Source organism: Halobacillus dabanensis (genome assembly GCF_900114165.1).
GTDB classification, from domain to species: domain Bacteria; phylum Bacillota; class Bacilli; order Bacillales; family Halobacillaceae; genus Halobacillus; species Halobacillus dabanensis.
In genome coordinates, this window is sequence record NZ_FOSB01000010.1 from 57,672 (window position 1) to 115,342 (window position 57,671).

At 42.0% G+C, this 57,671-nt stretch carries 54 protein-coding genes (2 of these 54 cut by a window edge); all 54 read left to right on the top strand.

Annotated elements, in window-relative coordinates; all coding sequences use genetic code 11:
* Window positions 1–167, top strand: the end of a protein-coding gene (locus BMZ58_RS15980; protein WP_075037566.1) for a DUF6115 domain-containing protein. 322 nt of this gene lie to the left of the window's left edge; the window shows 167 of its 489 coding nt (coding positions 323–489); its start codon lies off the left edge, out of view; it ends in the stop codon at window positions 165–167.
* 146 nt (window positions 168–313) lie between these two features.
* Entirely contained in the window at window positions 314–1,051 is a 738-nt protein-coding gene (rpsB, locus tag BMZ58_RS15985) for a 30S ribosomal protein S2 (RefSeq protein ID WP_075037567.1), read from the top strand.
* Between the two features lie 259 nt (window positions 1,052–1,310).
* The gene (gene tsf / locus BMZ58_RS15990; protein WP_075037568.1) at window positions 1,311–2,195 is read left to right on the top strand and encodes a translation elongation factor Ts; all 885 of its coding nucleotides are present in this window, start codon (window positions 1,311–1,313) and stop codon (window positions 2,193–2,195) included.
* Window positions 2,196–2,309: 114 nt separating this feature from the next.
* Window positions 2,310–3,032 (top strand): UMP kinase, encoded by a 723-nt coding sequence (pyrH, locus tag BMZ58_RS15995; protein ID WP_075037569.1) that lies wholly within the window; start codon window positions 2,310–2,312, stop codon window positions 3,030–3,032.
* 2 nt (window positions 3,033–3,034) lie between these two features.
* Window positions 3,035–3,592 carry a ribosome recycling factor gene (gene frr, locus BMZ58_RS16000; RefSeq protein WP_075037570.1) on the top strand — a complete coding sequence of 186 codons (558 nt, stop codon included), beginning with the start codon at window positions 3,035–3,037 and terminating at the stop codon, window positions 3,590–3,592.
* Between the two features lie 153 nt (window positions 3,593–3,745).
* Window positions 3,746–4,513, top strand: a complete 768-nt coding sequence (locus tag BMZ58_RS16005) for an isoprenyl transferase (RefSeq protein ID WP_075037571.1) — start codon at window positions 3,746–3,748, stop codon at window positions 4,511–4,513.
* Between the two features lie 16 nt (window positions 4,514–4,529).
* Window positions 4,530–5,327: a phosphatidate cytidylyltransferase gene (locus BMZ58_RS16010; RefSeq protein WP_075037572.1), complete on the top strand. Its 798-nt coding sequence runs from the start codon at window positions 4,530–4,532 to the stop codon at window positions 5,325–5,327.
* A gap of 19 nt (window positions 5,328–5,346) precedes the next feature.
* Window positions 5,347–6,492 carry a 1-deoxy-D-xylulose-5-phosphate reductoisomerase gene (dxr, locus tag BMZ58_RS16015; protein WP_075037573.1) on the top strand — a complete coding sequence of 382 codons (1,146 nt, stop codon included), beginning with the start codon at window positions 5,347–5,349 and terminating at the stop codon, window positions 6,490–6,492.
* A 145-nt stretch (window positions 6,493–6,637) separates the two neighbouring features.
* The gene (rseP, locus tag BMZ58_RS16020; protein ID WP_075037574.1) at window positions 6,638–7,894 is read left to right on the top strand and encodes an RIP metalloprotease RseP; all 1,257 of its coding nucleotides are present in this window, start codon (window positions 6,638–6,640) and stop codon (window positions 7,892–7,894) included.
* A 153-nt stretch (window positions 7,895–8,047) separates the two neighbouring features.
* On the top strand, window positions 8,048–9,751 hold the full coding sequence (locus BMZ58_RS16025; RefSeq protein ID WP_075037575.1) for a proline--tRNA ligase: 1,704 nt from the start codon (window positions 8,048–8,050) through the stop codon (window positions 9,749–9,751).
* 90 nt (window positions 9,752–9,841) lie between these two features.
* The gene (locus tag BMZ58_RS16030; RefSeq protein ID WP_075037576.1) at window positions 9,842–14,134 is read left to right on the top strand and encodes a PolC-type DNA polymerase III; all 4,293 of its coding nucleotides are present in this window, start codon (window positions 9,842–9,844) and stop codon (window positions 14,132–14,134) included.
* A gap of 663 nt (window positions 14,135–14,797) precedes the next feature.
* Entirely contained in the window at window positions 14,798–15,271 is a 474-nt protein-coding gene (rimP, locus tag BMZ58_RS16035; RefSeq protein WP_075037577.1) for a ribosome maturation factor RimP, read from the top strand.
* A gap of 14 nt (window positions 15,272–15,285) precedes the next feature.
* Complete coding sequence (gene nusA, locus BMZ58_RS16040) at window positions 15,286–16,395, top strand: transcription termination factor NusA (protein WP_075037578.1); 1,110 nt, start codon at window positions 15,286–15,288, stop codon at window positions 16,393–16,395.
* A gap of 14 nt (window positions 16,396–16,409) precedes the next feature.
* Window positions 16,410–16,691 carry an RNase P modulator RnpM gene (gene rnpM / locus BMZ58_RS16045; RefSeq protein ID WP_075037579.1) on the top strand — a complete coding sequence of 94 codons (282 nt, stop codon included), beginning with the start codon at window positions 16,410–16,412 and terminating at the stop codon, window positions 16,689–16,691.
* The gene (locus BMZ58_RS16050) at window positions 16,688–17,002 is read left to right on the top strand and encodes a YlxQ family RNA-binding protein (protein WP_075037580.1); all 315 of its coding nucleotides are present in this window, start codon (window positions 16,688–16,690) and stop codon (window positions 17,000–17,002) included. The genes rnpM and BMZ58_RS16050 overlap by 4 nt, the downstream gene beginning before the upstream one ends.
* Window positions 17,003–17,009: 7 nt before the next feature.
* The gene (gene infB / locus BMZ58_RS16055) at window positions 17,010–19,070 is read left to right on the top strand and encodes a translation initiation factor IF-2 (protein ID WP_075037581.1); all 2,061 of its coding nucleotides are present in this window, start codon (window positions 17,010–17,012) and stop codon (window positions 19,068–19,070) included.
* Window positions 19,067–19,345 (top strand): DUF503 domain-containing protein, encoded by a 279-nt coding sequence (locus BMZ58_RS16060; RefSeq protein WP_075037582.1) that lies wholly within the window; start codon window positions 19,067–19,069, stop codon window positions 19,343–19,345. Before infB ends, BMZ58_RS16060 begins: the two co-directional genes overlap by 4 nt.
* A gap of 27 nt (window positions 19,346–19,372) precedes the next feature.
* Complete coding sequence (rbfA, locus tag BMZ58_RS16065) at window positions 19,373–19,723, top strand: 30S ribosome-binding factor RbfA (RefSeq protein ID WP_075037583.1); 351 nt, start codon at window positions 19,373–19,375, stop codon at window positions 19,721–19,723.
* A gap of 63 nt (window positions 19,724–19,786) precedes the next feature.
* Window positions 19,787–20,683 (top strand): tRNA pseudouridine(55) synthase TruB, encoded by an 897-nt coding sequence (gene truB / locus BMZ58_RS16070; RefSeq protein WP_075037584.1) that lies wholly within the window; start codon window positions 19,787–19,789, stop codon window positions 20,681–20,683.
* 225 nt (window positions 20,684–20,908) lie between these two features.
* On the top strand, window positions 20,909–21,178 hold the full coding sequence (gene rpsO, locus BMZ58_RS16075; protein WP_075037585.1) for a 30S ribosomal protein S15: 270 nt from the start codon (window positions 20,909–20,911) through the stop codon (window positions 21,176–21,178).
* Window positions 21,179–21,300: 122 nt separating this feature from the next.
* On the top strand, window positions 21,301–23,424 hold the full coding sequence (gene pnp, locus BMZ58_RS16080) for a polyribonucleotide nucleotidyltransferase (RefSeq protein ID WP_075037586.1): 2,124 nt from the start codon (window positions 21,301–21,303) through the stop codon (window positions 23,422–23,424).
* A gap of 305 nt (window positions 23,425–23,729) precedes the next feature.
* Window positions 23,730–24,650, top strand: a complete 921-nt coding sequence (locus tag BMZ58_RS16085) for a polysaccharide deacetylase family protein (protein ID WP_075037587.1) — start codon at window positions 23,730–23,732, stop codon at window positions 24,648–24,650.
* 24 nt (window positions 24,651–24,674) lie between these two features.
* On the top strand, window positions 24,675–24,902 hold the full coding sequence (locus BMZ58_RS16090; protein ID WP_244151618.1) for a YlmC/YmxH family sporulation protein: 228 nt from the start codon (window positions 24,675–24,677) through the stop codon (window positions 24,900–24,902).
* A 109-nt stretch (window positions 24,903–25,011) separates the two neighbouring features.
* Window positions 25,012–25,905: a dipicolinic acid synthetase subunit A gene (dpaA, locus tag BMZ58_RS16095; protein WP_075037589.1), complete on the top strand. Its 894-nt coding sequence runs from the start codon at window positions 25,012–25,014 to the stop codon at window positions 25,903–25,905.
* Window positions 25,905–26,501, top strand: a complete 597-nt coding sequence (locus BMZ58_RS16100) for a dipicolinate synthase subunit B (RefSeq protein ID WP_075037590.1) — start codon at window positions 25,905–25,907, stop codon at window positions 26,499–26,501. The genes dpaA and BMZ58_RS16100 overlap by 1 nt, the downstream gene beginning before the upstream one ends.
* 104 nt (window positions 26,502–26,605) lie before the next feature.
* A complete protein-coding gene (gene asd, locus BMZ58_RS16105) occupies window positions 26,606–27,652 on the top strand; it encodes an aspartate-semialdehyde dehydrogenase (RefSeq protein WP_075037591.1) in 1,047 nt (348 codons plus the stop codon).
* 25 nt (window positions 27,653–27,677) lie between these two features.
* Window positions 27,678–28,919: an aspartate kinase gene (dapG, locus tag BMZ58_RS16110; RefSeq protein ID WP_075037592.1), complete on the top strand. Its 1,242-nt coding sequence runs from the start codon at window positions 27,678–27,680 to the stop codon at window positions 28,917–28,919.
* On the top strand, window positions 28,916–29,800 hold the full coding sequence (gene dapA / locus BMZ58_RS16115) for a 4-hydroxy-tetrahydrodipicolinate synthase (RefSeq protein ID WP_075037593.1): 885 nt from the start codon (window positions 28,916–28,918) through the stop codon (window positions 29,798–29,800). Before dapG ends, dapA begins: the two co-directional genes overlap by 4 nt.
* A gap of 92 nt (window positions 29,801–29,892) precedes the next feature.
* Window positions 29,893–30,615, top strand: a complete 723-nt coding sequence (locus tag BMZ58_RS16120) for a ClpP family protease (RefSeq protein ID WP_075037594.1) — start codon at window positions 29,893–29,895, stop codon at window positions 30,613–30,615.
* Window positions 30,612–30,818, top strand: a complete 207-nt coding sequence (locus BMZ58_RS16125; protein ID WP_075037595.1) for a YlzJ-like family protein — start codon at window positions 30,612–30,614, stop codon at window positions 30,816–30,818. Before BMZ58_RS16120 ends, BMZ58_RS16125 begins: the two co-directional genes overlap by 4 nt.
* A 180-nt stretch (window positions 30,819–30,998) precedes the next feature.
* Window positions 30,999–33,245 carry a DNA translocase FtsK gene (locus BMZ58_RS16130; RefSeq protein ID WP_482793309.1) on the top strand — a complete coding sequence of 749 codons (2,247 nt, stop codon included), beginning with the start codon at window positions 30,999–31,001 and terminating at the stop codon, window positions 33,243–33,245.
* Window positions 33,246–33,499: 254 nt separating this feature from the next.
* Window positions 33,500–34,225 carry a GntR family transcriptional regulator gene (locus tag BMZ58_RS16135; RefSeq protein ID WP_075037597.1) on the top strand — a complete coding sequence of 242 codons (726 nt, stop codon included), beginning with the start codon at window positions 33,500–33,502 and terminating at the stop codon, window positions 34,223–34,225.
* A 133-nt stretch (window positions 34,226–34,358) separates the two neighbouring features.
* Entirely contained in the window at window positions 34,359–35,459 is a 1,101-nt protein-coding gene (locus tag BMZ58_RS16140) for a BMP family lipoprotein (RefSeq protein WP_075037647.1), read from the top strand.
* A gap of 128 nt (window positions 35,460–35,587) precedes the next feature.
* Entirely contained in the window at window positions 35,588–37,114 is a 1,527-nt protein-coding gene (locus BMZ58_RS16145) for an ABC transporter ATP-binding protein (RefSeq protein ID WP_075037598.1), read from the top strand.
* Complete coding sequence (locus tag BMZ58_RS16150) at window positions 37,114–38,160, top strand: ABC transporter permease (RefSeq protein ID WP_075037599.1); 1,047 nt, start codon at window positions 37,114–37,116, stop codon at window positions 38,158–38,160. Before BMZ58_RS16145 ends, BMZ58_RS16150 begins: the two co-directional genes overlap by 1 nt.
* The gene (locus BMZ58_RS16155) at window positions 38,161–39,120 is read left to right on the top strand and encodes an ABC transporter permease (protein WP_208601430.1); all 960 of its coding nucleotides are present in this window, start codon (window positions 38,161–38,163) and stop codon (window positions 39,118–39,120) included.
* 140 nt (window positions 39,121–39,260) lie between these two features.
* Window positions 39,261–40,544: an EF-P 5-aminopentanol modification-associated protein YfmF gene (gene yfmF / locus BMZ58_RS16160; RefSeq protein ID WP_075037600.1), complete on the top strand. Its 1,284-nt coding sequence runs from the start codon at window positions 39,261–39,263 to the stop codon at window positions 40,542–40,544.
* Between the two features lie 2 nt (window positions 40,545–40,546).
* Window positions 40,547–41,836 (top strand): EF-P 5-aminopentanol modification-associated protein YfmH, encoded by a 1,290-nt coding sequence (gene yfmH / locus BMZ58_RS16165; RefSeq protein ID WP_075037601.1) that lies wholly within the window; start codon window positions 40,547–40,549, stop codon window positions 41,834–41,836.
* A complete protein-coding gene (gene ymfI / locus BMZ58_RS16170) occupies window positions 41,833–42,552 on the top strand; it encodes an elongation factor P 5-aminopentanone reductase (RefSeq protein WP_075037602.1) in 720 nt (239 codons plus the stop codon). The genes yfmH and ymfI overlap by 4 nt, the downstream gene beginning before the upstream one ends.
* A gap of 67 nt (window positions 42,553–42,619) precedes the next feature.
* Complete coding sequence (locus tag BMZ58_RS16175) at window positions 42,620–42,880, top strand: DUF3243 domain-containing protein (RefSeq protein ID WP_075037603.1); 261 nt, start codon at window positions 42,620–42,622, stop codon at window positions 42,878–42,880.
* 290 nt (window positions 42,881–43,170) lie between these two features.
* Window positions 43,171–43,962 (top strand): DUF3388 domain-containing protein, encoded by a 792-nt coding sequence (locus tag BMZ58_RS16180; protein ID WP_075037604.1) that lies wholly within the window; start codon window positions 43,171–43,173, stop codon window positions 43,960–43,962.
* Window positions 43,963–43,969: 7 nt separating this feature from the next.
* Complete coding sequence (locus BMZ58_RS16185; RefSeq protein WP_167360100.1) at window positions 43,970–44,905, top strand: helix-turn-helix domain-containing protein; 936 nt, start codon at window positions 43,970–43,972, stop codon at window positions 44,903–44,905.
* A 114-nt stretch (window positions 44,906–45,019) separates the two neighbouring features.
* Window positions 45,020–45,598, top strand: a complete 579-nt coding sequence (pgsA, locus tag BMZ58_RS16190; RefSeq protein WP_075037606.1) for a CDP-diacylglycerol--glycerol-3-phosphate 3-phosphatidyltransferase — start codon at window positions 45,020–45,022, stop codon at window positions 45,596–45,598.
* Window positions 45,595–46,833 (top strand): competence/damage-inducible protein A, encoded by a 1,239-nt coding sequence (locus BMZ58_RS16195; RefSeq protein WP_075037607.1) that lies wholly within the window; start codon window positions 45,595–45,597, stop codon window positions 46,831–46,833. Before pgsA ends, BMZ58_RS16195 begins: the two co-directional genes overlap by 4 nt.
* 165 nt (window positions 46,834–46,998) lie before the next feature.
* Window positions 46,999–48,042, top strand: a complete 1,044-nt coding sequence (gene recA / locus BMZ58_RS16200) for a recombinase RecA (protein ID WP_075037649.1) — start codon at window positions 46,999–47,001, stop codon at window positions 48,040–48,042.
* Window positions 48,043–48,416: 374 nt separating this feature from the next.
* A complete protein-coding gene (gene rny / locus BMZ58_RS16205; protein WP_075037608.1) occupies window positions 48,417–49,979 on the top strand; it encodes a ribonuclease Y in 1,563 nt (520 codons plus the stop codon).
* An 89-nt stretch (window positions 49,980–50,068) separates the two neighbouring features.
* Window positions 50,069–50,866 (top strand): TIGR00282 family metallophosphoesterase, encoded by a 798-nt coding sequence (locus tag BMZ58_RS16210; protein ID WP_075037609.1) that lies wholly within the window; start codon window positions 50,069–50,071, stop codon window positions 50,864–50,866.
* A 108-nt stretch (window positions 50,867–50,974) separates the two neighbouring features.
* Entirely contained in the window at window positions 50,975–51,235 is a 261-nt protein-coding gene (locus BMZ58_RS16215) for a stage V sporulation protein S (protein ID WP_008640081.1), read from the top strand.
* A gap of 377 nt (window positions 51,236–51,612) precedes the next feature.
* Window positions 51,613–52,653 (top strand): L-threonine 3-dehydrogenase, encoded by a 1,041-nt coding sequence (gene tdh / locus BMZ58_RS16220; protein ID WP_208601431.1) that lies wholly within the window; start codon window positions 51,613–51,615, stop codon window positions 52,651–52,653.
* Window positions 52,654–52,672: 19 nt separating this feature from the next.
* The gene (locus BMZ58_RS16225; protein WP_075037610.1) at window positions 52,673–53,848 is read left to right on the top strand and encodes a glycine C-acetyltransferase; all 1,176 of its coding nucleotides are present in this window, start codon (window positions 52,673–52,675) and stop codon (window positions 53,846–53,848) included.
* A 709-nt stretch (window positions 53,849–54,557) separates the two neighbouring features.
* On the top strand, window positions 54,558–56,129 hold the full coding sequence (gene miaB / locus BMZ58_RS16230; protein WP_075037611.1) for a tRNA (N6-isopentenyl adenosine(37)-C2)-methylthiotransferase MiaB: 1,572 nt from the start codon (window positions 54,558–54,560) through the stop codon (window positions 56,127–56,129).
* Window positions 56,130–56,555 carry a YlbF/YmcA family competence regulator gene (locus BMZ58_RS16235; RefSeq protein WP_075037612.1) on the top strand — a complete coding sequence of 142 codons (426 nt, stop codon included), beginning with the start codon at window positions 56,130–56,132 and terminating at the stop codon, window positions 56,553–56,555.
* A gap of 171 nt (window positions 56,556–56,726) precedes the next feature.
* Complete coding sequence (locus BMZ58_RS16240) at window positions 56,727–57,299, top strand: outer spore coat protein CotE (protein WP_075037613.1); 573 nt, start codon at window positions 56,727–56,729, stop codon at window positions 57,297–57,299.
* A gap of 169 nt (window positions 57,300–57,468) precedes the next feature.
* On the top strand, window positions 57,469–57,671 hold the 5' end (the start) of the coding sequence (gene mutS / locus BMZ58_RS16245; RefSeq protein ID WP_075037614.1) for a DNA mismatch repair protein MutS. The gene runs 2,374 nt beyond the window's last position; only the first 203 of its 2,577 coding nucleotides appear in the window; its start codon is at window positions 57,469–57,471; its stop codon lies off the right edge, out of view.

A 57,671-nucleotide genomic window follows, 5' to 3' on the forward strand; every position in this document is an offset into this window, starting at 1 on the left:
AACCTGAAATAGAGCAGCAGGAATATCGTCCATCCATTCATTCCAGGGTGCTTGAATTGAAAGAAAAGGGATATAGCTTTGAAGAAATCGCTAAAATGTTGGACAAAGGGAAGACGGAAATTGAACTCTTGTATAAATTCCACCAAAAAACTAGTGAAAAAACTTGAACGCTTCTATCTCTTATGGTATATTTACTGACGGTGTCAATACACACGCCTTTGGATTCTTAAGTGAGGTTGCTCTTTACACAAGAGTTCACTAGAGGAAATGAAAGAGGCGGAGGATACTAAAAAACCAAACAGGAGGAACTATTATGTCTGTAATTTCTATGAAACAGCTACTTGAAGCTGGTGTTCACTTTGGACACCAAACCCGTCGCTGGAACCCTAAGATGAAAAAATACATCTTCACGGAGCGTAACGGAATCTATATCATCGACCTGCAAAAAACAGTTAAAAAGGTTGACGAAGCATTCAACTATGTTAAAGAGGTCGCTGCTGATGGCGGTAACATCCTATTCGTAGGTACGAAAAAACAAGCACAAGATACAGTACGCGACGAAGCAACTCGTTGTGGCATGTATTATATCAACCAACGTTGGTTGGGTGGTACCCTAACGAACTTTGATACGATCCGTAAGCGTATCAATCGTCTGAAAGACATTGAGCGCATGGAAGAAGACGGTACTTTCGATGTACTTCCTAAAAAAGAAGTTGTCGATATGCTTAAAGAGAAAGATCGTCTTGTTAAATTCCTTGGCGGTATCAAAGAAATGAAGAGCCTGCCGGACGCAATGTTCGTAATCGATCCTCGTAAAGAGCGTATCGCTATTGCTGAAGCACACAAATTGAATATCCCAGTTGTAGGTATCGTTGATACAAACTGTGACCCAGATGAAATCGATTATGTCATCCCAGCTAACGATGATGCAATCCGTGCTGTCAAATTGTTAACTTCTAAGATGGCTGACGCTGTCCTTGAAGCTAAACAAGGGGAAGAAACAGAAACAACTGAAGAAACAGAAGCTGCAGTAGAAGCTGCTCAAGAGTAAGAATTGTCAAAAGGTGATAAGGGGGGTATACCTTTATCACCTTTTTTAAAGAATATCTCTGTGAAACGTTACTCCGATATAGAGAAGCATATGTTTTTCGTTGCTGTAAAAAGCGGACGAGATAGAAAGGCTTTTTTAATAAGAGAGTAATGTTACCAGTATATAAAGATTGTTTAATCTCATCCATAAACAGCTCAGTGCTTCTGGACAGGAATCGCTTAGCTATTCTTACTTGTACATTAATAAGGAGGCTTTAACAATGGCTGTAAACGCTAAAATGGTAAAAGAACTTCGTGAAAAAACGGGTGCTGGAATGATGGATTGTAAAAAAGCACTGACAGAAACTGATGGTGACATGGAAAAAGCGGTCGAATGGTTGCGTGAAAAAGGAATTTCGAAAGCAGCTAAGAAAGCTGACCGTATTGCTGCAGAAGGTTCTGCTGCAATTGAAGTTTCCGGAAACACAGCTGTGCTTTTCGAAGTGAACTGTGAGACAGACTTCGTTACTAAAAACGATCAATTCAAAGAATTGCTTAAAGACCTAGGTCAACACTTGCTTACGCAAAAGCCTGCAACGGTTGAAGAAGCACTAGAACAAAAGCTTCACGGTGACGGCGAAGTACTTAGCAGCTACATTACGGACCGTGTAGCAAAAATCGGTGAGAAAATCTCTCTACGCCGTTTTGTCATCAAGGAAAAAACGGATAATGACGCATTCGGTGCTTATCTTCACATGGGTGGTAACATTGGTGTATTGACTGTCCTTGAAGGTTCTACTGACGAATCTGCAGCTAAAGACGTAGCAATGCACGTAGCAGCAGTAAACCCTCGTTATGTATCCCGTGATGAAATTCCACAGGAAGAAGCAGACAAAGAACGCGAAATGCTTAAGACTCAAGCGATGAATGAAGGAAAGCCTGAAAACATCGTTGAAAAAATGGTAGAAGGTCGCTTGAACAAGTTCTTTGAAGAAATTTGCTTACTTGACCAAAGCTTCGTTAAAGACCCAGACCAAAAAGTCAAGCAATTCGTCGGATCTACTGGTGGTCAAATCACTGAATTCCATCGTTTTGAAGTTGGCGAAGGTATGGAAAAACGCGAAGAAAACTTTGCGGATGAAGTAATGAACCAAGTTAAAAAATAATGATTGTGAAGAATAGGGGACACTGCCGGTGTTCCCTATTTTCAAACATGCTACATAGTTGAGCCTATGAGCAGGTGAAAATAAAGGAAATTAGCTAAAACACGGGAGGTTACTATGACTACTGCTCGCTATCGTAGAATCGTATTGAAACTAAGTGGAGAGGCTTTAAGTGGAGAAGCAGGGTTCGGATTGGAACCTAGCATCATCAAATCAGTCTCCCGTCAGGTCAAAGAGGTGGCCGAATTGGGTGTTGAGGTCGCTGTCGTCGTCGGAGGCGGCAATATCTGGCGTGGTAAGGTCGGTGCCGAAATGGGTATGGATCGTGCAAACGCTGATTATATGGGAATGCTTGCAACCGTAATGAACTCCCTGGCCCTTCAGGACAGTCTAGAGAACTTAGGGATTCCGACCCGTGTCCAAACCTCGATTGAAATGAGACAAGTTGCGGAACCTTATATCCGCAGAAAAGCGATCCGCCATTTAGAGAAGAAAAGGGTCGTCATTTTCGCTGCAGGAACAGGTAACCCTTACTTTTCAACTGACACTACTGCCGCATTAAGAGCTGCTGAGGTCGAAGCTGATGTCATCCTCATGGCTAAGAACAATGTGGATGGTGTATATAATGATGATCCGAAAGTTAATCGTGAGGCTGTAAAGTATGACCAGCTATCTTATATGGATGTTCTGAACGAAGGTCTCGGGGTCATGGATTCAACAGCTTCATCATTATGTATGGACAACGATATCGATTTATTGGTATTCTCTATTACAGAAGACGGAAATATTAAAAAAGCCGTGATGGGCGAAAATATCGGAACAATTGTAAAGGGGAAATAATCATGTCTAATGCTGTAATTAATGAAACGAAACAACAAATGGAACAAGCTACCCAAGCATTTTCACGTCAACTTGCAACGGTACGTGCAGGTCGCGCAAATCCTTCTATTTTGGATAACGTGTATGTCGATTATTATGGTGCTGCAACACCATTGAATCAATTAGCACAAGTGTCTGCACCAGAGCCACGCCTACTCGTCATTACACCGTATGACAAGAGCGCTATTGCTGAAATTGAAAAAGCGATTCAGAAAGCTGACCTAGGCCTGTCCCCATCCAGTGATGGTAACGTTGTGCGGATCAATATTCCTGCGTTGACAGAAGAGCGTCGTAAAGACCTTGCTAAAGTCGTTGGCAAATATGCCGAAGAAGCGAAAGTACAAGTGCGTAACATCCGCCGTGACTCTAACGACCGTCTGAAGAAGATGGAGAAAGATGGCGAGCTTACAGAAGACGACCTTCGTTCTTATCAGGATGATGTCCAAAAAGTCACCGACCAGAATGTCGAAAAAATCGACCAGCTGGCGAAGACAAAAGAAGAAGAAATCATGGAAGTCTGACTTTTTTAATATATGCCTTAAGGTGTATCAAGCCGCGCTGTTGATGTTTGGCAGCGCGGTTTTAATTTTGTACACTATTATTAGAGGTCCCGGCATATGATTTCAATTTAGTATATAATAGAAAGATGGAACAATCGGACTGGAGGATTGAAGATGCCTATCAAGTTTCCATTCACAAGGAATAAGAAACAACCACAAACCCAGCCATCAGACCTTGCAGACAGTCACCTCCCCCAACATGTCGCTATTATTATGGACGGAAATGGTCGCTGGGCAAAAGATAGAGGGATGCCTCGAATCGCTGGTCATAAAGAAGGCATGAGTGTCGTTAAAAGAATGGTCCGGTATGCTTCGAATATCGGCATTAAAGTTCTCACTCTTTATGCTTTCTCCACAGAAAATTGGAAACGACCGAAGAATGAAGTGGATTTTTTGATGAAGCTACCTGTGGATTTTCTAAATACATATTTGCCTGAACTGATTGAGCGGAATGTCCAGGTTCGGACGATTGGAGACTTTGACGTATTGCCTGCCCATACGCAAAAAGCAGTCAAAGAAGCAATCGAAAAGACGGAGGATAATGATGGACTTATTCTCAACTTTGCACTGAATTATGGAAGTCGATATGAAATGGTGCACGCAGTCAAGCAAATTGCCTCCAAAGTGAAAGAGGGGGAAATCGAAACATCTGAAATTGATGAAGAATTATTTTCATCCCAGCTATACACTTGTGAATTAATTGAACCAGATTTACTCATAAGGACAAGTGGGGAACAAAGGCTGAGTAATTTCTTATTATGGCAGCTGGCTTACGCTGAGTTTTGGTTTACAGAAGTATATTGGCCAGACTTTGATGAAAGCCATTTTGAGAAAGCTCTATATGACTTTCAAAATCGTAAACGTCGTTTCGGCGGAGTATAAGGTGTGAAAATTTTTTATGAAACAAAGAACAATTACAGCAATTGTAGCAGCACTCATATTTATTCCCATCGTCATGCTCGGAGGCTGGCCGTTTAAGATATTCGTCTATTTGATTGCCAGTATTGCCTTGCTTGAGTTAGTAAGGATGAAAAAAATCGCACGCTATTCTGTAGCTGCAGGTTTAGGGCTTATACTGATGTGGGCATTAATGTTTCCGTATGAAGTTTTGGATGCATCGATCACCTCAGGAGATTTGATTACGAAGTCCGAAATCACATTACTTGCTGTACTAATCTTGCTCAGTTATACCGTTCTCGTTAAGAACCGCTTTACTTTCGACGATGCCGGTTTTCTTTTATTGTCTGCTATATACATTGGTATGGGATTCAATTATTTGATGGAAACACGTGCGGAAGGGTTAGAATATATCTTTTTTGCTCTGTTTATCGTTTGGGCGACAGATACGGGAGCCTATTTGTTTGGCAGAGCATTAGGTAAGCGGAAGCTCTGGCCCCAGATCAGCCCTAAGAAAACGATAGAAGGATCGGTAGGAGGGGTCATTCTTGCTTGTGTGGTCGCATTTATCTTCCAGATGGTCCACCCACTCGATCATTCCCTTATCATCGTTCTTCTAGTTACGGTACTTGTTTCTATTGCAGGCCAAATCGGTGATCTTGTTGAATCGGCCTTTAAGCGCCATTATGCGGTTAAGGATTCGGGAAAGATTTTACCCGGTCACGGAGGTGTACTTGATCGGTTTGACAGCTTGATATTCATATTACCGATTCTCCATCTGATTAACTTTATAGCCTAAAACGAAGGGGAAGTTCTTAATGAAGCGAGTATCATTGTTAGGTGCGACGGGATCTATCGGCATTCAAACGTTAGATGTCATCCGCTTGCATAAGGATAAATTCTCTCTCTATGCGATGGCATTTGGGAAAAACGTAAGCAAGGCATTACCGCTCATCCATGAATTCAACCCGGTGATTATTGTGGTCCAGGATGAAGAAGCAAAGAGAGAGTTACAGAAAGAAATTGATCACAAACAAATTCTATGTGGTGGAGAAGGTTTAATTGAGGCAAGTGTCGCCGACCCTGTAGATGTAGTTGTGAATGCTGTTATGGGCAGTGTCGGGTTGCCTGCAACATTGAAAGCTATTGAAGCGAAAAAGCAGATAGCGATCGCTAACAAAGAGACATTGGTAACCGCCGGACATCTGGTCATGGAAGAAGCGAAGAAACATCAAGTGGATCTTCTTCCTGTCGATAGTGAGCATTCGGCTATCTTTCAATCGTTAAATGGAGAAAACAAGAAGGATATCCATAAATTGATCATCACTGCTTCAGGTGGCAGTTTCCGTGATCAAAGCAGGGAAGAGCTTGTCGGAGTCACGGTAGAAGATGCACTTAACCACCCTAATTGGAGCATGGGGGCAAAGATTACTATTGATTCTGCTTCCATGATGAATAAAGGGCTTGAGGTTATTGAAGCTCATTGGCTTTTTGATGTACCTTATGAGCAGATTCATGTTATTCTTCATAGAGAAAGTGTCATCCATTCCATGGTGGAATACGTGGATCGGAACGTGATTGCCCAATTGGGCACCCCTGATATGAAAGTGCCGATTCAATATGCACTGACATATCCAGAGAGAAAAGATTTGCCGATCACCCAGCACTTGGAACTAGAAAAAATAGCAACATTGAATTTTGAAAAAATGGACATGAACCGCTTCCCTTGTCTACGGATGGCATTTGAGGCCGGTAGAGCAGGTGGATCGATGCCAACAGTCTTGAATGCTGCAAACGAAGAGGCTGTCCAATTGTTTTTGGAAGGGAAAATTTCTTTTCTTGATATAGAAAAACACATTGAACAGGCATTAGAAATGCACAACAGGATTCATAAGCCGGACTTGTCTACCATAATTTCTATTGATGAGGAAACGAGGAGAAACGTCCGGTTTCATTCATCATAATTAAAGGTTCTGTTAAATGGAAATGTTGATGGAAATAGGAAAGACGACCTTTCGCTATACTTCTGTGGAAGTAAGTACAGGCCCTTCCTTCCCATTTATTTCAACAGCAACAAATAACAGATCAAATTAAAGGAAGGTGCTTCATTTGACTACAGTGATTGCATTTATACTTATGTTCGGACTCCTTGTTTTCGTTCATGAGTGGGGGCATCTCATTTTTGCTAAGCGGGCGGGCATGCTCGCAAGAGAATTTGCGATCGGGTTCGGGCCTAAAATATTCGCTTTTACAAGGAATGAGACGTTATACACGATTCGCCTTTTACCTATAGGCGGGTATGTTAGAGTCGCCGGGGAAGATCCGGAAATTATTGAACTGAAAGCTGGACACCACATAGCTCTCGAATTCAATAATGACGGTAAGGTTAGTCATATCATCGTCAATAATAAAGAAAAACACCCTCATGCGCGTGTCATTGAAGTCGAGCGGGCTGATTTGGATCACCGGCTCGTCATCGAAGGTTATGAATTAGATGAAGATGAAAAACTATTTTTCGAAGTAGACCCTAAAGCTATGTTCGTTATGGATGAAAAAGAAACACAGATCGCTCCCTTTAACCGTCAGTTTGCATCTAAAACTGTACCACAACGGGCGATGCAGTTGTTTGCAGGTCCTTTAATGAACTTTGTGTTAGCAATCGTTCTGTTTATGATTTTAGGATTTATTCAAGGTGTTCCTTCTAATGAAGCGAAATTAGGAGAAATTCAAGAAAATTCACCTGCTTCACAGGCTGGACTTCAAGCGGGAGATGAAGTGGTGGCCGTAGATGGAGAGTCTGTTAGTACATGGGAAGAGTTTACGACGATCATTCGAGCTCATCCAGATGAAGAAGTGACTTTGACAGTGGATAGATCCGGGACCACGGAGCAACTTGATGTCACGCCTGCCGCCATTGAAGATCGAGATGTAACGATTGGTCAAGTCGGTGTAGCTCGTGCATTTGAAGAATCGTTCGCAAAGAAAGTCACATTTGGGTTCACTCAAACCTATGATTGGTCAGCGCTTATCCTGACCAACCTGGGTAAATTGGTGACAGGTCAATTCTCCCTTGATATGTTATCAGGCCCTGTAGGAATTTATGATGCAACTGACCAAGTGGTTCGAACTGGATTTACAAATTTCGTAATGTGGACAGCTATATTGAGTATCAACCTTGGAATCGTAAACCTATTGCCGCTTCCAGCTCTTGATGGTGGCCGACTTCTATTCGTAGGTCTCGAAGGAGTAAGAGGCAAGCCGATTGACCCGCAAAAAGAAGGAATTGTCCATTTTATCGGGTTTGCCTTACTAATGTTGTTGATGCTTGTGGTCACTTGGAATGATATCCAACGTTTATTCTTGTAATTTATAGCTGGAAGTCCTGAGGTTATCGGTATTTCTGGACTTCTGGCTTCTTTAATTAATTGGATGGTTTAATGGTTGCAAGAGAAGCAGCAGCTGCCTCTTGCAAAATAGGTGTCAACTATGAATGATTAAAATAGAATTGAGGTGCACGTTTTGAAACAAAGTCATATGTTAATTCCAACCCTAAAAGAAAACCCAACGGATGCAGAAATTAAGAGCCATCAACTCCTCGTTCGTGCTGGTTACATACGTCAGATTGCATCTGGTATTTACAGTTTCTTGCCGATCGGCCGCCGTGTACTGAGTAAAGTCGAGAGTATTGTAAGGGAAGAAATGGAGAAAATCGGTGCTCACGAAATGGCTATGCCTGCTTTAGAACCTTCGGAACTATGGAAGGAAACCGGCCGTTGGACAACTTTCGGATCAGAACTAATGCGTTTGAATGACCGTCACAACCGGGAGTTCGCACTTGGAGCCACTCATGAAGAAGTGATTACAAGTCTTGTTCGTAATGAAGTGAAGAGCTACAAACAATTGCCTTTGACTGTTTTTCAAATTCAAAATAAATTCCGTGATGAAGCTCGTCCTCGTTTTGGACTGCTGAGAGGTCGTGAGTTCCTCATGAAGGATGCTTATTCTTTCAACGAATCTTATGAAAGCCTTGATGATACTTACCAGAAAATGTTTGAAGCATATTCTAACGTTTTCCGCCGCTGTGGATTGAATTTCCGTGCCGTTATTGCAGATTCCGGAGCGATGGGTGGTAAAGATACCCATGAATTTATGGTTCTTTCTGAAGTGGGGGAAGACGTGATTGCTTATTCAGATACTTCCCGTTATGCAGCGAACATTGAAATGGCACCTGTCGTAGCGACTTATGAAAAAGATACGTCTACTCCAAAAACGATGAATAAAGTAGAAACACCAGGAAGAAAAACCATGCAAGAAGTGGCTGATTTCCTAGAGCATGACTTACAGGAAGGCATAAAGTCGATCCTATTCCAAGTAGACGAGCGGTTTGTTTTAGCATTGACACGTGGAGACCACGAAGTGAATGATGTAAAACTGAAAAACCTCTATGATGCCGATATGGTAGAGTTGGCGACAGAAGAAGACACCAAACGACTGCTGGGTTGCGGTTTTGGGTCTCTTGGACCTGTTAATGTACCTGAAGAAGTCGAAGTTGTTGCCGATCATGCAGTGGCTTCTATGGTTAATGTGTCCTGTGGAGCGAACGAAGAAGGCTATCATTTTATAAATGCTACACCTGAGGGCGATTTTAAAGTAGATCAATATGCAGACCTGCGATTCATTCAGGAAGGTGATCCTTCCCCAGATGGTGAAGGTACCATTCAGTTTGCACGCGGAATCGAAGTCGGTCACGTCTTCAAGCTGGGAGAATTCTACTCCGAGCGTATGAATGCTACGTTTTTGAATGACCAGGGAAAAGCGAAAACAATGGTCATGGGATCTTATGGTATAGGGGTTTCCCGAACGCTTGCCGCTATTGTAGAACAGTACCATGACGATCGCGGAATTACATGGCCTAAAGATATTGCCCCATATCAAGTGCACTTACTCTCTATGAACCCTAAAAAAGAAGAGCAGAAAGAATTGGCAGATCAACTATACAATTCTCTTCTTGAAGCTGGTATCGATGTCCTTTATGATGATCGTAAAGAGCGTGCAGGAGTCAAATTCGCCGACAGTGATTTATTCGGTATCCCTTTACGTATCACTGTAGGGAAGCGTGCCTCTGAAGGGGTTGTAGAAGTGAAGGAACGTGCTACGAATGATCAGTCGGAATTAGAAACCTCAGAAATTATTGATTTTGTGAAGAACTGGTATAAAGCCTAATACTTGTAGGAATATATATACCCTTGCTGCCAGAAAGAGCAAGGGTATTTTCTTGTCAGGTATTCGGTTAAGGAAAGAGGAGGAATCACTTTGAGTGTGAGCAATCAGGATAAAATGCACTACCTACTGGAGCAAATCCAGTTTCCACATGATCTTATAGAACCTCACTTTAAAGACAGCAGCATGCAAAAGCTAGTCGTACATCGGGAACAGAAATTGTGGCATTTCCATTTCTTGATGCCGAAACCATTACCTCCGTCTGTTTATGATCTATTTACGACAAAGTTAAAAGCAACTTTCCGTTCTATTGCTGATGTATGTTGGACTATTGAGACCACAGACAAAGATCTCCCTCAAGCAGATGTGTTAGAGTACTGGCAAGCGTTTATTAAAACATTGACCAATTTAACCCCAGGATACAAAGATCTCTTAATGGAACAACAACCGGAAGTGAACGGTAACAAGGTTATGTTAACCTGTAGAAACCTTGCAGAGAGCCATGCAATTCAAAAGAAACTGGAAGAACCTTTAAAACTCTTCTGTACCCAATGCGGAATCCCTTCTTTGATGGTATCGACACGAGTAAAAGAAGAAAAAGAAGAGATTAAACGATTCCAGGAAGAACGCCAAAAAGAAGACAAAATTCTTGTTCAACAGGCAGTGAAAGAACAAGAAGAAAGGGCGAAGGACAAAGACGATTCCAAGCCGAAAGGTCCGCTGGAGATCGGTTACAAAATTCAGGATGATATCATACCGATGGAAGATATCCAGGAAGAAGAAAAGAAAGTGGCGGTACAAGGGTATATTTTTGACGCGGAAGTTAGAGAACTTCGTTCCGGACGCCACTTATTGATCCTTAAAGTGACAGATTACACAGATTCCTTCTCCATTAAAATGTTCTCCCGCGGAGATGACCACGCGGAAATGTTCAAGCACGTAAATGCAGGGATGTGGATCAAAGCTAGAGGGGGCATCCAAACCGATAGCTTCACAAATGAACTGACGATGATGGCGAACGATATCAATGAAGTGAAACCGAAATTAAGAGAAGATGAAGCTCCAGAAGGGGAAAAGCGTGTAGAACTTCATGCCCACACGACAATGAGTGCTATGGATGCCCCTGTCTCTCCATCAAAACTTATTCAAAAAGCCGCTGATTGGGGCCATGAAGCAATTGCGATTACCGATCATGCAGTCGTTCAAGCATATCCAGATGCCCATGCTGCTGGCCAGAAGAACGGGATAAAAATCATTTATGGATTAGAAGCGAACTTAGTTGACGATGGGGTGCCCATTGCCTACGAAGAGCAGGATCGGAACCTGGAAGATGCTGTTTATGTAGTTTTTGACGTGGAGACAACAGGTCTCTCTGCTGTCTATGACAAAATCATTGAACTTGCGGCTGTAAAAGTTCAAGGTGGGGAAATCATCGACAGATTCGAATCTTTTGCCAATCCACATCAGCCTTTGTCACAAACAACAATCGATTTGACAGGCATTACAGATGATATGGTCAAAGATGCCCCGGAAATCGAGCAAGTATTGAAAGATTTTCATGCATGGACCGGTGATGATATCCTTGTCGCTCACAACGCGAGTTTCGATATGGGATTTTTGAATGCCGGGTATAAGGCGATTGAGCTCGGAAAAGCGAAAAACCCAGTCATCGATACGTTAGAATTAGCTCGTTTCTTAGTTCCAGAATTGAAAAACCACCGCCTGAACACCTTGTGTAAGAAATTCGACATTGAACTGACGCAACACCACCGAGCTATATATGATGCGGAGGCAACTGGTTATTTACTTTGGAAACTTGTGAAAAGGGCAATGGAAAGAGATATAACCAATCATAAAAACCTTAATGACTACATGGGAGAAGGAAAAGCATATCAGCGTTCCAGGCCATCCCACTGTACGTTACTAGCAACGAACAGTACGGGATTGAAGAATATTTACCGAATTGTTTCAGAGGCCCATGTCAATTATTTTTATAGAGTTCCACGAGTCCCAAGATCATTGCTCCAGAAGAATCGCGAAGGAATCCTCGTGGGTTCTGGCTGTGATAAAGGGGAAGTATTTGAGACGATCATGCAAAAATCCGAGGAAGAAGCAGAGAAAGTGGCGGATTTTTATGATTATATTGAAATACAACCACCGGGGAATTACCGACATCTGGTTGAAAAAGACCTCGTCCAGACAGAAGCGCAAATCCTCGATATTCTGAAGAGGCTTGTAACAATGGGCGAACGTATGGGGAAAACCGTGGTCGCTACTGGAAATACACATTATGTAGAACCACATGAAAAACAATATCGTCAGATTCTTATTTCTTCTCAAAATGGGAATCCCCTTAATCGACAAACATTACCAGAAGTCCACTTCAAGACGACGAATGAAATGATAGAAGAGCTTTCCTTCCTTGGTAAGGAGAAAGCGAAAGAACTTGTGGTGACAAATACTCACCAAATCGTCAGCCAAGTGGGGGAAGTGTCTCCGGTAAAAGATGATTTGTACACACCCAATATCGAAGGTGCGGATCAGGAAATCAGGGAAATGTCCTATAATAAGGCTAGAAGCATATACGGGGAAAATATCCCTGAATTGATTGTAAATCGCTTAGAAAAAGAACTGGACAGTATCATAGGGAATGGCTTCGCGGTTATTTATTTGATTTCCCAGAAACTCGTAACAAAGTCATTGGAAGATGGGTATCTCGTCGGTTCCCGTGGTTCCGTCGGTTCTTCCTTTGTTGCGACAATGACAGATATTACCGAAGTGAACCCTCTTCCGCCACATTATGTGTGCCCGAACTGTCAATACAATGAATTTTTCACGGATGGTTCCGTCGGTAGTGGCTTTGATTTAGAAGAGAAGGATTGCCCGGAATGTGGTACATCGCTCACTAAAGATGGACAGGATATACCTTTTGAGACCTTCCTTGGATTCAAAGGGGATAAGGTACCGGATATCGATTTGAACTTTTCGGGTGAATACCAACCACACGCACACAATTATACGAAAGAATTGTTTGGCGAAGACAGTGTTTACCGTGCGGGAACAATTGGTACGATCGCGGAAAAAACCGCGTATGGTTATGTCAAAGGCTATGCGGGCGATCATCAATTGCATTATAAAAATGCAGAGATCGATCGATTGGTCCAGGGGTGCACGGGAGTGAAGCGGACGAGTGGCCAGCACCCTGGCGGAATTATCGTAGTTCCAGATGATATGGAAATTTATGATTTTTCACCGATTCAATACCCAGCGGATGATACGAAGTCAGAATGGCGGACGACACACTTTGATTTCCATTCCATCCATGATAACTTATTGAAGTTAGATATACTTGGGCACGATGATCCGACTGTTATCCGAATGCTTCAGGACCTTAGTGGAATCGACCAGAAGGAAATACCTGTGGACGACCCCGAAGTGATGAAGATTTTCAGTGGGCCAGAAGCACTCGGAGTGACAGCTGATCAAATTATGTGTAAAACAGGAACCCTTGGTGTACCTGAATTCGGTACGCGTTTTGTCCGTCAAATGTTGGAAGATACGAAGCCGAAAACATTTGCAGAACTCGTTATTATATCCGGACTTTCCCATGGTACAGATGTATGGCTTGGTAATGCTGAACAGTTGATCAATGATGGCATTTGTACGTTGCCGGAAGTTATCGGTTGTCGTGATGATATTATGGTCTATTTGATGCATAAAGGATTGGATCCTTCGCTTGCCTTTAAAATAATGGAATTCGTTAGGAAAGGCCGTGGGCTTCAGGACGAGTGGATCGAAGAAATGAAGAATCATGGAGTACCGAATTGGTATATTGAATCCTGTAAGAAGATCAAGTACATGTTCCCGAAAGCCCACGCAGCTGCTTATGTTTTGATGGCTGTAAGGATTGCTTACTTCAAGGTGCATTATCCAATTTATTTCTACGCTGCTTATTTCACGGTCCGAGCTAGTGATTTTGAGCTTGAAACCATGATGAAGGGTTCAGAAGCTATCCGTAAGCGATTGAAAGAAATTCAGGATAAAGGACTCGAAGCTACTCCTAAAGAGAAGAGTTTAATGACAGTGTTGGAAATCTCCCTTGAGATGTGTGAACGCGGCTATGGTTTCAAGAATGTAGACCTTTATCGCTCTAGTGCTACAGATTTCCTTGTGGAAGGAAATGAACTGATTCCACCGTTCAACGCTGTTGATGGTCTGGGAACTAACGCAGCGATCAACATCGTCAATGCTCGTAAAGAAGGCGAGTTCCTTTCTAAACAGGATTTAAGGGAACGGAGTCGTATTTCGAAGACTGTTTTAGAATACCTGGACAACTTTGGTTGTCTGGAAGGAATGCCGGATGAAAACCAACTCTCCTTATTTTGATTAAGACTAAGAAGGCGGGACCCTTTCATTCTACATGTTGATCAGGAAATTCCTAAAGAAAGATTTCATGTGGACTAGAGTAAAGAGTACCGTCCTTTAACATGTAGGACTGAAAATAAGCCTCCTGTTAAAAACCTTGCTATCGAGCATTATATTTTCCCGTCTGGTAGACATGGATGGCATAAGCGTACAAAAGGATGTTCCTTTTCATTCCTTTGCAGTACGCTTATTCCGCGAGTGTTTGGACGATCGAGCTGGACGTGCTGACGAACCACCCTGTATTAAACGGTAACGGGCCCTTATTCTATTGATTACAAGTTGAAGGAAAATTATTGGCAGGAGAGTATAGGGATGGAAATGGTACGCATTTCTTCTTATGTTGCATATATCAAGCATGTATGATATATTTTTAATGGTGAGAAGAGCGATACGAACGACGAAAGAGTGGGGAAACCCACTCTTTCGTCATATTCTAGGCTCTTGCTTGTGGAGAAACTTCGATGCATGAGGGGCTTACAGTGCCCACGAGACGAACCGCTATGATTTTTAGTCATAGCGGTTTCTCGTGGCACTTGATAGAAAAACACCCCGTTACTTAAATGAAATGAGCGAATACATCCCATACTAATAAGACTATACATTGTGTTCGAAGGAGGGAAGAGCATGAGCAATCATGTTACATCCGTTACAGAACGACTGGTTCAACCCATTTTAGAAGAGATGAACCTAGAGCTCGTTGATATCGAATTTAAGAATGAAGGTCAGAATTGGTACCTTCGTGTCTTCATTGATAAAGAAGGCGGAGTAGATATTGAAGAATGTGGCCAAGTGTCTGAACAATTAAGTGAAAAGCTGGATGAAGAAGATCCTATTGAAATGCCTTATTTCCTTGAAGTTGCCTCACCTGGAGCGGAACGTCCACTTAAGACGGAAGCGGACTTCCATAAGTTTGTCGGTGAGTATGTGTATATGAAGCTCTATGAACCGATCGACGGTGAGAAAGAATTTGAAGGCACATTAAAGTCTTTTGAAGATTCCACAGCTATTGTAGAGATCAGAATCAAAACGAGAAAGAAACAACTGGAAATCCCGTATCAGAAAATAGCAAAAGCTAATTTAGCGGTGACGTTCAATTAAGGGGGAGAAGACTGTTGAGTAGTGAACTATTTGATGCCATGAATTATCTTGAAAAGGAAAAAGGCATCGACAAAAATCTTTTATTGGAAGCTCTTGAAGCAGCATTGATTTCTGCTTATAAGAAAAATTTCAATTCCGCGACTAATGTGCGTGTTGATATCAATGAAGAAGAAAGCGCAATGAAAGTCCTTGCAAGAAAAGAAATTGTAGAAGAGGTTATGGACCCTCAACAAGAAATTTCGCTAGAAGAAGCCAATCAAATCGATCCGAATTACGAAGTAGAAGATGTCATCGAGGTGGAAGTAACTCCGATGGACTTCGGGCGTATCGCTGCTCAAGCTGCTAAACAAGTGGTCACACAGCGTGTAAGAGAAGCGGAGCGAGGGATCATCTATGGAGAATATGTCGATCGCGAAGAAGATGTGATGACAGGGATCATTCAGCGTAAAGATCCACGTTTCGTCTATGTGAACCTTGGTAAAATCGAAGCTCGACTCCCAGAAGGAGAACAGATGCCGACAGAAACTTATGAAGTCCATGATCGGTTGAAAGTTTTTGTAACTAAAGTGGAGAACAGCAATAAAGGGCCTCACATTTATGTATCACGGACTCACCCTGGTTTGTTGAAACGCTTGTTTGAAATGGAAGTGCCTGAAATTTATGATGGGACAGTAGAAGTTATGTCTGTGGCACGTGAAGCCGGCGATCGTTCGAAAATCTCAGTATTTGCAGAGGACCAGGAAATCGATCCGGTAGGTTCATGTGTTGGACAACGAGGGCAGCGAGTTCAAGCGATCGTCAATGAACTTAAAGGAGAGAAGATTGATATTGTGCAGTGGTCAGAAGACCCTGTCGAGTATGTTTCCAATGCACTCAGCCCTTCTAAAGTTGTAGAAGTTCTTGTTGATGAAGAAGAGAAAGCGACGACAGTCATTGTCCCGGATTATCAATTGTCTCTTGCTATCGGCAAGCGTGGTCAAAACGCGCGATTAGCTGCGAAATTGACTGGATGGAAAATTGATATTAAAAGTGAAAGTGAAGCACGTGAACAAGGTATGCTTTCTGAACAAGCGGATGCCAGTGAAGATACAGTTTTTGAAGAAGAAATGTTTGATGACGAATAAGGAGGGGGAGAACAATGACCCGTTCCAAGAAACAACAACCGTTACGTAAATGTGTGGTGACCCAGGAGATGGTTCCTAAACAACAGTTGATCCGTGTTGTCCGCAACAAAGAGGGAGAGGTGTTTGTGGACGATACAGGAAAGAAAAATGGTCGAGGTGCCTATCTAAAGAAAGACATAAAGGTCATTGAACAAGCAAAAGCACAACAAGTCCTGAATCGCCATTTAAAAGCGAAAGTGGATGAAAGTATCTATGAAGAATTAACAGCTAAAGTAAAGGCAGACCCATCGTCATGAGCAATAGCTATTTAAACTTATTGGGACTGGCTCTTAGAGCCGGAAAATGTACTCTCGGTGAAGAATCGATTGTACGTGAGATAAAGCAGCGTAAAGCCAAACTAGTTTTGATTGCTAATGACACAGGGAAACAAACAAAAAAGAAGCTCACAGATAAATGCAGCTTCTATGAAATACCTTGCTATGTGGTGGATGATAGAGACACTTTATCACAAGCCATCGGAAAGGCAGGGCGAGTCGCGATTGCAATTCTTGACCAGGGATTTGCGAAAAAATTGCAATCATTACTCGATGAATCTATTCGGGGGTGAAGATTTTATGAGTAAAATCCGTGTATATGAATATGCCAAAAAGAACGAACTATCAAGCAAACAAGTCATCCAAAAACTACAAAATCTTAATATTGAAGTGAACAATCATATGTCCACATTAGAAGAAGATGCAACCAAAAAACTGGACCAGGCGTTCGGGAAAGGGGACAATTCCAAAACTCAGAAACAAGAGAAAGGGAAGTCCCAAAATCCGAAGAACAATAAAAAGCCGAATAATAATAAACAGAAGAACAATAATCAGAGAAATCAAAAACCTGCTCCGCAGCAAAGCCAGAAAAAGTCTAAGAAGCAAACACCAGAGAAAATTACGTATTCTGGCAGTCTGGCGGTCGGGGAACTTGCAGAAAAACTGAACAAAGATTCCTCTGAGATTATTAAAAAGCTTATGTTCCTTGGTGTTATGGCTACAAAAAACCAGGAGCTTGATGCGGATTCAATCGAATTGATTTGCTCCGAGTACGGCGTAGAAGTGGAAGAAGAAGTCGTTGTCGATGAAACGGATATTGAAAACATGACGTTTGATGACGACCCTGAAGACCTACAGGAGCGACCAGCCGTCGTTACGATCATGGGTCACGTAGACCACGGTAAAACAACACTTCTTGACCAAATTCGTAACACTAAAGTTACAGAAGGTGAAGCAGGCGGTATCACACAACACATCGGTGCATACCAAATCGAAGAGAATAATAAGAAGATTACTTTCTTAGATACCCCTGGTCACGCAGCGTTTACAAGCATGCGATCCCGTGGGGCTCAGGTAACGGATGTCGCCATTCTTGTGGTGGCAGCGGATGATGGCGTTATGCCGCAAACTAAAGAAGCTATCAGTCACGCAAAAGCAGCAGAAGTGCCAATTATTGTGGCTGTAAATAAGATGGATAAAGAAGGGGCGAACCCTGACCGTGTCATGCAGGAACTCATGGAATATGAATTGATTTCTGAAGATTACGGTGGAGAAACAATTTTCGTGAAAATGTCCGCAGTAAACGGGGAAGGAATTGACGAACTTCTAGAAATGATCGTTCTGGTATCAGAAATGGAAGAATTGAAAGCCAACCCGGATCGTGCAGCTTATGGTACTGTCATCGAAGCAGAGTTGGATAAAGGACGCGGACCTGTCGCTACGTTGCTTGTGCAGAATGGTACGCTGAATGTAAGTGACTCCGTAGTCGTCGGAAATACCTGGGGCCGCATCCGTGCAATGGTGAACGATATCGGTCGTCGTGTCAAAGTAGCTGGACCTTCTACTCCTGTAGAAATTACAGGGTTGAATAACGTTCCACAAGCTGGAGATCGTTTCCTTGTTTTTGAAGACGAGAAGAAAGCACGATCTGTAGGGGAAGCTCGAGCGCAAAAACATCTGGAAGAAAATCGTAGTGCTACAGCAAAAGTAAGCCTTGATGACTTGTTTGATCAAATCAAACAAGGAGATGTGAAAGAAATCAATTTGATTGTCAAAGGCGATGTGCAAGGTTCCGTTGAAGCTCTTGCCGGTTCTTTAGAAAAGATCGAAGTAGAAGGCGTAAAAGTGAAAATCATTCACACAGGCGTGGGTGCTATTACAGAATCAGATGTCGCCCTTGCTGCAGCTTCTAATGCAATCATCATTGGTTTCAATGTGCGTCCAGATGGGAATGCTAGAAAAGCAGCCGAAGCAGAAGACGTGGAGATCCGACTTCACAACATCATTTATAAAGTCATGGAAGAAATTGAATCTGCTATGAAAGGTATGCTGGATCCTGAATATGAAGAGAAGATTATCGGTCAGGTAGAAGTGCGTGAAATCTTCAAAGTTTCCAAAATCGGTACAATTGCTGGCTCTTATGTTACGGATGGTAAAGTCAATCGTAACTCTGGAGTTCGTGTCATTCGAGACGGTGTCGTTATCTATGAAGGTGAAATAGATGCATTGAAACGTTACAAAGATGACGCTAAAGAAGTCCAGCAAGGGTATGAGTGTGGAATTACAATCAAGAATTTCAACGATATCAAAGTCGGTGACATCATCGAACCATTCGAAATGCAGGAAATTGAACGCAAATGATCATAAGCGCAGAAGTGGATTGTATCATCTATGATGCGCAATCGTTAAAAGGTAAGCGTGCCGTTTTGAAGCGGATCACCAAAAGGTTGCAAAACGAGTTCAACATCGCTGTCAGTGAGCTTGACTTTCAAGATTTATGGCAGCGAACTCGTATTGGTATTGTAACGATTGCCAGTGATAAAGTCATTGCGGAACAAACGATGCAACAAGCGCTGACGTTTATCGATTCATTTCCTGAAATCGAGCGGACCGAAACCCATTTGGAATGGTTATGATGTCTGGTTTAGAAGAGGTGAATAAATATGAATGATTTACGTGCGAACCGCGTAGGAGAACAAATGAAAAAAGAGATGAGCGATATCATCAGTAAGAAAATCAAAGATCCTCGTGTAGGGTTCGTTACTGTTACAGAAGTTAAAGTGACAGGTGATTTACAACAAGCAAAAGTATACATCTCTGTTTTAGGGGATGATAAACAAAAGCATGATACACTTGTAGGGCTTGCTAAAGCAAAAGGGTTCATCCGATCTGAGATTGGCCAAAGAATTCGTTTGCGTAAAACTCCAGAAATCATGTTTGAGTTTGACGAAGCGATTGAGAGAGGAAATCGTATCGAAACAATCCTTCGCGACCTGAATGATACCGAAGAATGATAATGAAAATCCGTGCTGTAACAGCACGGATTTTATATATGAAAAAGAGAGGGTGGTGAAATTATGGATGGAATTCTCCCTTTATGGAAACCCAAAGGCTTTACTTCTCATGATTGTGTCAGTAAAGCACGAGGGATGCTGAAAACGAAAAAAATCGGTCATACAGGCACCCTTGATCCAGAAGTGGAAGGGGTTTTACCTCTCTGTGTAGGGAAAGCAACAAAAATAGTTCCTTTCTTGACGGATACAGAAAAGGTATATGAAGCTGAGGTGACTTTAGGATCTACCACAGATACGGAGGATGCTACAGGGAATACAGTGGATTCTGCCACGGTTAAAGATACATGGTCTGAAGGAGAAATCCAAACATATCTGGATCGCTTTCAAGGGGCCATCACACAAGTTCCACCCATGTATTCAGCCGTAAAAGTCAATGGAAAGAAACTATATGAGTATGCCAGAGAGGGCATAGAAGTGGATAGACCTTCAAGAGAAGTGATGATAAAAGACATCCAAGTGATATCTGCTGATAGAGAAACGAGAGAGGAAACGTTCTCTTTTTCTTTCCGTGTTGTTTGTTCTAAAGGTACATACGTCAGAACCCTTTGTGTAGATATCGGAAAATCAATGGGGTATCCAGCTCACATGGCTTCCCTTATCCGTACAAGCACGGCGGACATCACAAGAGAAGACTGTCTTACATTGGATGAGGTCCAAGAGGCTGCTGACGAAGGGCGGGGAGAAGAACTGCTTCTTCCTATTTCTCAAGGCCTTTCTCACATGCCTGCGCTAGAAGTGGATAAGGATACAAAGGAAAAAATCAAACATGGCCAGGTCCTCCCATATCCAGAAGCTTTGAGTGTAGACCAATTTCTAATAAAACATGCGGGCCAAGTGTTAGCGATCTATCAGAAACACCCAGCGAAAACAGGGTTAATCAAACCGGTCCGCGTATTTTAAATACTCTTCTGGATTATGGAGAAGAATATAGAACCTCTTTTTAATGGGGGTAGGTTTACCCGAGGAAAGAAAATATAGGTTTTCTAACTATAGATTTGAGCTATCCCTTGCATTTTAAGCAAAAAAAATGTACTCTTTAATATGGAACCTTCGCTTGGCGGATTGTAACTCCGACGTCCGCTCGGGGAAAGGGAATTTTTAAATTTTTTAGGAGGTGTAGCTATAATGGCTATCACACAAGAACGTAAACAAGAACTAATCAGTGAGTACAAGACTCATGACAATGACACGGGTTCTCCGGAGGTACAGATTGCTGTACTTACTGAGCAGATCACTACATTGAACGAGCACCTACGTGCACACAAGCAGGACCACCACTCTCGTCGTGGATTGCTTAAAATGGTAGGTAAGCGTCGTAACCTATTGAACTACCTTCGTAATAAGGATATTACACGTTACCGTGAGTTAATCAAGAGCCTTGGCTTGCGTCGTTAATGTATGGGGAAAAGCGGGAGTTATTCCCGCTTTTTCTGTATGTTTACATACAGAAGGGTGTAAACTGACAATATACCCTTAATATGAATTAAGAAGAGTTATCGAGAGGAGTTAAGTTCTTTATGGCAGAAGAAAAGCAAGTGTTTTCCATTGATGTCGCTGGACGCACGTTCTCTGTAGAAATCGGGGAATTGGCGAAACAAGCGAATGGTGCAGCACTCATCCATTATGGTGATACGACTGTCCTATCCACAGCAACCGGTAGTAAAGAACCGAAGGACCTACCGTTTTTCCCATTGACTGTAAACTATGAAGAGCGTCTATACGCTGTAGGTAAAATACCAGGTGGATTTATTAAACGTGAGGGACGTCCGAGTGATAAAGCCGTTTTAGCGTCCCGTCTTATCGATCGTCCGATTCGTCCATTATTCCCAGAAGGATTCCGAAATGATGTTCAGGTCATTAGCTCAGTTATGAGTGTGGACCAGGATTGTTCTTCTGAAATGGCAGCCATGCTTGGTTCATCCATTTCCTTAGGTGTTTCTGACATTCCTTTTGGAGGTCCGATTGCTGGAGTCATCGTTGGCCGTGTGGATGGTGAATTTGTCATCAACCCTACAATTGAGCAACAAGAAAAAAGCGATATCGACTTGACAGTAGCTGGAACAAAAGAAGCGATCAACATGGTGGAAGCAGGAGCGAATGAAGTTTCTGAAAAAGACATGTTGGAAGCGATTATGTTTGGTCACGAAGAAATTAAGCGTCTTGTTAATTTCCAGGAAGAAATTATTGCCGCAGTCGGCCGAGAGAAAATGGAAGTCCAATTATTCGACCTTGATGCTGAGTTGAAGAGCAAAGTGGAAGAAGAAGCAACAGATGCGATTGTACAAGCCATCAAAACCGAAGAGAAAAAAGCACGGGAAGAAGCCATTGCGCAAGTGAAATCTGATATTGTAGCTTCTTATGAAGAGCAAGAAGCAGATGAAGAAACATTGAAGCAAGTCGGTTCGATTCTAGAAGATATGGTTAAAACCGAGGTGCGTCGTTTAATCACCAAAGATAAGATTCGCCCGGACGGTCGTGGCGTTGATGAGATCCGCTCCTTAACATCCCGTGTCGGTCTTCTCCCACGTACACACGGGTCCGGATTGTTCACACGTGGACAAACACAGGCTCTGAGCGTTTGTACGCTAGGTGCACTTGGAGATGTACAAATCCTCGACGGACTTGATTTAGAAGAGTCTAAGCGGTTTATGCACCATTACAACTTCCCTAAATTCTCTGTAGGTGAAACAGGTCCGATTCGAGGGCCGGGACGCAGGGAAATCGGTCATGGAGCGTTAGGAGAACGTGCACTAGAGGTCGTGATACCTTCTGAAACAGAGTTCCCTTACACTATACGCCTTGTTTCTGAAGTATTAGAATCTAACGGTTCAACATCACAAGCTAGTATTTGCGCAAGCACTTTAGCAATGATGGATGCTGGTGTACCGATTAAAGCACCTGTTGCTGGTATTGCTATGGGGTTAGTGAAATCAGGCGAGGATTATACGATTTTGACAGATATCCAGGGCATGGAAGATGCGCTTGGAGATATGGACTTCAAAGTTGCTGGTACAGAAAAAGGTGTTACAGCTCTACAAATGGATATCAAGATTGAAGGTCTATCCAGAGAAATTTTGGAAGAAGCATTAGCTCAAGCTAAGAAAGGCCGCATGGAAATTCTTGGCCATATGCTTGAAACTATTCCGGAAACACGGGAAGAGCTTTCTCAGCATGCTCCTAAGATCATGACAATGAAAATCAATCCAGATAAGATTCGTGATGTCATTGGACCGAGTGGGAAGCAGATCAATCAAATCATTGATGATACAGGCGTGAAAATTGATATTGAGCAGGACGGAACGGTATTCATCTCTTCTACAGATGCAAGCATGAATATGACTGCTCAAAAGATCATCGAAGATATAGTCCGTGAAGTTGAAGTTGGCGAAATTTATAATGGTAAAGTTAAGCGCATAGAGAAATTCGGTGCTTTCGTCGAGCTTTTCAAAGGAAAAGAAGGCCTTGTACACATTTCTGAAATGGCTGAAGAACGTATCGGCAAAGTGGAAGATATCGTCTCCATTGGTGATACAATCAAAGTCAAGGTTAAAGAAATCGATAATCAAGGTAGGATCAACCTCTCAAGAAAAGCGGTTCTTATCGAAGAGAAAAAGAAAGAAGAGAACGTGGAACAATCATAAAGAAGGAAAGAAGAGATACTGGCTTGCCAGTCTCTTTTTTTATGCCTGAATTCAGCAACAAATCATTTATGATTGAATCGCATTGGGCTGTTTGTTCTGTCTCATGAGAATAGAGGTCCTAAAGCATTTGCTCTACTTGAGTGGATGCTTTTCTTTTTAATCATAAAAATTCACCCCGGAAGCATTCTTTAAAGATAACTTTCATAAGGGAAAATAATTATCCGCCCCTTCAAAAAGTTATCCAGCAAGAAAAATAGTCTATTTGATGGACAACCCCCATAGGATTAATACAGGGGTGAGTGCCGATGAGTTTCCGAATAGTTGGGCTATTATTCATCTGCCTTTCTTTTTTTACTGGTTTAGGACTAGCATACTTAACGGTAAATGAAGCAGTGACCGTGAATAAAGATGATTCTCTTTATCAAAAAATCGAATCAGAGAAAAGCAACTATGAATGGGAAGCCGAAGATGCAAAGATCGACTCCGTATGGAAAAAGACACCTGGCATCGTTGGACGTACGGTAGATGTGGAAGCCTCCTATAAGAAAATGAAAAAAGAGGGAAACTACGACCCGAAGCTTTTAGTTTATAAATTAGTAAGGCCGAAAGTTTCATTAGAAGATCTTCCAGCATCACCCATTTATAGAGGCCATCCAGAAAAACAAATGGTTTCACTTTTGATCAATGTTTCATGGGGAGAAGAGTATATCCCTGATATGGTGGAGATTTTGAACAAACACCAGGTGAAAGCTACATTTTTTATTGATGGTGCATTTGCGAATGACTTTACCCATCTTGTACAGATGATAGAGGAAGAGGGTCATACTCTTGGCAGCCATGGATATAAACATAAAGATATGGCTCAAATGTCTAAACAGGAGGCAAGAAATAATTTAGAACAAGCCAATGATCTGCTTTTTGCTCTAACAAAGGAAGAGATTAAATATTTCGCCCCTCCTTCCGGCAGCTTTAATACAGGGACGGTGGAGGTTGCTGATGAAATGGGAATGGAGACCATTTTATGGACAGTGGATACCATTGATTGGAAAAAGCCGACGAAGGATGTTTTGATTAGCAGGGTCATGAATAAAATTCACAACGGAGCCACGATTCTTATGCATCCAACACAGGTAACGGTAGACAGTCTTCCAGTATTAATCGAAAAAATCAAAGCGAAGGAGTATAAAATATCTTCCTTGCCTAAGTTGTTGAGTGAAGAAAGATGAGGAAGGGGTTGGTGTCTTGTGAGGATGAAATCATTATCTAGAAAAGAAGTTATTAATGTAGAAAACGGGGAGAAGTTGGGCGTCCTAGGAAGGGCAGACTTAATCATAGATCCTGAATCTGGAACTATAAAATCCCTGGTCATTTTAAATGATGGACTTATCGGGTTCGGAAAATCAAGGAAAGAGTTGACGATCGCTTGGGACCAAATCCAAACAATCGGGGATGATACCATCCTATTGAAGAAATCTTAAACACTGCAGCATAGGCTGCAGTGTTTTTTGTTGCTCAACAATATCACTAACTAGACGTTACGGCATAGGATACAAGGAGATAAGATACTAGATAAAGGGGACATCGGGGATGCTGACAGGATATCATGTAGCGGTAATAGGGGGCGATGCCCGGCAAATCGAACTCATTCGAAGATTGAATGAGTGGGACGCCACCGTTTATTTGGCAGGATTCGATCAATTGAACGAGAGCTTCAGAGAAGCAATCGATCTAGACTTCGATAGTCAACAGGTGGAAAAATTGGATGCTATCATACTTCCAGTCCCAGGCACGGATACGGATGGGAAAGTGGAAGGAATCTTTTCTAATCAACTTATTCATCTCCAGGAGGAATGGCTCAAAAAGACTCCTGAACATTGTCAGATATTCACTGGCATAGCTAATGATCACTTGAAGGAGTTAGTGAGAAAGGTGGATCGCCACCTCGTTCCTCTCATGGATCGTGATGACGTGGCTATTTATAATTCTATTCCTACCGTAGAAGGTACATTAATGTTGATTATTCAACATACGGATTTCACAATACACGGATCGAAAGTGATTGTATTAGGACTAGGTAGAGTAGGAATGAGTCTTGCTCGTACATTCGGACATTTGGGTGCAAATGTATCTGTTGGTGTCCGGTCGTCCAAAAGTGCAGCAAGGGTCTACGAAATGGGGTTGACCCCCATTGATATGAATAATCTTGAGGGCACAGATATGAGCTGTGACATTTTATTGAATACGGTACCTCACCAAGTGGTTGATGCCTCAGTAATCAAGCAATTGCCTTCCCACGCATTGATCCTCGATCTTGCCTCTAAGCCGGGAGGCACTGATTTCCGCTATGCGGATAAGCGGGGGATTAAAGCATTGTTAGCTCCAGGCCTTCCAGGGATTGTGGCACCGAAAACAGCAGGCCGGATTATTGCTGATGTTGTATCAAGGTTAGTGCAAGAAGATACACGAAAGGAGAATGGTTGATGTCGAATTTAAAAGGGAAAGTAATTGGTTTTGGGTTGACAGGATCTCATTGTACGTACCATGAAGTTTTTCCTGTTATGCAAAAACTTGTTGATATGGGAGCAACTGTCATTCCGATCTTATCCTATACAGTTCAAAAGACAGACACACGTTTTGGTGATGCAGCAGACCATATAGAAAAAATCAAAGAAATTACAGGTGAAGAATTGATTATGACAATTCCAGATGCAGAACCGCTTGGGCCGAAGCGTCCATTAGATTGTATGGTGATCGCACCTATGACTGGAAATTCCACAAGTAAATTTGCCAATGCGCTAACAGATTCACCTGTGTTAATGGCAGCAAAAGCAACTCTTAGGAACGAGAATCCAGTCGTAGTAGCAGTCTCCACTAATGATGCTCTTGGATTGAACGGTGTTAATGTTATGCGCTTAATGGCTACGAAGAACATTTATTTTGTTCCTCTTGGTCAGGATCATCCTTATAAAAAGCCGAACTCGCTTGTGGCAGATATGACTCTTATCCCTGAAACGATTGAATCGGCATTAGAAGGCAAACAACGCCAACCTGTATTAATCGAACGTTATCCTAACTAATTCAAAATTTCATACCAGGTGTTCTTGTAAATATGATAAAATAACAAAAATAGTGACATGTCTTACTATTCCAACAAAAATATATACAAGAGAGGATGCCGAATATGAGTGAAACAAAAAAATATAATGTAGCTGTTGTCGGTGCAACTGGAGCGGTCGGGCAGAAAATGCTGGAGACATTGGAAGATCGGAATTTTCCGATTCAACAATTGAAGCTATTATCTTCCAGTCGATCTGCCGGTTCCAAAATGGTCTTCAATGGGGAAGAGTATGTCTTAGAAGAAGCGACACCTGAAAGTTTCAAAGACGTTGATATAGCCTTATTCTCAGCTGGAGGTTCTGTATCTAAGAAATTAGCACCTGAAGCGGTTAAGCAAGGAGCTGTCGTCATTGATAACACAAGCGCTTACCGTATGGCTGAGGGGGTTCCTCTGGTTGTACCAGAAGTGAATGAGGAAGATATCAAGCAGCATAAAGGCATTATAGCTAATCCGAATTGTTCGACGATTCAAATGGTAGCGGCTCTAGAACCTGTCCGCAAAGCTTTAGGGATGGAACGCGTCATCGTATCGACATATCAAGCCGTTTCCGGTGCAGGGAATGAAGCAGCAGATGAATTGCGGGAACAATCTCAGGCATTTTTGAATGGAGAAGATCTTGAAGCTGAAATTCTTCCAGTCAAAGGAGATAAGAACCATTATCCGATTGCATTCAATGCTTTGCCGCAAATTGATGTATTCCAGGAGAATGGTTATACATTTGAAGAAATGAAAATGATTAATGAAACGAAAAAAATCATGCATGCTCCCGATCTTCCTGTGGCAGCTACATGCGTGCGACTTCCTTTCTTCACATCCCATGCGGAAAGTGTATATATTGAAGTAGAAAAGGAAGGTGTGACTGTAGAACAGATCAAGCAATTGATGGAAGAAGCCCCTGGTATCGTTCTAGAGGATGATCCATCTACACAAACATATCCTACGCCATTGAGTGCAGCAGAAAAAAGGGACGTATTTGTAGGGCGTATCCGCAAAGATCTGGATGAAGAGAAAGGGTTCCATTTGTGGGTCGTATCCGACAACTTGCTAAAAGGGGCAGCATGGAATTCTGTACAGATTGCGGAAAGCTTAATTACTAACGACTGGCTGTAAACTTCTAATGAGTTGAGGTGGCCAAATGAAGCTACTTGTACAAAAATTCGGTGGAACATCAGTCCGGGACAAAGAAAGTCGGTCCCGGGCAATCCACCATGTTAAAAAAGGCTTGAAGGAAGGTTACAAAATAGTTGTAACTGTATCAGCTATGGGGCGGAAGGGAAGCCCTTATGCTACAGATACCCTGCTAGGACTGATCGATTTTCCCCAGGCGGAAGTTTCTCTCAGGGAACAGGACTTGATGATGTCCTGTGGTGAAACAATATCTTCTATCGTATTTTCTCACGAATTGAACAAAGATGGAGTTTCGGCTGTTTCTTTGACAGGAGCCCAAGCTGGAATCGTTACCAATGGGGATTTTACCAAAGCAAAAATAACCCAGATGAATCCTGGAAGAATTCTTGAGGAACTGAAAGAAAACGATGTAGTGGTTGTCGCAGGTTTCCAAGGCCAGACAGTAGGAGGAGAAATCACTACGATCGGGCGAGGAGGCAGTGATACAACAGCAGCTGCTTTAGGGGCAGCTCTTCAATCAGAATACATTGATATTTTTACAGATGTAGAAGGCATCATGACCGCAGATCCACGGTTAGTGCGAGAAGCTCGACCGTTAAATACTATCACCTATAGTGAAATTTGTAACCTTGCCTACCAAGGAGCCAAAGTTATTCATCCTCGTGCAGTAGAAATAGCCATGTATGCAAAAGTGCCAATCAGAGTCAGGTCGACATATTCAGATCTTCCGGGAACCTTAGTGACAGGAGCGAAAGAAGATCAGCCTGTTCGGGATATTTCAGATAGAACCGTAACGGGAATTGCGCATATGGATGGCCTTACCCAAATCAAAGTTCAATCTAAAGAAGATCCCTCGAAACTACAATCAGAAGTATTTAAATCCATGGCGTCTGCCAATATATCCGTAGACTTCATCAACATATCTCCTAGTGGTGTCCTCTATACAATTAATCACTTCTACACGGATAAGGCCACAAAAATCCTTCAGAATCTGGGCTACGAACCGGAAGTCCGGAAAGGCTGTGCAAAAGTATCTACCGTAGGTGCAGGTATAACAGGAATACCTGGAGTTACGGCAAAAATCGTGCAAACATTGACAGATCGTGGTATTCAAATACTTCAATCCGCCGATTCACATACTACCATCTGGGTATTGGTCAAAGAAGGAGACCTTACATCCGCTGTTAATGCTTTGCATGAAACTTTCCAATTGAGTAATGCAGCGAAGAAAGGGGAAAAACAAACATGAACTTCGGGAAGGTTTTGACAGCTATGGTGACCCCTTTTGATCGGCATGGCGAAATTGACTTCTCTAAAACCTCCGAGCTGATTGAATATTTATTATGTAACGGAACCGATGCTCTTGTTGTTGCTGGAACGACAGGAGAATCTCCGACCCTTACTATGGATGAAAAGGTCCAGTTATGGAAACACGTAGTTAAAGTGGTTAATGGTCGGGCTCCGGTCATAGCAGGAACAGGAAGCAACAGTACGGAAGCTTCCATTAAATTGTCAAAAAAAGCGGAAGATACTGGGGTGGATGCACTTATGCTCGTAGCCCCATATTACAATAAACCGAATCAAGAAGGTCTATATGAACACTTTAAAGCCATCGCCCAGTCTGTGAGACTTCCTGTGATGATTTATAATGTACCTGGTAGATCGGTCGTCCGTATCGACCCGGCAACGATAGTACGGCTCTCTACAATCCACAATATTGTTTCAGTAAAAGAAGCTACCGGTGATTTGGATGGAATGGCCAGTATTATATCAGCAACGGGTGATGATTTTTCTTTATACAGTGGGGATGACAATTTAACGCTTCCTGCCTATGCCATCGGTGCAGATGGAATCATTTCTGTTTCCTCTCACGTAGTAGGTAAAGAAATGCAACAGATGCTATCCTTATTCGATCAAGGAAAAGGAAAAGAAGCAGGGGAATTGCACCGGAAACTTCTGCCCATCTTCCAGGGAATGTTCCAGGCCCCGTCTCCTGGACCTGTGAAAGCAGCATTAAAGAAACAAGGTTTAGATACAGGAGGAGTTCGATTGCCTCTGGTACCACTTACAAAAGAAGAAGAAGAATCCATTCACATAAAACTAAATGATCTACTAAAGGACCGCGAATAAACGCGGTCTTTTCCTGTATTATTGGCTAGCACTTCGTATGATTCCATTTGTTTGTGTCATACTACGGGAAAAGAGCGAAAGGAGTCCGATCCATGAAAGATGATTCTTCAAAAGAAAAAGATCAATCCAAGTCGCAATCTTCCCTTGTAGACAAAATTCAACAATTGGGGCAAAGCAGTGTACCCCAACCTGCAGATTCCAACATTCATGTTTTACCTATAATAGGACAAGTGGAGGGACATGTTCAGCTCCCTTCCCAAAATAAAACAACCAAATATGAACATTTAATTCCTCAATTGATTGCCATAGAACAAAATCCGAAAATAGAGGGATTAGTTGTTTTATTGAACACCGTAGGGGGCGATGTCGAAGCAGGTCTGGCGATATCTGAAATGATATCTTCCTTATCTAAGCCTACCGTGTCGATTGTCCTTGGAGGAGGTCACTCGATCGGAGTTCCTATAGCTGTGTCAGCAGACTACTCATTCATTGTAGAGACTGCAACAATGACCATTCACCCTATCAGAATGACTGGTCTTGTTATAGGGGTCCCACAGACTTTTGAATATATGGATAAGATGCAGGACCGTGTCATTAGTTTTGTAACTGGACATTCCAATGTTGCAGAAGAAAAATTCAAGGAATTAATGTTCGACAAAGGAAATTTGACTCGGGACATAGGCACGAACGTGGTTGGACAACAAGCTGTCGACCACGGACTCATTGACGCTGTTGGCGGTGTGAAAGAAGCTATGTTGAAGTTGAATGAACTGATTGAACAAAACAAAGATGCAGATCAGCAGGTGGTTCAATGACCATCTTGTATACACCACTTAACGAGCATGACATTTTTCCACGAGAACCTGAAATGTCAGTTGTTTACCATGAACATAAAAACTGTCCGCTAATGTGCAGAGAATCCGCAGATGGAAAGAAGCAAATCATGCAAGTATTGTCGACGGATCCTACCCACTACATGGATCCTTCGCTCCAACCAGGTCAATGGTTGGACTCGTAACTCCCTATCAAGCTATGGTATAATAGAATAACTGATTGACTGGATGTCGGTGCTGTATTTCTTCAGGAAAGTGAAGGAACCATCGGCATCTTTCTCTTTTCAGTTTTTGATACGGAGGTGAAAGTAAGTATGGCAGGAAAAAGAAAAAAGAAGAAAAAAAAGTCCAACATAAAGAGCCATATGAAATTTGAACTACTAGGTCTGTTTTTCCTTTTCATTGCAGTAATCGGGAGTGGGGCCTCAGCAATTAGTGATGGAGCCATCCCTGGAGGGTTGGAGAGATTTTGGCAGTTTATTTTCGGCGTATGGTATTTCATTGCTTCTTTGTTTTTCCTTATTGTGGGAGTCTATTTAATGGTGAAAAGGAAGTGGCCGACATTCTTACATAAACGCCTTTTAGGTGTATATCTTATAATCACGGCACTACTATTGTTTACACACCTTGAAACACTATCAGCGGACCTTGGCACGGGTGAGGGCTCCATATTTGCCATGACATGGGATAGGATTACAGGGATGATGCGTGGAGAACTCTCTTTTTATAGTATTGGGGGAGGTTTATCAGGAGCAATCCTGCTTTCCATAACTTATTATCTCTTCGCAAAGGCCGGAGCAGCCATATTATCCTTCTTTCTATTGGTAGTCGGGATTATCTTTGTTAGTGAAAAATCCATCGGAGAGCTTTTTGCCAAAATTGGTCATAAACTTAAAGCCATAAGTAAGGATCAAGTAGAAAGAATCAAAGAGAGAAGAAAAGAAAAAGCGGAAGAAAAACAGGCGCTTCCGAATGAAGAAGAGGAAGCTGTTGTATATGAAATCAATGATACGACAGGACAACAAGAAGAGGAAGTTACCGAACAAGAGCCAATCATCCAGGACTTTACTGACAATGCTTATACCAAGGAAGGGACAGGAGGTGCGGTTGATAAAAGTCATGAGAATCAGCAGGAACCAGATGAAGTGAATTTAGAAAAATCAATGCCGACAGCTGAACTTGAGAATTTCGATTATCATTTACCAGGCCTGGAGCTTTTAGACGAACCTACTTCTACACCACAGAGCCAGGGACGCTCGCATATACAAGCAACTGTCCGCAAACTTGAAAAGACTTTCCAAAGTTTCGGGGTAAAAGCGAAAGTAACGAAAGTTCATGTTGGTCCTTCTGTAACGAAATATGAAGTATATCCGGATGTTGGAGTCAAAGTGAGTAAGATCGTCAATTTAAACGATGATCTCGCTCTCGCCCTGGCAGCAAAGGATATTCGTATCGAAGCACCGATCCCTGGTAAATCAGCCGTAGGGATTGAAGTACCTAACCAGGAAGTTTCCATGGTTTCCTTACGTGAAGTATTGGAAACAGGAAAGTCGAACCCTGAAGCTAAACTGAGCTTCGCTCTCGGACGTGATATTTCAGGGGAAGCGGTGATGTCCGAACTTAACAAAATGCCTCACCTTCTTGTAGCAGGTGCCACTGGTAGTGGTAAAAGTGTATGTATCAATGGAATCATTACAAGTATTCTCATGAGAGCAAAACCTCATGAAGTGAAAATGATGATGATTGATCCGAAAAAAGTAGAGCTCAATGTGTATAATGGGATTCCTCATTTGTTGGCTCCGGTGGTGACCGATCCTAAAAAGGCTTCCCGAGCATTAAAGAAAGTAGTATCAGAAATGGAAAGACGTTATGACCTCTTTTCAGATACAGGAACGAGAAACATCGAAAGTTATAACGAATACATTAAAAAATATAATAAGGAAAATGAAGAGGAACAACCTCAATTGCCTTATATTGTCGTTCTTGTCGATGAGCTTGCAGATTTGATGATGGTTGCTTCTAACGAGGTGGAAGATGCAATAACAAGACTTGCTCAAATGGCCCGGGCAGCCGGTATCCACCTGATTATCGCCACACAGCGTCCGTCGGTAGATGTCATCACAGGAGTGATCAAAGCAAATATTCCATCCCGTATCGCATTCAGCGTTTCTTCCCAAACGGATTCACGCACGATTCTAGATTCAGGTGGTGCGGAGAAATTACTAGGTCGTGGAGACATGCTTTTTACTCCAGTAGGTTCTAATAAACCGACAAGGGTACAAGGAGCATTTCTATCAGATGAAGAAGTTGAACGAATTGTTGATTTTTGTGTGGAACAGCAAAAAGCTCAATATCAGGAAGAGATGATCCCTGAAGAAGAAAGTGAAGTCAAGCAGGAAGTGGATGATGACCTATATCCAGAAGCTGTGCAAATGGTCATCGAAATGCAAAGCGCAAGTGTTTCCATGCTCCAAAGACGTTTTCGAGTAGGCTATACAAGAGCAGCAAGACTGATCGATGCTATGGAAGATAACGGAATTGTCGGTCCTTATGAAGGAAGTAAGCCGAGGTCTGTATTAGTATCTCAAACAGAAGAACAAACCACATCCTGATGGATATAAGCTAAAAGCTGAATTAAAAGCTGAATAATGAAATATTGAACTCGATAGAGAGCTACTGTCCCGCACAGTAGCTTTTTTCTATTATTCTAAAAAACAATCATATGATTTACACAAAATTCATAAAAATGTCCTGATTCTATTTATTTATTTATCTAATAGTGTTATATTATTGACAAAATGTGATGTGTCGAACGTCAGAGGTCAGATCTCTAACCAGATAGTTCAATAGACTTGGAGTGAATGTAATGTCCATCAGGCAAGATACTCGACATCTGTATTTACAGGTGATCGAGCAAATTAAACGAGATATTGAAAACGGTATCTTCATTGAAAAACAAAAACTACCTTCAGAATTCCAACTCTCCAAATCCCTAGGAGTTTCAAGAGCGACTCTCCGGGAAGCATTGAGGATTCTTGAAGAAGACGGAGTAGTTACTAGAAGACATGGTGTAGGGACGTTCGTGAACCCGAAACCACTGTTTACATCAGGGATTGAAGAGTTAGATAGTGTGACAGGAATGATCACTAAATCAGGGATGACTCCGGGGTCACAATATTTATCTGCCGAGCTTATGGAAGCTACAGAAGATGACCGTAAACGCTTTTCACCGCTGGATGTACATAATTTGGCGAAAGTCGAGCGTGTGAGAACAGCTGACGATCAGCCTGTAGTTTATTGTACCGATAAAATTCCAGAAGGTTTGCTGCCTATAGATCAAGTAAGAGAAGCAGACTCCTTATTCAAAGTATTAGAGAAATATACAGGAAAAACGATAGGCTATGCAGTTACTCATATAGAACCTATCGGATTTCATGAGCGAATATCCCCTATTTTAAACTGTGAACCAGATCAAGCATTATTGTTACTAAGACAAATGCACTACTCTCAGGATGATGTCCCGATGTTATTATCATCCAATTACTTTCGTGCAGATAAGTTCAGTTTCCATGTTTTAAGAAAAAGAGTGTAAGCGCTTGCATTAGTGTGACCCATTGATGATTTTTAGGAGGTGAGGCCGTTACAGGATCAATTAGTTGCTTATAAGTGTAACGTCACACTAAACAAATTAGGGGGTAATTGTTTTGTTAAAAAGTCGTTTTCTTATGGTTCTCGTATTTCTTTTAACTTTTGGTGTTTTCCTTGCAGCTTGTGGATCTTCTGATGAAGGCGAAGATACAACTGGGGATTCCGGAGAGGGTTCTAGCAATGAAGAAGCTTCCGGTGAAGAAAATAGTGACTTCTCTGTAGCCATGGTTACAGATGTCGGCGGTGTTGATGACAAATCCTTCAACCAATCTGCTTGGGAAGGTCTACAGGCATTCGGAGAAGAAAATGGGATGAGTAAAGGGGAAGGTATCGATTACGCGCAATCGGAAAGCGATGCCGATTATGCCACGAACTTGAACCGGCTTGTACGTCAGGACTATGACCTGATTTACGGTATCGGATACCTGTTACAGCCGGCAATTGCCGAAGTAGCAGAGCAATATCCTGACACAAACTTTGCACTTGTGGATGCTGTTCAAGAAGGGGACAACATTGCTAGCATCGTTTTTAAAGAACACCAGGGTTCTTTCCTGGCAGGTGTAGCTGCTGCGAAAAAGACGACTACAAACAAAGTTGGATTTATCGGTGGGGTTGACGGTAGTTTGATCAATAAATTCGAAGCCGGGTTTGTTGCAGGTGCTAAGTCTGTGAATGCAGATATCGAAGTTGAAGTAGAGTATGCGGAAAGCTTTAACGATTCTCAAAAAGGACAAGCAATTGCTTCTAACATGTATTCTAAAGACGTGGATGTCATCTACCACGCTTCTGGGGGTACAGGGAATGGTGTGTTCGCGCAGGCGAAAGACATTAAAAATAGCAACCCTGAAGAGAATGTTTGGGTCATCGGTGTCGACCGTGACCAACATGAAGAGGGACAAATCGGTGATACGAATGTAACGCTTACTTCTATGGTCAAACGCGTGGACATTGCAGTTCAAAACGTATCTGAACAAGCAATGAATGGAGAATTCCCTGGTGGGGAAGTTCTTGAGTTTGGTTTAGCTGACGATGCGATTAGTATTGCAGATACGAACGAAGAGGCCATGACAGATGAAATCACTACAGCTGTTGAAGAATGGAAAGAGAAAATCATCAACGGTGAGGTAGAAGTTCCAAGCACTCGCGAAGAGCTTGAATCTTTCATAGACGCACTATAAGTTTGGTGAAGAAGGCTGGTGAAAGCCGGCCTTTTTCTTCTATAAAGGAAAATCATCAAATGAAAAGAACGTTCCGGCCCTTTTCCTTTGGTGATTTTTTAAGGTAATAGGGGGAGGCAAAGAGAAGAATGGATTATGTAATAGAAATGTTGAACATACGAAAAGAATTTCCAGGGATTGTTGCCAACGATAACATAAATTTGCAAGTGCAAAAAGGGGAAATTCATGCTCTTTTAGGGGAAAATGGTGCAGGAAAATCTACATTGATGAACGTCCTGTTTGGCCTCTATCAGCCGGAAAGGGGAGAAATCAGGGTTCGTGGGGAAAAGGTGAACATCACTGATCCAAACGTAGCTAATGCCCAGGGGATCGGTATGGTACACCAACACTTTATGCTTGTAGATACATTTACGGTTACTGAAAATATTGTATTGGGTAGTGAACCAAAAAAAGCAGGTACTGTAAATATACGCCGGGCGGAAAGTCAAGTACAGGAACTTTCGGAGCGTTATGGTCTTAACGTCGATCCAAGAGCTAAGATCCGTGATATCTCGGTAGGTATGCAACAACGTGTGGAAATTTTGAAAACGCTGTATCGCGGTGCCGAAATATTAATATTCGATGAACCTACAGCTGTTCTGACTCCGCAAGAAATTAAAGAATTGATCGATATTATGCACAGCCTTGTTAAAGAAGGCAAATCGATTATCCTAATCACCCATAAACTGAAGGAAATTATGGAGGTTTGTGACCGTTGCACAGTCATCCGAAAAGGCAAAGGTATTGGGACGGTAAATGTTTCGGAAACGAACCCTACGGAACTTGCTTCCTTGATGGTCGGGCGTGAGGTGAGCTTTTCAACAGAAAAGACGAAGGCAGACCCGAAGGAAACGTTCTTATCCATTAAGAACTTGCACGTGAAAGATGGCCGTGGTGTGAAAATGGTCAAAGGATTGAACCTGGACGTGCGGGCAGGAGAAATCGTCGGTCTTGCAGGTGTCGATGGAAATGGACAATCCGAGCTGATTGAGGCGATTACAGGATTGCGAAAAAGTGATCAAGGAACTATTCATCTTCACGATAAAACAATAACTAATTTGACACCACGGAAAGTAACACAGTCCGGTGTCTCTCATATCCCTCAAGACCGTCATAAATTCGGTCTCGTACTTGATTATCCTATCGGTGAAAACATTGTTTTGCAAAGTTATTATCGAGAACCATTCTCTAAAAAGGGTGTCATGAATTTCAAAAAGGTTTATGAAAAAGCAAAGGCTTTAATAAAAGAATATGACGTTCGTACACCTGATGCCTACACTCCTGCCAGAGCTCTTTCCGGTGGAAACCAGCAAAAAGCGATCATAGGTCGGGAAGTAGATCGATCGCCCGATTTGATTATCGCCGCTCAGCCTACGAGGGGCCTTGATGTTGGAGCCATTGAATTTATTCATAAGAAATTGATTGAAGAACGGGACAAAGGACGAGCTGTTCTGCTTCTTTCCTTTGAGCTGGATGAAATTATGAATTTGAGTGATCGAATTGCTGTCATGTTCGATGGACAAATCATTGCAGATGTCAAGCCGGAAGAAACGGATGAACAGAAACTTGGTTTGTTAATGGCGGGTAATTCAACAGAGAAAGCAGGTGAGCAATAATGTTCTCTAGTCGAATGTTCAATATACTAGTTCCTATTATTTCTGTATTGCTCGGACTGATCTCTGGTGCAATCATTATGCTTATTTTTGGATACAATCCAATTGCTGGTTTCGCAGCCTTATGGAATGGGGCATTCGGAGATGCTTATTTTTTTGGTGAAACTATCAGGCAAGTGACGCCTTATATTCTATCGGGATTAGCAGTCGCTTTCGCTTTAAGGTCAGGACTTTTAAACATCGGTGTGGAAGGCCAAGTGTTTATGGGGTGGCTGGCTTCGGTATGGGTAGGGATTTCCTTTGAGTTACCAATGATCATCCACCTCCCCTTCGCCATACTCGCTGCAGCGGTAGCTGGTGCTTTCTGGGGTTTCATACCTGGGTTGTTAAAAGCGAAACTAGGTGTACACGAAGTTATTGTAACCATCATGATGAACTATATTGCTTTATATTTAAGTAATTCTATTGTCCGTAACCTGCTCAGTGATGGAGCTGACAGGACAGAGAATGTCGCAGAAACAGCTTCCCTGCAATCTTCCTGGCTTGCAGAAATGACTTTCTATTCGCGTATTCACTACGGTTTTATTATAGCAATTTTCATGGCTCTTATTATGTGGTTCATCATTAATAGAACAACCACAGGGTTTGAGTTGCGAGCAGTCGGTTTTAATCAACATGCTTCGAGATATGCGGGTATGAGTGTTGGTAAAAATATTATACTTGCTATGGTGATTTCAGGTGGTTTTGCTGGCCTTGCCGGTGCAATGGAAGGGCTTGGAACGTTCGGTTTTATGTCCATCAAATCCGGATTCACCAACATAGGTTTTGATGGAATCGCGGTAGCATTGCTCGGAGCGAACACAGCTATCGGTGTCATCCTTGCTGCTTTCTTGTTCGGTGTACTAAAAATTGGTGCTTTGAATATGCCTACGGTAGCGGGCGTTCCGACAGAACTTGTCGAAATTATCATTGCGTTAATCATTTTCTTTGTAGCATCAAGCTACATGATTCGTTGGGTCATCTTGCGGTTTAAAAAGGAGGGGAAATAAATGGAAATCATTGAGTTGATTAGTCGTATTCTCGGCGCATCTGTTGTGTTCGCAACCCCTCTTATTTTTACGGCCCTTGGGGGAGTTTTCAGTGAACGTTCGGGTGTCATTAACATTGGCCTGGAAGGTTTAATGATTATGGGTGCTTTTGTAGCGATCGTTTCCAATTTAGCTTTCCATAGTGTTTTTGGTGCAGCCACTCCTGTGGTTTCATTAATAGTAGCAATGATTGTATCGGCTATTTTCGCACTCTTCCATGCGGTGGCGTCTATTACTTTCAGAGCAGACCAAGTGGTTAGTGGTGTGGCGATTAACTTCTTAGCGCTGGGCATTGGATTGTTTCTTACTAAACAATGGTATGACAAAGGGCAGACTGACTTCATCGAAAGTCCGATCTATTCATCAAATGTCCCTCTTCTTAATAAGATTCCAATCATAGGGGATATCTTCTTTACAGGATGGTATTGGACTTCTTATCTAGCTATTGCACTCGCTTTTTTCGTCTGGTTTGTTATTTATAAGACACCATTTGGCCTACGTCTCCGTTCTGTAGGTGAACATCCAATGGCCGCAGATACAAACGGCATCAATGTTTATAAGATGAGATACATCGGGGTTATGTTATCAGGTGCATTTGGTGGGTTAGGTGGAGCGGTATATGCGTTGACGGTCACTCACAACTTCTCTCATGGTACAATCGTCGGTCAAGGATTTATCGCTCTTGCTGCCGTTATATTCGGTAAATGGCACCCGCTCGGGGCCCTGGGGGCGGCGATTTTCTTCGGATTTGCCCAGAGCCTTAGTATTGTATCCTCTGACATTGCATTTTTAGAAAACGTGCCTTCGGTCTTTATGCTTATTGCGCCATATGTGCTTACAATCCTCGCTCTAGCTGGGTTTATCGGAAGAGCCGAAGCACCGAAATCTCTAGGGGAAGCTTATGCAAAAGGGAGCCGCTGATATTACATGGAGTCCGATACATTTGTATCGGGCTTAATTTTTTACTTTTTTACACATATACCTTAGCATAGGACTTAGTTCGAATGGATGAATATGGACATGTACGTCTATAATAAAAGAGAATAATGAGGAGGATGTATATGAAACTGACGAAAGAAACGTTACTCGAAAAAGAAGGGTATCGCCTACATATCTTACCTAGTAAAAAATATAAAACCATTACAATTGTCGCTAAATTCAAAGCACCATTGAAAAGGGAAGGGATCACAGAGCGGGCTCTTCTTCCACATGTACTTCAAAAAGCGACGCACAATCACCCGAACGTTAGGTCGTTGCAGTCAGCATTCGAGAACTTATATGGAACAGCTTTATCAAGTGATGGTTCAAAAAAAGGTGAAAACCATGTCATTAGCTTCCGAATGGAAGTTGTTAACGAAGCCTATTTGAATGACCAAGAACCTATATTAGAAGAAGCTTTCCAATTGTTTAACGAAGTTCTTTACCATCCAAAGACACAAGGGGAAGGTTTTGATGCTTCGATTGTAAATCGGGAGAAACAAACATTAGAACAAAAAATCACCAGTATTAAAGATGACAAAATGAGTTATGCCAATTTAAGGCTCATGGATCACATGTGTAAAGAGGAACCTTATTCACTGCACGTTCACGGATATCAAGAAGACCTTTCAACTATTACACCGGAGAGTCTCTATTCTTACTATCAAGAAATGATTTCCAAAGACATGCTTGATGTCTATGTAATCGGCGATATGGATGAAAATGCAATAGAAAAATTGACGGACCAATATTTTTCTAGAAAAGGAAGCGATAATGTAGATGACGATCAAGCATCTGTGTCGAAAGACGTTACAGAAGTGAATGAAGTGATTGAGAGAGAAGAGGTCAGTCAAGGGAAATTACATCTTGGGTATCGTACGTATACAAAGTTCGGTGACGATGATTATTATGCCTTACAAATCTTTAACGGCCTCTTCGGCGGCTTTCCAAGTTCGAAGCTATTTATGAATGTCCGGGAAAAACATAGCCTTGCTTATTACGCTGCATCACGTTTTGAAAGCCACAAAGGACTTTTACTTGTCTTTAGTGGAGTGGACCCTAAAGATTTTAAGCAAGCGAAATCCATCATTCTGGATCAAATGGAAGCAATGAAAACTGGGGATTTCACGGAAGACCAAGTCGAAGAAACGAAAGAGCAAGTAATCAACCAGCTCCAGGAGACCATGGATAATGCTAACGGATTGATTGAAGTTCTTTACCATCAAATGCTTTCCGGTGCGGAAATGCCGGCGAACGAGTTGATCGAGAACATTCGCAAAGTTTCAAAACAAGATGTGGTACAGATGGCTGAAAAGATAGAACTTGATACGATTTACTTTTTGACAAGTAATGAAGGAGGGGAATAAAGATGGAGGAACTGGTTTATAAACAATTGAACGAAACGGTATATCAAGAAACACTTGATAATGGGCTGAAGGTCTTTCTTCTCTCTAAACCAGAGATGGCAAAGACATTCGGTATCTTCACAACAAATTATGGTTCGATTGACCAAACATTCACACCTATTGGAAAAGACGAAAGCGTGACGGTTCCTGAGGGGATTGCTCACTTTTTAGAACATAAACTTTTTGAAAAAGAAGACCGTGATGTGTTTCAGGATTTTACGAGGCTTGGTGCTTCGGCCAATGCATTTACATCATTTACTAAAACGGCGTATTTGTTTACAGCGACAAGTCAAATAGATAAGAATGTTAAAACATTACTCGATTTTGTTCAAGATCCCTATTTTTCTGAGGAGTCAGTAGAAAAGGAAAAAGGCATTATCGCACAAGAAATTCGAATGTATGACGATCAGCCGGACTGGCGTTCATTTTTTGGAACAATTCAAAGTCTTTATCACAACCATCCAGTAAAAGTGGACATTGCAGGGACTGTTGATAGCATTCAGGATATTACGAAAGATGATCTGTACACGTGTTATGAAACGTTTTATCATCCTTCAAACATGGTGCTTTTTGTGGCAGGTAATATTGAACCAGAGTCAATGATGAACTTGATTCGGGAAAATCAGGCAAGTAAAGAATTTCCTGCTGCTCCAGAAATAAATCGTGCTTATCCAGAGGAACCGAAAACGGCCTATAAGAAAGAACATTCGATATCAATGCCTGTGACGACAGCGAAAGCGATGGTAGGTGTTAAAGAGAATGTCGAAGGTTTGACAGGAGAGGAATTGGTAAGAGGTGAGTTGCTGTCAGGGATGATCCTTGATTATTACTTCTCCAGAAGTGGTGTTTATTATGAAGAGTTATATAAAAATGACCTCATTGATGACAGTTTTCAATTTGAAACTGAACTGGATCGTCAATTTGGCTTCACCATTCTTGGGGGGGATTCACGCAAACCAGACCAGATGGCTGCCCGTATTAAAGAGATGCTCCATGAATTGAAGGAACAGCGTATTTCTGATGAAGATTTTACAAGAATGAAAAGAAAGAAAATAGGACAGTTCATGAGAGCGATGAATTCTCTGGAATTTATCGCAAATCAATTCACTCATTATCATACGTTGGGCACCGATTTATTTGAAGTATTGCCTGTAATCGAATCATTGACAGCAGACGATGCCGAAGAATATTTACAACATTGGATTAATGAAGATGCTATAACAGTCTTCCAAATCAAACCTCAGGATAAATGACAAAGAAGTGTTTGATTTTAGGGTCTAGTGGTGGAATTGGCCGGGCGATCGTAACAAACATACTGAATGAAGGCTATTCCGTAGGATTACAGTACAATAAGAATGAAGCGATGATCCAGGCATTAAAAACAGAGGTTCCGGAAAGCCGGTGGGCGGGAGCGTACCAAGCTGATTTGTCTACATTGGAAGGTATTTCTAATTTGTTGGAACAAATAGGTACTGAATGGGACGCGCTTGTTTTTGCCGGCGGTCAAATGTACAGCGGTTTATTTCAGGATATGGATCCGCAACACATGGATGAATTATATCATGTCCATGTTAAAGCGCTTTGGTTGATTACGAAAAAGGTTTTACCATCGATGATTAAACAGAAATCTGGCAACATAATCGTCATAAGCTCTATTTTCGGCATGGAAGGAGCGAGCCTTGAAGTGTTATATAGCTCCGTGAAGGGGGCGCAAATCAGTTTCGTAAAAGGCCTCGCAAAAGAAGTCGCGCCAAGTGGAATACGGGTGAACAGTGTGGCTCCCGGGCTGATCGGTACTGCCATGAATGCTCATCTGACTGAAGGAGAGATGAGTGAACTGGAAGAAGACATACCTATGGGAAGAGCAGGTACACCTGAAGAAGTGGCTCATACAGTAAGTTTTCTGCTAAGTGAGAAGTCGAGTTACCTCACTGGCCAAGTCATCCAAGTCAATGGTGGATGGGCTTAAATCCAGTGCATAATATTCTTTATTCCTCCTCATACTAAGCATGAAAAAATTCAGAGGAGGTTACATCATGTCTGTTCTCGATAATTTCGATTCTTGGAAAGATTTCTTAGGCGATCGCTTACACCAAGCGAAAGGACAAGGGATGCAAGAACAAGCTGTATCTGAACTTGCTTATGAAATCGGTGGCTATCTAGCGAATTCTGTGGATGCGAAAAACGAGCAAGAAGCAGTGTTGCGTGATCTTTGGAATGTAGCAGATGAAAAAGAACAACATGCCATCGCAAATATGATGGTTAAAATGGTCCAAAACGAAGGAACACAATCTTAACCTCATCCAAAAGTCCGCACAGATGCATGTGCGGACTTTTAAATTGATTTATTTTGTTTTTGGAAGGGGATCGGTTGTTTTTATTTCTTTTTTGACCAGAACTGGTCTAAAGGTGAATTCAACGATTCATCCCTCCATTATGGGAATTATTATTTTCTAACTTTTTATATGTTTATATGGGTTCTCTCCTTTCCTATTTACACAAAATCCTTTATGATATATAGAGAGTGAAAATTCCATATATCACTCGACTTTGACAAATAATGACAATTTTTCAGAGGAGTTGTATTATGGAAAAGAAAGAATGGTATTTAGAGTATGAAATTCAGTATAATCGCCCGGGACTTCTGGGAGACATCTCCTCATTATTAGGAATGATGAAAATCAACATCGTTACGATAAATGGTGTAGAAAATTCCCATAGAGGTATGCTTTTGTTATGTAAAGAAGAGGAACAAATGACCCGCTTGAGATCGATATTAAATACAATGGATACAATAAAAGTGACGAAATTACGAAGACCCAAATTAAGAGACCGGCTTGCTGTTCGTCATGGACGGTATATACATAGTGATGTCGATGATAAGAAGACTTTCCGTTTTAACCGTGAAGACCTGGGGCTTCTTGTTGATTTTATGGCAGAGTTGTTTATGAAAAATGGACATAAGCTCGTTGGCATTAGAGGAATGCCTCGTGTTGGTAAGACAGAATCGGTGGTAGCTGCAAGTGTTTGTGCTAACAAACGGTGGTTGTTCGTATCAAGTACGCTTCTAAAACAAACGGTTCGAAACCAACTCATTGATGAAGAATATAGTGAAGATAACCTATATATCATTGACGGAATCGTTTCCGCCAAAAGAGCGAATGAGAAGCATTGGCAACTTGTCCGCGAAATCATGAGATTGCCAGCGACTAAAGTGATTGAACACCCAGACATTTTCGTGCAGGAAACGGAATATACGATGGATGATTTTGACTATATCATTGAACTGAGGAATAATGAAGACGAAGAAATTACTTATGAACCCGTGGAAAAACCAGGTATGTCTATGAATGACGGGTTTTCCATGTTCGATTTTTAGAAATTGGATGGTGTTACACATGGAGATTGGAGCTAGGCTGAAGGAAACCCGGGAAGCAAAGGGGCTATCTTTAGAATCATTGCAAGAGACGACTAAAATACAAAAAAGGTACCTTCAGGCGATTGAAAAAAATGAGTTCCAGGTGCTTCCTGGTAAATTCTACACAAGGGCATTCATTAGAGAATACGCTTCTGCTGTAGGGTTAGATCCAGAGCAAGTAATGGAAGAACATAAAAATGAACTGCCTACTTTTGAAGAGGAAAGTGCTGTACAGTATAGCCGTGTCCAAAGAACGAAAAAGGAAACAGCTCAAAAGAGTGGAAATTCATCCAGGGTTTTGCCTACGATTTTGACTGTAGGGCTGATTGTTGGTTTGATTTTCGTCGTCTGGGTAGTATGGCAAAACATGGGGGACGCGGAAAACGAAAATACAGAATCGAATGCAAACCCTAATGATGAAATCAATGTACCGGAGGGTAAGGAAGAAGAAGACCCTTCTAACGAATCAACAGAAAACGAAGATGCTGAAGCGGATGAGAGTGCTGATTCCACAGATGAAAAACCAGAATCTTCTGAAGAGAAACAAGACGGGGAAGAAGAAAGCACCGAAGGACAAATGGATGTCCAACTGACGGAGGAAGGGACTGGTTCATTCCCTGAACATACGTATGAAATTACAGGAGTGAGCGAACGTACAGTCACGATTGAGCTCACAGGAAGAGCTTATATGGAGGTGCAGTCTCCTAAGGGCGGCGAGGACTTAGTGACTCCAAAAGAATATACGGAAGAAGAATCTCCAATGACTCTAGAGTTGGGAGAGAACGATAGTGTTTTCATTAAAACAGGAAACGCCCCAGGAACGGTGGTAAAAGTAAACGAACAAGAAGTTCCGTTCCCTGACGCTGAGTTGTCCACACAGAAATTATTGTTGCAATTCAAGTAATAAACTGAATATAATCATGTTTAGGCTGCCCCTGAATGCATTTGTGAAAATGCTCTACCACTTAAAGTGGACGGGCAGCTTTTTATGTATCTGACTTATTAGGAGAGTGGATTTATGAACTTACCAAACAAGATCACATTATCTAGAATTTTTCTTATCCCTATTTTTATCATTCTTATGAGTGTACCTTTTGAATGGGGAACACTTTCAATGGGTGAACGTGAATTGCCTGTCTCCCATCTTTGTGGGGCAATATTGTTCATCCTGGCTTCCACTACGGATTGGATCGACGGTTATATAGCACGAAAACACAACCTTGTTACAAATCTCGGAAAATTTCTTGATCCATTAGCTGATAAGTTATTGGTTAGTGCAGCCCTGATTCTGCTTGTGGAAATCGGCCTTGCTCCGGCATGGATCGTCATTTTGATCATTAGTAGAGAGTTTGCAGTTACAGGTCTTAGATTAGTGGCAGCAGGAGAAGGGAGTGTTCTGGCCGCAAGCCAGATGGGGAAGCTGAAAACATGGATTCAAATCATTGCGATTTCTCTGTTGCTATTGCATAACTGGCCATTAGCATTTTTCAGTTTCCCATTAGGGACCATTGCCCTTTATTTAGCAATGATCATAACAGTATATTCTGGATATGATTACTTTAAGAAAAACTGGCATGTTATGAGAGATTCCAAATGAGAACAGAAATTATAGGTGTAGGTACCGAGTTGTTACTTGGCCAAATTGCTAATACAAATGCGCAATGGATTTCAAGTCGTTTAGCTGACTACGGGATCCCTGTTTATCACCATACAGTCGTAGGTGATAATTTAGACAGGGTAACCAGTTCGTTCAAAAATGCACAAAAAAGATCTGATATTATCATCATCACCGGCGGCTTAGGCCCTACGGAAGACGACCTTACCCGTGATGCAGGGAAGAGAGTTCTTGGTCTGAACCTGGTGGAGCATAGGGAAACCATGGATAAAATTCAATCGTATTATGATCGTAATCAGAGAACTATGACAGTGAATAACCGAAAGCAATCGCTCGTTTTTGAGGGGGCAAATGTGCTGCCAAACCTGGAGGGAATGGCCCCGGGGCAATGGATAAATCGTGACGGTGTTTTGTGGATATTCCTTCCAGGTGTTCCTGGGGAAATGAAGCATCTCATGGAAGAGTATGTCCTGCCTCGTTTACAGAGCAATTTTCAAGTAGACTCGCAAATCGTTTCACAAATGTTACGTTTTATCGGAATTGGAGAATCTGATTTGGAAACAAAATTGCAAACGTTGATCACCCAGCAAACCAATCCGACTATTGCCCCGCTTGCTAGTGAAGGAGAAGTTGGGGTAAGGTTGACAGCAACAGGAGCTACAACTGCAGAAGCTTGGAAAAAAGTCGAAAATTTAAAAGAACAAATCCTTAACCATGTTGGGCAGTACTATTACGGTAGTGACGATATTACAGTGGAGGAGAAGGTTCGTGATCTTCTTAAAGCGAAAGGTTTAACCATCGGATCTGCAGAAAGCTTTACAGGAGGAAAGTTTTTAGAGCGTTTAGTGTCTTTGCCTGGAGCTTCCAATGTTTGTCAGGGGGGCTATATCGCTTATACAGCAGAAATGAAAGAGAAAGTTCTTCAAGTTTCAAAGCTCCTCATCACAACCTACGGAACAATAAGTAACCAATGTGCTGAGGTGATGGCACGAAATACTCAATCTCTTCTAGGGGTAGATATTGCCATTAGTTTCACTGGTGTAGCAGGCCCTGATCAAAGTGAAGGTCAAGAGCCGGGGAAGGTTTTCATTGGTCTGCAAATTGGAGATGAGAAACCGGAAGTCTACGAATATCACTTTCATGGTGGGCGTGACCAAGTGCGCACCCGTGCGGTTAAAAAAGGTTATGAACTACTTTTTCATCGATTGAAAAAATAGTTTTCAAGATTTTTCAGATGCGGTTTTTAGAGTTTCATTACACGAAACAACAATTTCCGTATCTTTTTTTAATAAAAAAGGGAACATTTATTCGCTTTTCAGTTGGCAAACAACGAAAAAAAAGTTATGATAGGATTAGAAATTTTGAAAGGCGGTATTATTTATATGAGTGATCGTAAGCAAGCATTAGATATGGCATTACGTCAAATAGAGAAACAATTCGGTAAAGGTTCGATTATGAAAATGGGAGATGGAACGGAACAAAGGGTGAACACTGTCCCAAGTGGATCGCTTGCCCTTGATGTTGCATTGGGTGTTGGTGGTTATCCACGTGGTAGAATTGTAGAAATTTATGGACCGGAATCTTCTGGTAAGACAACAGTCGCTCTACACGCTATTGCGGAAGCCCAGCGCAAAGGTGGTACAGCCGCTTTTATTGATGCGGAGCACGCCTTAGACCCAGTTTACGCAAGAGCACTTGGAGTCGATATCGAAGAGCTTCTTCTATCTCAACCGGATACAGGGGAGCAAGCGTTGGAGATTGCCGAAGCCCTCGTTCGTAGTGGAGCAGTAGATATGGTTGTCATCGACTCTGTAGCAGCTCTCGTCCCGAAAGCGGAGATTGAAGGTGAAATGGGAGATTCCCATGTTGGTCTGCAAGCCCGTCTAATGTCTCAGGCCCTCCGTAAACTTTCTGGTGCAATCAACAAGTCGAAGACTACGGCGATATTCATCAACCAAATACGTGAAAAAGTAGGAGTTATGTTCGGTAACCCTGAAACAACTCCTGGTGGACGTGCGCTTAAGTTCTATTCTTCTGTCCGCTTGGAAGTGCGTCGCGCAGAGACACTGAAACAGGGGAATGAAATGGTAGGGAACAAAACCCGCTTGAAAGTAGTAAAGAACAAAGTGGCCCCTCCATTCAAACAAGCAGAAGTGGATATTATGTACGGCGAAGGTATCTCAAGAGAAGGTGAGCTGTTAGACATCGGTACAGATCTTGACATTATACAGAAAAGCGGTTCTTGGTATTCGTATAATAGTGAGAGACTAGGCCAAGGACGTGAAAATGCTAAACAATTCTTAAAAGAGAATGTCGAGGTCTATCAAGAAGTGAAACGATTGATTCGTGACCATTATGGAATGGAAGCAGATGAAGAAGCGGTAGAAACGAGCAATCAAGAAGGACAAGAACAATTAGACGTTTAAAGAAGATGAAAAAGCAGCGCCAGATGGGTGCTGCTTTTTCAAAATATGATTTATTTAATATGCATGACAAACGGAATAAGTATGGAACCTTTGAAAGTTAAATTGCTTTGAGTGGGATTTTTATAGATAGATTCAGAGGAGAAGCTCAATATAAAGGCAATAAACCAGCCATCATGAATAGACAGATATTTTAAAATATTTGAATATGTCAGCAGATACATAGGGCGTTTCCTTGACATTCCTTATAGTCAAGCATAAAATGAATGTGTATCATTTTCATCTTTATACCCTTATTTAAAACAAATGAAACTGAAAATGAAACGTTTGTAATTACCGACAAACGGACCAAGTTCATAGCAAGAGGAGGTGAAATTATGGATATGATATCCTCGCTCATCTTCATTTTGCTTGCCCTTATCATCGGTTCTGTTGTTGGTTATCTTATTCGGAAATCGATTGCGGAGGCGAAAATTTCCAGTGCTGAAACGCTTGCGAAACAGATTGTTGAAGAAGGTCATCGCAATGCTGAATCAGCCAAAAAAGAGGCTCTTCTAGAAGCTAAAGAAGAGAATCAAAAATTTCGCCAGGAAGCGGAGAACGAAATCCGTGAACGCCGCATGGAACTGCAGAAAACTGAAAATCGTTTGACTCAGAAAGAAGAGAATCTTGATCGTAAGAGTGGAACGCTTGACCAACGTGATCTTTCACTCGAAAAGAAAGAAGGGACTCTTGCCGAGAGACAACAACAAATTGAAGAAATGGAAAGCAAAGTGGAAGCTATGCTTCAAGAACAACAGACTGAGCTTGAACGCATTTCAGGCTTAACATCAGACCAGGCGAAACAGATGATTTTAGAACGCGTCGAACAAGAGGTATCGCATGAGTCAGCCCTTATGGTTAAAGAAGCAGAAAATCGTGCGAAAGAAGAGGCAGATAAGAAGGCGAAAAGCATCCTTTCTTTAGCCCTACAGCGTTGTGCCGCCGATCATGTTGCTGAAACTACCGTTTCTGTCGTCAACTTGCCTAATGATGAGATGAAAGGTCGTATTATTGGACGTGAAGGCCGAAACATTCGTACATTAGAAACGCTGACAGGTATCGACTTGATCATTGATGATACGCCAGAAGCTGTCATTCTTTCAGGCTTCGACCCAATCCGACGAGAGACTGCTAGAATGGCTCTTGAGAAACTAGTTCAAGATGGTCGAATTCATCCAGCTAGAATTGAAGAAATGGTTGATAAATCCAGACGTGAAGTCGATGACTATATTCGTGAAGTGGGTGAACAGACTACATTTGAAGTAGGAGTGCATGGTTTGCATCCAGATCTTATTAAGATTCTCGGCCGTCTCAAGTATCGTACGAGTTATGGACAGAACGTCTTGAAACACTCGACTGAGGTTGCTTATCTATCAGGTTTACTTGCTGCCGAACTAGGTGAGGACGAATTACTTGCAAGACGTGCTGGTTTACTTCACGACATAGGTAAAGCGATTGACCATGAAGTGGAAGGAAGCCACGTGGAAATCGGTAAAGAATTGGCGATGAAGTATAAAGAGAGTGAAACAGTTATTAATGCTGTTGCTTCTCACCATGGAGATGAAGAACCGACTTCAATTATATCTGTATTGGTCGCTGCTGCGGATGCATTATCTGCTGCACGTCCAGGAGCAAGAAGTGAAACGTTAGAGAACTACATTAAGCGTCTAGAAAAACTGGAAGAGATTTCAGAGTCTTATGAAGGCGTAGAAAAATCATTTGCAATCCAAGCAGGACGTGAAGTCCGTATTATGGTTCGTCCTGATGAAATTGATGATCTTGAAGCAACAAGATTAGCTCGAGATATTCGAAACAGAATCGAGGGTGAACTCGATTACCCAGGTCATATTAAAGTTACTGTCATTCGTGAAACACGTTCTGTGGAGTATGCGAAATAAACACGATGAAGCGGCCGCTGGCCGCTTCATTTCTGTTTTATGGGTAAGAATAAATATATAAAGAAAAGAGAGAAGAAAGGATTTGTTTTATGAGAATTTTATTTATTGGTGATGTAGTCGGTTCACCGGGCAGGGAAATGGTCGATGAATACTTGCCTAAACTAAAACAAAAGTATCAGCCAGCTGTAACCATTGTTAATGGGGAAAATGCTGCTTCCGGTAAAGGGATTACGGAGAAAATTTACAGACGTTTCCTTGAAAAAGGGGCACAAGCAGTCACCTTGGGAAATCATGCGTGGGACAAAAAAGAAATTTTTGATTTCATTGATGACGCAGAGTATATGGTTAGGCCTGCTAACTTTCCTGAAGGTACTCCTGGTAAAGGTTTGACCTTTGTTAAAACCCCCAAAGGTGAAGTGGCGGTTATCAATTTACAGGGGCGTACGTTCCTTTCCCCCAATGACGATCCATTCAGAAAAATAGATGAGTTGATTGATACCGCTAAAAAGCGCACATCCATTATTTTCCTTGATTTTCATGCAGAAGCAACAAGTGAAAAACAAGCGATGGGGTGGTATGTCGATGGTCGTGTAAGTGTCAATGTTGGTACCCATACACACATCCAAACGGCTGATGAACGCATTTTACCTGGTGGGACAGGATATATATCAGATGTGGGAATGACAGGGCCGTATGATGGAATCCTCGGAATGGAGCGGGAATCCGTGCTTAAACGATTTTTAACGAATCTCCCTGTACGTTTTGAAGTTCCAAAAAAGGGAAGAGCACAATTAAGTGCCTTCTTGGTAGATGTAGATGAAAATACTGGAAAATCTACAAAAGTAAAACGTATTCTCATCAATGATGATCACCCATTCTTCAGCTGATTATTTGAATTTTGCGACAAATTCATTCATAATGAAAAGGTAATAACCTACATCTCCAAGAATATAGTAATTATGGAACAACTATAGTAATTGAAGGAGGAGCTAGTAATGGAAGTCTTAAAAGTATCAGCTAAATCCGTACCTAATTCAGTAGCAGGGGCGTTGGCCAATGTAGTACGAGAGCGTGGGACTGCCGAAATTCAAGCAATCGGAGCTGGTGCATTGAACCAGGCTGTTAAGGCCGTTGCTATTGCGCGTGGTTTTGTGGCACCGAGCGGAATGGATTTGATATGCATTCCGGCTTTTACCGACATCATGATCGACGAAGAAGAAAGAACGGCAATTAAACTGATCGTCGAGCCTCGATGATTTCGATAAATATTCCTCACCTTCTAACTAATTGTACAAACCCTTTTATGAATCTAGCTAGCAATCACCTTTCATATGGAATGTAATGAGAATCAGATTATGGATGAATCTCGTGAAGAAAATCGCACCCTATTAAAGGGTGCGGTTTTTTTAACGTTTTCATACTTTTTATTGTTGAAATGAACCTTGAAATAGAATGGATAATAATTTTGGAATTAGTTTCCTTTATTATGAGAGGAACCATTTTTTCTAGCTCAGCTTTTGTGTTCATATGTACATTTGCAGTGGACAATTAAATTTGCGTTATTTTTTAAACATGTTAATATTATTTATATATTAGGTTTAATGCTATTTTGGGCGAGTTAGGAGTGTTCACTGTGAATGGAACGATGAAAGCTATCGTAAAGCACCATCGCGGATCCGGGGCGCAGCTTCAAGAAGTTGCAATTCCTGAAATCCAAGATGGTGAAGTATTGATTCGAGTTAAAGCCACATCTATTTGTGGAACGGATGTCCATATATATAATTGGGACGAATGGTCAGAGAGTCGAGTAAATCCACCATATGTTTTTGGTCATGAGTTCTCAGGTGAAATTGTCGAAGTGGGAGAAAAAGTCCACAATTTCCAAAAAGGCGATTACGTCAGTGCTGAAACACACCTTGTTTGTGGTCATTGCCCTCAGTGTTTGACGGGTAAATTTCATATTTGTGAAAACACGAAAATCATCGGTGTGGATACACAAGGATGTTTTGCTGAATATGTAGCTCTCCCTGCAGATAACCTGTGGAAGAACCCGGATGAGATGCCAACAGACATTGCTTCGATTCAGGAACCGATGGGGAATGCCGTGCATACCGTTTTAAATGGTGATGTGGCAGGTAAGTCCGTGGCTGTCATAGGTTGTGGGCCGATCGGGTTGATGGCTGTAGGTGTAGCTAAGGCAGCGGGGGCGTCGCAAGTATTAGCCTTCGATTTGAATCCCTATCGGTTGAAACTTGCGGAGAAGATGGGAGCAACAGCAACCATTCATTCAGGAGAAGTGGATCCTGTGGAGCAGGCGAAGAAATGGACAGACGGCCATGGAGTGGATGTGGTCTGCGAAATGAGTGGTCATCCGGTTGCAATGGATCAAGGGTTCAAAATGATCACAAATGGAGGCCGGGTGTCGATTCTAAGCTTACCAACAAAACGTGTAAGTTTAGATGTGACCAATGATATCGTCTTTAAAGGCGTAGAAGTTCAGGGCATAACTGGTCGTAAGATGTATGAAACATGGCAGCAGGTTTCTAGACTTTTACAATCTAACCAAGTGGATGTCTCTCCACTAATCACCCATCATTTAAAACTTGAAGAATTTGAACAAGGCTTTGATTTGATGAATGAAGGAAAATGTGGAAAAGTAGTTCTACACCCATAAATCGTAAGGAGGATGTTTCATGAAAGGTTTTGAATACTTACAAAAAGAATTAGATGATATGCAACAAGAAGGGACATTCCGTGAATTAATCCCTCTGGAATCTGCACAAGGTTCTAAAGTGAAAATAAAAGGAAAAGAAGTTATTCAACTCTCCTCCAATAACTATCTAGGTTTGACTTCCCATCCGAGAATGAAGAAAGCTGCTGACAAAGCGAATGAAGAATATGGCGTCGGCACGGGATCTGTTCGTACCATTGCTGGGACACTGCAGATGCACGAAGACTTTGAAGAGAAACTTGCGAAGTTCAAACATACGGAAGCAGCACTAGTTTTCCAATCTGGATTTACGACAAACCAGGGAGTGCTTTCATCCATTTTAGGAAAAGACGATGTCGTCATTTCGGATGAATTGAACCATGCTTCTATCATTGATGGTATCCGTTTAACGAAGGCGGATCGCAAAATCTACAAGCACGTAGATATGGAGTCGCTCGAGGATGCACTGAAAGAAAGTTCTGATTATCGCACGCGTCTGGTTGTCACAGATGGTGTTTTCTCTATGGATGGAAATATTGCCCCACTGCCGGAAATCGTAGAGCTGGCTGAAAAATATGATGCTCTTGTGATGGTCGATGATGCTCACGCGAGCGGGGTATTAGGTGATAACGGAAGAGGAACTGTAAACCATTTCAATCTGGATGGTCGTGTCCATATCCAGGTCGGCACATTAAGTAAAGCAATTGGAGTGCTCGGCGGTTATGTAGCAAGCACAAAGACACTTCGTGAATATTTAATCCATAAGGGACGTCCATTCTTGTTCAGTACATCTCACCCGCCAGCGGTAACGGCTGCGAATGATGCGGCAATTGACGTTCTTCTTGAGGAACCAGAGCTGATTGACAAGCTTTGGGACAATACTAAGTTCTTTAAAGATGGGTTGAATGAACTTGGCTTCGATACGGGGATCAGCGAAACACCTGTCACGCCTGTAATGGTTGGAGATGATGCTCTGACACACAAATTCTCAGATGAATTGTTTGAAGAAGGAGTCTTCGCTCAAGGAATAGTCTTCCCGACTGTTCCGCGTGGAAAAGGAAGAATCCGCACGATTGTAACTGCTGAGCACTCTAAAGAAGAGCTCCAGGAAGCGTTGAATGCATTCGAAAAAGTTGGCAAAAAACTAGATATCCTATAAGCGGAAAGACCACTGTGAGCATCCACAGTGGTCTTTCTGTTTAATACTTTAAATAAACACCTCCCTATAAGCCCTCTTATCTTGAAGACTTAGTTTCGAGATATATTGTGAGTGGATAGGTGTGGCGGGGAATGGCTCGTCCAGCTTCACCGCCCAGACAATCGCGTCATAAGCAGAACATCAAAGGAATGAAAAAGCACAACCCGTTGATGTTCTGCTTATGCCAGTCGTGTCTACCAGGGCGATTCCGCATTTCAACACTTTCCCGCGGGAGCTTGGTGTATGCTGAGGTAAACGAACCTAGAGAGGACCGTCTTCGTCACCCCTATCCTAGAGGGATATAGCGCTATATAGCAAGGTTTCCAACACTTTCTTGGAATGGGGTGGTGGGGGAGCTGCGAGACTTCCGTGGGAGAAGGAGGTAGGCGAGATCCCGCAGGGCGTTAGCCCGAGGAAGCTCGACAGTTCCCCCACAGGAAAGCGAGTTGCTTCCCAACCACCCCTGACTCATTATATAGCAACGAACCCCCGATTAACTCGAATTCAAGTCTTCAACTATCCTGCCATATAGCTGAATGAAGGACAAAATTGTGGCGATTTACTTAATCAAAGAGTATGAAAATAGGGGAATTGTGGATTATACTTAATTTATCATGATAAACTTGATATAATGATACAGTTAGAAGGATCGGCTTGAAAGGAGATCATTATGAACGAACAACAGCGGAAAGAAATGTCCCAGATCCGTCAAGGAACACCAGAAAATAAAGATGCTGGGCAAGATAACTTAAATCGCTTAAAACAAAAAACAAGTGAAGATTTTGTAAAATATTTCGAAACAACATATCAACCACCAAATATGCGCGATGCTCAACGCCGTAAGCGTAAAGAGACAGACGTCCATTATGATTTTGAAATACCTGAAGATATGGATCAAGCAGGAAAAGGAAAAAAATATATGATCCGTACATACGGGTGTCAGATGAATGAACATGATACGGAAGTCATGGCTGGAATTTTTGAAGAGATGGGCTATGAATCGACCACAAATACAAAAGAAGCGGATATCATTCTTTTAAATACTTGTGCCATCCGTGAAAATGCGGAGAACAAAGTGTTTGGCGAAATTGGTCATTTAAAACCTTTGAAGATGGAAAACCCTAATTTGATCATCGGTATTTGTGGATGTATGTCTCAAGAAGAATCGGTCGTTAACCGTATTTTAAAAAAGCACCCATTCATTGATCTTATTTTTGGTACCCATAATATTCATCGGATCCCTCAACTAGTCAAAGAAGCTATGTTTGGTAAGGAAATGGTCATCGATGTTTGGTCTAAAGAAGGGGACATCATCGAAAATCTTCCCCGCTCCCGTAAGGGGAAAATTAAAGCATGGGTCAACATCATGTATGGATGTGATAAGTTCTGTACGTATTGTATTGTCCCTTATACAAGGGGGAAAGAACGTAGCAGGCTTCCTAAGGATATTATTCAAGAGGTGCGCCACTTGGCTGCTCAAGGATATAAGGAAATTACACTGCTTGGGCAAAATGTCAACGCATATGGAAAAGACCTGGATATGGAATATGGCCTGGGTGACCTTATGGACGAGTTGCGCAGCATTGATATTCCGCGCGTCCGGTTCACTACATCCCACCCAAGGGATTTTGATGATCGATTGATTGAAGTCCTTGCTAAAGGGGGTAATATGCTTGATCATATTCACCTTCCTGTGCAATCCGGAAACACGGATGTACTGAAGATTATGGGGCGTAAGTATTCTAGAGAAGAATACTTGGAACTTGTCCGTAAAATCCGTGCAGCGATGCCAGACGCAACACTGACAACAGATATCATTGTCGGCTTCCCTAATGAAACGGAAGAGCAGTTCCAAGACACTTTATCGTTAGTGGAAGAAGTCGGTTTTGAAGCCGCTTATACATTCATCTACTCCCCGAGAGAAAATACACCGGCAGCGAAGATGAAGGATAATGTATCGATGGAAGAGAAGAAGGATCGTCTTCAGAGGTTGAACAAAATCGTCAATCAACAATCTGCGGATGCAATGAAAGAATATGAAGGTGAAATCGTCGATGTTCTCGTCGAGGGTGAAAGCAAGAAGCAGCCAGACGTATTGGCTGGTTATACAAAACGTAACAAACTTGTTAACTTTAGGGCTCCCGAATCCGTCATTGGGCAAATAGTGCCGGTCAAAGTGACTAAAGCAAAAACATGGTCCCTGGACGGGGAATTAGTAGAAATAAGCGCAGAGGTGAAATAAATGGCACAATACACAAGAGAAGAAGTTGTTAAGGAAGCGAAAAAATTAGCAAAAATGATGGCTGATATCGAAGAAATAGACCGTTTCAAACAATTAGAAGCAAAGTTGAATGATAATCAGAAAGTTCAATCACATATTAAAAAGATAAAAGCTTTGCAAAAACAGGCTGTCAACTTCCAGGCGTATGGCAAGACGGAAGCTTTACAAAAAATTGAAAAAGAGATTGACCGTTTACAAGATGAACTGGATGAAATTCCAGTTGTGGCAGAATTCAAGGATTCTCAAACCATTATTAATGATATTTTACAGATGGTGTCTAACACTATTTCCCGTGAAGTTACGAATGAAGTCATTCGTTCTACAGGCGGCGATGTATTGCAAGGTGAAACAGGTTCAAATAAACAAAGTCATGGCTGCAGCCATTGATGCATACACTTCCGTCAGAGGGTTTTCCCCCCTCTGGCGGATTTTTTTGTACAATTTTATAGCCTATTGCATAGAATGAATTAAACACGTCCTTAGGCCATTATCACGGTAGTCACCATTCGCCCAACCCCTGCATAGGATGGGTGGTAGAATAAGGAGGAATGAAACCCTATGTCTTTTTTTGAACGAGATTACAGAGAAATCATCACAAAAGCTGTAATCGGAAAAGGTAAAAAGTTCACAGAATCCACACACACCATCAGCCCTTCGCACCGTCCGACAAGTATCTTAGGTTGTTGGGTCATCAATCACATCTACAACGCTAAGAAGAAAGGGGATCACGTCGAGGTATCTGGAAGTTACGACATCAACGTCTGGTATTCGTATAATGACAACACCAAGACAGAAGTAGTTACAGAACGAGTAAGCTACTGTGATCACGTGAAATTAGCTGTTAAAGATGACAATTGTGTACATGATGACTTCGAGGTTATTGCCAAAGTCGTACAGCAACCAAACTGCTTAGAAGCGAATATTTCTGGAAATGGTCAGAAAATCGTAGTAGAAGTAGAAAGAGAATTTATCGTGGATGTCATTGGAGAGACCAAACTTTGCGTGAAGGTCGACCCGCACGGTTGTGATAATAAAGATGATTATGACTATGACTTATCATCAGACGATTTCTCAGCGATTGAAACGGACTTCCTCCCATCATCATCAAGCAGCCATGATAAGAAAGATTAATTCATCCTTCCTTGCTGTTTCAGCGAGGATTTCTTTTTTGTCCAGGTGCATGGCCGGAATGCATCTGGACTGTTTCAATAGCCCCACCAATTCTCTTCTGTATTAGAAGGTTTGCCCTGTATGCTATAATGAGGGAAGAATCTTATGTACGTTTTGGAGGATTGTTCTAATGGCACAATACACACCCATGATGCAGCAATATTTAAAAATAAAAGCAGATCAAAAAGACGCCTTCCTATTTTTTCGGTTAGGCGATTTTTATGAATTGTTCTTTGACGATGCATTAAAAGCATCCCAAGAACTTGAAATCACATTAACAAGTAGGGATGGGGGTGGAAGTGAGCGAATCCCGATGTGCGGGGTTCCGTACCA

Bases quoted from the DNA above. Each gene is read 5' to 3' on its own strand.
- BMZ58_RS16195 (WP_075037607.1), top strand. From the start codon at position 45,595: ATGAGAACAGAAATTATAGGTGTAGGTACCGAGTTGTTACTTGGCCAA.
- BMZ58_RS16185 (WP_167360100.1), top strand. From the start codon at position 43,970: ATGGTGTTACACATGGAGATTGGAGCTAGGCTGAAGGAAACCCGGGAA.
- frr (WP_075037570.1), top strand. From the start codon at position 3,035: ATGTCTAATGCTGTAATTAATGAAACGAAACAACAAATGGAACAAGCT.
- dapG (WP_075037592.1), top strand. From the start codon at position 27,678: ATGAAGCTACTTGTACAAAAATTCGGTGGAACATCAGTCCGGGACAAA.
- BMZ58_RS16010 (WP_075037572.1), top strand. From the start codon at position 4,530: ATGAAACAAAGAACAATTACAGCAATTGTAGCAGCACTCATATTTATT.
- yfmH (WP_075037601.1), top strand. From the start codon at position 40,547: ATGGAGGAACTGGTTTATAAACAATTGAACGAAACGGTATATCAAGAA.
- BMZ58_RS16090 (WP_244151618.1), top strand. From the start codon at position 24,675: ATGAAATCATTATCTAGAAAAGAAGTTATTAATGTAGAAAACGGGGAG.
- BMZ58_RS16155 (WP_208601430.1), top strand. From the start codon at position 38,161: ATGGAAATCATTGAGTTGATTAGTCGTATTCTCGGCGCATCTGTTGTG.
- BMZ58_RS16235 (WP_075037612.1), top strand. From the start codon at position 56,130: ATGGCACAATACACAAGAGAAGAAGTTGTTAAGGAAGCGAAAAAATTA.
- BMZ58_RS16060 (WP_075037582.1), top strand. From the start codon at position 19,067: ATGATCATAAGCGCAGAAGTGGATTGTATCATCTATGATGCGCAATCG.
- rnpM (WP_075037579.1), top strand. From the start codon at position 16,410: ATGACCCGTTCCAAGAAACAACAACCGTTACGTAAATGTGTGGTGACC.
- BMZ58_RS16125 (WP_075037595.1), top strand. From the start codon at position 30,612: ATGACCATCTTGTATACACCACTTAACGAGCATGACATTTTTCCACGA.
- dapA (WP_075037593.1), top strand. From the start codon at position 28,916: ATGAACTTCGGGAAGGTTTTGACAGCTATGGTGACCCCTTTTGATCGG.
- BMZ58_RS16145 (WP_075037598.1), top strand. From the start codon at position 35,588: ATGGATTATGTAATAGAAATGTTGAACATACGAAAAGAATTTCCAGGG.
- truB (WP_075037584.1), top strand. From the start codon at position 19,787: ATGGATGGAATTCTCCCTTTATGGAAACCCAAAGGCTTTACTTCTCAT.
- BMZ58_RS16240 (WP_075037613.1), top strand. From the start codon at position 56,727: ATGTCTTTTTTTGAACGAGATTACAGAGAAATCATCACAAAAGCTGTA.
- BMZ58_RS16225 (WP_075037610.1), top strand. From the start codon at position 52,673: ATGAAAGGTTTTGAATACTTACAAAAAGAATTAGATGATATGCAACAA.
- BMZ58_RS16130 (WP_482793309.1), top strand. From the start codon at position 30,999: ATGAAATTTGAACTACTAGGTCTGTTTTTCCTTTTCATTGCAGTAATC.
- BMZ58_RS16140 (WP_075037647.1), top strand. From the start codon at position 34,359: ATGGTTCTCGTATTTCTTTTAACTTTTGGTGTTTTCCTTGCAGCTTGT.
- BMZ58_RS16210 (WP_075037609.1), top strand. From the start codon at position 50,069: ATGAGAATTTTATTTATTGGTGATGTAGTCGGTTCACCGGGCAGGGAA.
- BMZ58_RS16180 (WP_075037604.1), top strand. From the start codon at position 43,171: ATGGAAAAGAAAGAATGGTATTTAGAGTATGAAATTCAGTATAATCGC.
- pnp (WP_075037586.1), top strand. From the start codon at position 21,301: ATGGCAGAAGAAAAGCAAGTGTTTTCCATTGATGTCGCTGGACGCACG.
- pyrH (WP_075037569.1), top strand. From the start codon at position 2,310: ATGACTACTGCTCGCTATCGTAGAATCGTATTGAAACTAAGTGGAGAG.
- dpaA (WP_075037589.1), top strand. From the start codon at position 25,012: ATGCTGACAGGATATCATGTAGCGGTAATAGGGGGCGATGCCCGGCAA.
- BMZ58_RS16150 (WP_075037599.1), top strand. From the start codon at position 37,114: ATGTTCTCTAGTCGAATGTTCAATATACTAGTTCCTATTATTTCTGTA.
- BMZ58_RS16215 (WP_008640081.1), top strand. From the start codon at position 50,975: ATGGAAGTCTTAAAAGTATCAGCTAAATCCGTACCTAATTCAGTAGCA.
- asd (WP_075037591.1), top strand. From the start codon at position 26,606: ATGAGTGAAACAAAAAAATATAATGTAGCTGTTGTCGGTGCAACTGGA.
- recA (WP_075037649.1), top strand. From the start codon at position 46,999: ATGAGTGATCGTAAGCAAGCATTAGATATGGCATTACGTCAAATAGAG.
- yfmF (WP_075037600.1), top strand. From the start codon at position 39,261: ATGAAACTGACGAAAGAAACGTTACTCGAAAAAGAAGGGTATCGCCTA.
- tsf (WP_075037568.1), top strand. From the start codon at position 1,311: ATGGCTGTAAACGCTAAAATGGTAAAAGAACTTCGTGAAAAAACGGGT.
- infB (WP_075037581.1), top strand. From the start codon at position 17,010: ATGAGTAAAATCCGTGTATATGAATATGCCAAAAAGAACGAACTATCA.
- rbfA (WP_075037583.1), top strand. From the start codon at position 19,373: ATGAATGATTTACGTGCGAACCGCGTAGGAGAACAAATGAAAAAAGAG.
- miaB (WP_075037611.1), top strand. From the start codon at position 54,558: ATGAACGAACAACAGCGGAAAGAAATGTCCCAGATCCGTCAAGGAACA.
- pgsA (WP_075037606.1), top strand. From the start codon at position 45,020: ATGAACTTACCAAACAAGATCACATTATCTAGAATTTTTCTTATCCCT.
- BMZ58_RS16005 (WP_075037571.1), top strand. From the start codon at position 3,746: ATGCCTATCAAGTTTCCATTCACAAGGAATAAGAAACAACCACAAACC.
- ymfI (WP_075037602.1), top strand. From the start codon at position 41,833: ATGACAAAGAAGTGTTTGATTTTAGGGTCTAGTGGTGGAATTGGCCGG.
- rny (WP_075037608.1), top strand. From the start codon at position 48,417: ATGGATATGATATCCTCGCTCATCTTCATTTTGCTTGCCCTTATCATC.
- rimP (WP_075037577.1), top strand. From the start codon at position 14,798: ATGAGCAATCATGTTACATCCGTTACAGAACGACTGGTTCAACCCATT.
- BMZ58_RS16120 (WP_075037594.1), top strand. From the start codon at position 29,893: ATGAAAGATGATTCTTCAAAAGAAAAAGATCAATCCAAGTCGCAATCT.
- BMZ58_RS16135 (WP_075037597.1), top strand. From the start codon at position 33,500: ATGTCCATCAGGCAAGATACTCGACATCTGTATTTACAGGTGATCGAG.
- BMZ58_RS16050 (WP_075037580.1), top strand. From the start codon at position 16,688: ATGAGCAATAGCTATTTAAACTTATTGGGACTGGCTCTTAGAGCCGGA.
- BMZ58_RS16175 (WP_075037603.1), top strand. From the start codon at position 42,620: ATGTCTGTTCTCGATAATTTCGATTCTTGGAAAGATTTCTTAGGCGAT.
- rpsB (WP_075037567.1), top strand. From the start codon at position 314: ATGTCTGTAATTTCTATGAAACAGCTACTTGAAGCTGGTGTTCACTTT.
- BMZ58_RS16100 (WP_075037590.1), top strand. From the start codon at position 25,905: ATGTCGAATTTAAAAGGGAAAGTAATTGGTTTTGGGTTGACAGGATCT.
- dxr (WP_075037573.1), top strand. From the start codon at position 5,347: ATGAAGCGAGTATCATTGTTAGGTGCGACGGGATCTATCGGCATTCAA.
- BMZ58_RS16085 (WP_075037587.1), top strand. From the start codon at position 23,730: ATGAGTTTCCGAATAGTTGGGCTATTATTCATCTGCCTTTCTTTTTTT.
- rpsO (WP_075037585.1), top strand. From the start codon at position 20,909: ATGGCTATCACACAAGAACGTAAACAAGAACTAATCAGTGAGTACAAG.